We start from the raw sequence: 57396 nt of genomic DNA, 5'->3' as shown, positions 1-57396 counted from the left end.
ACTCGGTGGACGTACGGGCCTTCGCCGTGCCTCCGGAGGAGGAACGCGAGGAGCGCCCCGCGGAGTCGCGTGGCCGTCCGGCCGCCGCCGCCGAGCAGGCCAAACCCTCGGTCAAGGCGCGGCTGGGGGGCAGGCCGGGGGCCAAGTACGGCGCGAGGCCGGGTGCACGGGCCGCCGGGGGCTCCGGCGGAGCCCCCGGCGGGACCCCCGGCGGAAGCGCCCCCGGGGGCCAGGGCGGGAATCCTGGCGGAAGCGTCGCCGGAAACCCCGACGGGGGCTTCGCCGGGAACCCTGACGGAAGCCACGCCGGGAACCCTGGCGGAAGGTCCGCCGGAAACCCCGACGGGGGCTTCGCCGGGAACCCTGACGGAAGCCACGCCGGGAACCCCGGCGGTAGGCCCGGCGCCAGGCCCGCCGGACGGCCCGGCGCAAGCTCCGCCGGGCGGTCCGCCGGAAGTTCCGGCGCCAGGCCCGCCGGAAGTCCCGGTGCGGGCGTTGGCGCGGGTCGTGCCAACGGCCCGTCCCAGGCGGCCCGCCGCGCCGCCGCGGCCGACGCCGCCGCTCGGGCCCGGCGCACCAAGGTCCTCGCCCGGCGCAGGCGCACGACCGTCATGCTGTTCGTGGCCTTCACGCTCGGCACGGTCGTCGCCGCGGTCGGCGGACTCGCCTTCCTGTGGGCGCCCGCGGCCCCCGCCGCGCTGCTGAGCGCGTACATCGCCTATCTGCGCCGCCAGGAGCACCGCAGGTTCACGTACACGATGGACCGGCGCCGCGCCGAGGCCGCCGCGCGGCAACTGCGCGAGCGGCAGCGCCGCGGGCACGGCACGGGCGCCGAACCCGCCGCGGAGGAGCCCGCGCCGGAACCCGACCCGGGGCTCTCCGCCCTCGCGGCGGACCGTCGCGCCCTCGTCGAGCAGACCGACCACGCCGAGTGGGTCGACCAGCAGCGCGAGCGGCAGCACGGACCCGGCCGCGCCGACAGTTGGGACCCAGTCCCGGTGCCGCTGCCCACCTATGTGACGGCTCCCGTCGCGCCCCGCGCCACCGGCAGCATCGACCTGGGCGCCCCCGACACCTGGAGCTCGGCCCGGTCGAGCGCCGCCCAGCCCGCCGACGCGGCCGCCAGTGACGGCCGGGAAGCCGCGCAGGGCGCCGACGCGTCCGCGCGCGCCGACGAACGGCGTGCCGACGACGGCGACGGCGGCGCCGACGGCGGCCGCAGCGACGCCCGCCGCGCCGCCTCCGCCCGCCGCTCCCGCGAGCGCGGCCGCACCCCGCTGTTCGACCAGTACGACGACGCGGCCGAGGGCGACGGGCGCCCCCGCGCGGCCAACGAGTGACCTTCGGGGACCCTCCTCGATCCGCCGCCCTGACCAGCGCGGGAACGGATTTCCAAGCACCCGGATGGGGATGCTAGAGTTTCACTCGTTGCAAGGGCCTGTGGCGCAGTCTGGTAGCGCACCTCGTTCGCATCGAGGGGGTCTGGGGTTCAAATCCCCACAGGTCCACTGCACATGAAGATCCCGTCCGATCGGAAGATCGGGCGGGATCTTTGCGTTCTCAGTCGGGGACGACCGCGAGGGCGAGGTGCCGCAGGCGGGCGTGGGTGGCGACGACCTCGTACGACGAGACCCTGCCGGTGTCCACCGTGACCCTGAGGGCCAGGAGCAGTCGGCCCCGGGGGGCCACCACGATGCCGGGCGCGCCGTCGACCAGGGCGAGGGCCGCGTACCGGGCGTTCGCGGTGAGCAGGACCGTCTCGCGGGCGACCGCGTCCGCGCCGCGGATCTCGGGGGCGGTGCCCAGGGGCAGCGCAGCGGGGTCGGCGCGGCGTACGACGTCGGGGGCCAGGACGGCGAGCAGGGCGTCGAGGTCGCCGCCGCGGGCCGCGGCCAGGAAGGCCTCGACGACGTGCCGGTGCCGGGTCAGCTCCGCCGCGGGGAGCGCCGGGGTGCCGCGCACCTTGCCGCGGGCGCGGCTCGCCAGCTTCTTCGTGGCGGCAGGGGAACGCTCCACGACGGGTGCGATGCGGTCGAAGGGCACCGCGAACGTGTCGTGCAGGACGAAGGCGACGCGTTCGGCGGGGGTGAGCGTGTCCAACACCACAAGGAGGGCGCGGCCCACCGACTCGACCAGGAGCACCTCGTCCTCCGGGCCGCGCGCATCGGCATCGGTGAGGGTGGCGGCGGCGGTACGGGTGACGTGGTCGGGGACGTGGTCGCCCACCAGTTCCTCCCGGCGCGATGCCCGGGTCCGCAGCAGGTCGAGGCAGATGCGGGAGATCACCGTCGTCAGCCACGCAGGGAGGCTCTCCACGCGGGCGACGGTGCCCGGATCCGTGCGGCTCAGCCGCAGCCAGGTCTCCTGGACGGCGTCGTCCGCCTCGGCCGGGGACCCGAGCATGCGGTACGCCACGGCACGCAGCTTCCCGCGGTGCGTCTCGAAACGGTCGGCGAGAGCGGCCTGCTCGTCCATCGGTCACCTTTCCCCGGCGTGCTCCGTCACCTCCTTGACGTAGCCGACCGTACGGAAGTGACAAGGAGCGTGTGCCGTGAGTGGTGTGGGGCGAGGCGGGGTTCTGCTGCATCTGGATTCCAGTGCCGACCGGCGAGGGGGCTCGGTGACCCGGCGGCTCACCGGGGAGTTCGCGCGGATCTGGCGGGAGCGGCACGGGGGCGCCGGATACCGCTACCGGGACCTGGCCGAGGCGCCGGTGCCGTTGGTGGGCTCCGGCTATGTCGGGCTCGGGACGCGGGTGGAGCGGCAGGGGGTCGTACCGCCCGCGAAGGTGGCCGCGCTCGTGGAGGGCGCCGATGAGGAGCGGGAGTGGGCGCTGACGCTGCCCCTCGTCGAGGAGGTGCGGGCGGTGGGCGCGGCGGCGGGGACCCTGCTCGTCGGTGTGCCCATGTACAACTTCGGGGTGCCCGCGGCCCTGAAGGCGTGGATCGACCGGGTGTCCTTCCCCGGCGTCTTCACCGATCCGGACAGCGGGCGGGCGCTGCTCGGGGACGCGCGGGTCGTGGTGGTCGCCGCTTGTGGCGGGGGGTACGGGGCGGGGGCGCCGCTGGCCGCCTGTGACTTCCAGGTGCCTTATCTGCGGGCCTACTTCGCGCGGCTCGGGGTGGCGGCGGAGCAACTGCACGTGGTGCGGGCCGAGCTGACCCGGGCCCGGGAGATCCCCGGCCTCGCCGCCTTCCGGGACGCCGCGGACGCCTCCCTCGCGGCGGCCCGGGAGGCGGTGACCGGGCTCGCCGGGCCCGCCGGGAGCTGACGGGCCCTAGCGCAGGGGCTTGGCGTAGCAGCGGCTGAGTTCGTGGTTGCGGTAGTAGCCGAACTTGGGGCAGGGGGAGTAGCCGCTGGAGGTGTAGAGGGCGATGGCCTCCGGCTGCTTGGTGCCGGTCTCCAGGACCATGCGCCGGCGGCCCGCGGCGTGGGCGTCGTCCTCCAGGGCGGCCAGGATGCGGCGGGCGAGGCCGAGCCCCCGGGCCTCCGGCGTCACGTACATGCGCTTGATCTCGGCGTCGCCGTCCGCGTACCCCTCGCCGTTCTCGTCCATGGTGCGCCAGCCGCCGGTGGCCAGCGGGGTGCCCGCGTCGTCGTACGCGATCAGATACAGGCCGACGGGGGTCTTGAACATGCTGGGATCCAGGTACGTCACGTCGCCCTCGTCGCCGTAGCGCTCGGCGTATTCGAGCTGGACACGGTCGTTCAGCTTGATCGCGTCGGGGTGGTCGAAGGCGACGGTCTGTATCTGTATGCTCACGCGTTCAATCGTACTTCTATGCAAACCCTCGGCCTGGTGGCGCATGGTACTGGAACCCCGGCACCCCATTCGGGGGCCGGGGCCGCATCGTATGCACCGGACGCACCGGATCTACAAGGCAGTAGGCTTCACGTGCTGGAGTGATCTTCGCTTCGCCGTATGTCGGCCAGAGCACCACATGGTGCACTGCCGCTTGAACGCAGCCGGTGTGTGGTGCGTTGGGTGGTTGTTCTTGTTGCTCGGTAGGCCTGGGCAGCCCTGAGTGTCAGGCGTGGTCCTGGGAGCCTCTGCATGCCTGGGGTGGCGTACCCACCTACGAAAATGGCGTGCTATCCGACGGTCGGGTTTCCGGCGCCCGGGCACATGTCCCGTTCGCCCTCGGCCTGATGTGCGGGGGCGGGTTCGCCCGGCGCCGTGTTCGGGAAGTAGGCGCCGCACGCGGCCCACCCCGACTGGGAGCACTCGCCGGGGTCGAGGCGTCGCCCGCGGTGTCTGTGTTCACACATGACCAGTTTCTCCCTTGGGCGGTGGGATGGTGCTGAACGGTGTGGTGCTCTCCCGACGCGCCGAGCCTGGCTGTCTGGGGAGGGTCAGAAGGTGGCGGGAAGATTGTGCTTCTGCCCGTCGGCTGACTGTCCGGGGCGGCCGGCGATCTCAAAGAGCATGAAGATCCGTGCGCCGCTGTATGCGGTCGAGCAGGGCCTCGACCGCGGGCAGCGCCATCACGCGGGCGAGGCCACCGGCGACGGCGAGGGCACCGGTGACCCTGGGCAGGGTCTCATCGCGTACAGCGGGATCGTATGAGGGCCGCGGCGCCCACAAGAAGACCGGCGCCAACGGCGCCACCGCACTCAACTCCGCGCACTACGCGGTGTGCGCCATGCTCGGCAACACCGGACTGGCCACCCCGACCGATGACCGGCTCGACGGGACCCCAGACGGGGCCTGGGCGGGGGCGGTGGTCGAGGTTGGCGCGGGTCCTCCTGGGGTGGTGTCCGGGGCCGTGCGTGCCTGGCGCTCGGCCGGATGCGCGCAAACGGAAAGGGGACCCGCGCCTGGCGGGCCCCCTTCGGGACGGTGCTGGCGTGTCCAGACGTCAGCGGACGTCGAACGAGTGCGTCTGCCAGCCGCTGGTAGGCGCACAGCCAGCGAGCCGGGCAAAGCTGGTGGTGTTACCGGCGTACGTCTGCATGCACTTGTTGTGTGCCTGGTTCTTCAGCAGGGGCCGACTGGGCTTGCTGGAGTCCTCCAAGCTGAAGATCTGCTCATCCCATCGGGAATCACACGGACGCTGCTGGATCGCTTCCGCGTCGCCGCCGCTAACGGCAGTGACGCACATGTCACTGTGGAGATTGCGCAGCATGAAGGTCGTGTTGCTCACCGGCTCGACGGCCCATTTCTGGGACAGGTCGTCGGTGTCGTTCTGGTACTGGATCTGAGCGCCGCCGACCGTCGAGTTACCGGCGACGCCAAGGACATGGCCCAGTTGCCAACTGCGGATCTTGGTGCCGCTCAACGGTGCGGCGTCGGCGCTGCTTACACCGAGGACGGTTGCAGCCAGAGCTACGACGACGCTGAGGCAGGCGGAACGAAAGCGCATGGGGAACTCCTCTGCTCTGGAGCCGACCCACGTCGGATCGGCCCCTTACGTTCCGTATGCAAGCAGGAGTAACGAGTAGCTGAGCAGGGGGTTCGAATAGCGTCATGCCAACGTGTAAAGGGCTGCGCCCCAAACCTGGATATGAAGCATCGGCGCGGAGGCTGCGCACTACCAAGTGCCCCATTGCCGCCCTCTTTCTCACCACTCAGCGCGCCATGGACCCGAGCAGAACGCCATCCTGCGACACCTTGTCCGCCGAGTCGTCCTACCCGTGGCCCCGAGGGCGTCACAGTGCAGGTGCACCCGGTGTGGGAGCCTGATCCCTGGCCCAAGGAGGAAGAGGCCGGCAAAGAGTTAGGCGAGTGTTTTGCTCACAGTGACCAGCGTGAATGTAAACGGCCTGCGTGCCGCCGCCAAGAAGGGCTTCGTGGAGTGGCTCGCAGGGACCGACGCGGACGTGCTGTGTCTGCAGGAGGTGCGGGCCGAGCCGCAGCAACTGCCCGACGAGGTGCGCGCCCCCGAGGGCTGGTACGTCACGCACGCCCCGGCCGCCGCCAAGGGCCGCGCCGGGGTGTCGCTGTACACGCGGCGCGAGCCGGAGCGGGTACGGGTGGGATTCGGGTCCGCCGAGTTCGACGGCAGCGGGCGCTATGTGGAGGCCGACCTGCCCGGCGTCACCGTCGCCAGCCTCTACCTCCCCTCGGGCGAGGTGGGCACCGAGCGCCAGGACGAGAAGGTCCGGTTCATGGGCGAGTTCCTCGTACATCTGAAGGAGCTCAAGGCGAAGGCCGCGGCGGACGGGCGCGAGGTCCTGGTCTGCGGTGACTGGAACATCGCCCACCAGGAGGCCGACCTCAAGAACTGGCGGGGCAACAAGAGGAACTCCGGCTTCCTGCCCGAGGAGCGGGCCTGGATGACGGAGGTCTTCGAGGAGTTCGGGGACGTCGTACGCGCGCTGCACCCGGACGTCGAGGGCCCCTACTCCTGGTGGTCCTACCGGGGCCGCGCCTTCGACAACGACACGGGCTGGCGCATCGACTACCACGTGGCGACGCCGGGTCTCGCCGAACGGGCGGTCAAGGGGTACGTGGAGCGGGCGGCCACCCACGCCGAGCGCTGGTCGGACCACGCGCCGGTGACCGTCGTCTACGAGTAGGCCAGTCGGCTACCGGCAGGCCAAGACACGGCGAAAAGTCCGGTCGAGGGCTGTCCCGGCCCCGTACCGCATGGCAGATTGCGGTCGCGTACGCGACAAGCGTCGCGCCGACTGCCGGTCACGCGGGGGTGCTTCATGTCTGCTGGTCTTTCCAGACGGGGACTGCTGATCGGGGCGGCCGGAGCCGCGGGGGCGCTGGCGGGCGCGCTGCCCGCGGGCGGCGCGTACGCGGCGGGCGGCGCGTCCGGGGAGAACCCCGCGCACCCCGCCACCGCCGCCCCGGGCGTCCCCCCGGGCACCCCGCCCGTCCTGGTCACCGAGCAGGCGAGCAACCGCCTCCTCCTGCTCGACCCGCGCCGCCGCGTCTGGGACCCGGCCACCGACCCGTCCGTGGTGCGCTGGCAGTTCTCGCCCCTCGGCGACCCCCGCTACCAGGACCTGCGCCCCGACGTGAGCTGGGTGTACCCGTGCGAGGCCAAGGCACGGCTGCACCGCAAGCGGACGCTCGTCCTGACCACGGCGTCGTTCGGGTTCGTGGCCGCCGTCGAGTACCCGTCGGGGCGGCGCTACTGGGGCGCGGCGCTCGGCCCCGGCGACGACCTCTGCAACCCGCACAGCGCGGAGCTCCTGCCGGACGGCAATGTGGCGGTGGCGTGCAGCACGGGCGCGCTCGTGCGGGTGTACGCGGCCTCCCTCGGTCCTGCCGCCACCCGGTACGCGGAGGACCGCCTGAAGGGTGCGCACGGGCTGCACTGGGACCGTGCCCGGCGGGTGCTGTGGGCGATCGGCGACGACGATCTCGTGGCGTACGCCGTGGGCGGCACGGCGGCGCGGCCGACACTGGCGCGGAGCTTCGCGGTGCCGCTGCCGGTCGCCGTGCCGGGGAGGAAGGCGGGCGGGCACGACCTGTTCCCGGTGGCGGGGCGGCCCGGGCGGCTGTGGGTGACGACCAGCGCGGCCGTGTTCCAGTACGACAAGCGCACCGGGGACTTCGTACGCGACTACGCGGGGCACGAACTCGTCGACCGTGCCTCGGTGAAGGCCGTCGGCAACGATCCGCGTACCGGACAGGTCCTCAGCACCGTACCGGAGAAGGGCCTCGACGAAACCTGGTGGACGACGAAGGTCACGGTGCACCGGCCCACCGCCACGTACACGCTGGTGAACGGCGGTATCTACAAGGCCCGCTGGTGGCTCCCGCGCTGAGCCCGCCTGCGTCCGGGGCGCCTGCCCGCTAGTCCGTCGGCTTCGCACCCGCCGGTTTCTCAGCCGTAGGTTTCGCACCCGCCGGTTTGTCAGCCGTAGGCTTCGCACCCGCCGGTTTCTCGTCCGTCGGCTTCTCGTCCGCGATCCGCCGGTCGAGGGCCAGGGAGAGCTCGGCCTCCACCACGCTCTTCGCGACCGGCCGCAGCATCTCGACGCTGACATCCGTGTCCTTCGGGGCGTGCGTGCGCACGACCGTCACGAACAACTCCGCGAGCGCGTCGGCGTGTTCCCGCACGCGCTGACCCGCGTCGAGGACCGCCGCGAGCGGGATTCCCTGGCGGACCAGGGTGGCGGACGCGTCCAGGAGGCGGCGGCTGATGTGCACGATGTCGCCGCCGTCGGTGCCGAGGTAGCCGAGGTCGAGCGCGGCCGACAGGTTCTCCGGAGTGACCTCGCCCGCGAACCGGTCGGCCAGTTCCTCCGGGGTGAGGCGCACCGGGGTCTCCTCCGAAGGGCCTTCCATGCCGAGGAGTTCGGCGACGTCCCTGCCGTGCTCGAAGGCGTCGGCCAGCTCCGCGATGCCGTTCAGCGTGTGGCCGCGCTCCAGGAGGGCGGCGATGGTGCGCAGACGGGCCAGGTGGTGCTCGTCGTACCAGGCGATGCGGCCCTCGCGGCGCGGCGGCGGGATCAGCCCGCGCTCCCGGTAGAAGCGGACGGTGCGTACGGTGATGCCGGCTTCCTCGGCCAGCTCCTCCATGCGGTACTCGCGTACGCCTGAGACCGCGCCCGCGCCTGAGACCGCGCCCGCACCCGCGTCTGCGCCCGCGCCGTCTGCCGTCCGGTCCGCCGCTTCGTCTGCCACGCGTGCAGCCTATGTCGGCGCGGCTCCGGGACGCCGGGGTCGTACCGCCGGTAACTTTCCCGTTCCGCCCCCTACCCATGGGTACGGAGTTGCCCTAACGTTCCCATTGCGCCAGTGATTACTGGCGGAGTCCTGTATCGGGAGGCGTCGGCATGGCCGGGAGCGAACGTGTGGAACACGTCCGGGTGGCGGTGATCGGGTCCGGGTTCGGCGGGATCGGGGCCGCCGTCCGGCTGCGCAGGGAGGGCGTCACGGACTTCGTGGTCCTGGAGCGGGCCGCCGCCGTGGGCGGCACCTGGCGCGACAACAGCTACCCGGGCTGCGCCTGCGACGTACCGTCCCATCTGTACTCGTTCTCCTTCGCGCCCAACCCGGACTGGCCGCGCACCTTCTCCGGGCAGGAACACATCTGGGACTACCTGGAGGGGGTCGCGGACACCTTCCGGCTGCGCCCGCACATCCGTCTGAACACCGAGGTCCTGAAGATGACCTGGGACGGCGAAGGGCTGCGCTGGCTGATCGAGACGACCAACGGCCGGCTCTCCGCCGACGTCGTGGTCTCCGCCACCGGGCCGCTCTCGGACCCCAGGACCCCGGACATCCCCGGCCTCGACACCTTCCCCGGCAAGGTCTTCCACTCCGCCCGCTGGGACCACGACTACGACCTGCGGGGCAAGCGCGTCGCCATGGTCGGCACCGGGGCCTCCGCGATCCAGATCGTGCCGGAGATCCAGCGCGAGGTGTCCCGGCTCACGCTGTTCCAGCGCACCCCGCCGTGGGTCATGCCGCGCGCGGACCGGGCCATCAGCGGCGCCGAGCGCTGGCTGCACCGGCAGTTGCCGTTCACGACGCACGCGCGCCGGGGCATCCTGTGGGGCATCAGGGAGCTCCAGGTGCAGGCGTTCACCAAGCGCCCGGACGAGCTCGGCCTGGTCGAGCGGATCGCGAGGCGCAACATGACGCGGGCCGTGAAGGACCCGGAGCTGCGCGCCAAGCTGACGCCTTCGTACCGCATCGGCTGCAAGCGGATCCTGCTGTCCAACACCTACTATCCGGCGCTCGCCGAGCCGAACGTGGACGTCGTCGCGAGCGGCCTCGCCGAGGTGCGCGGGTCCACCGTCGTGGCCGCCGACGGCACCGAGGCCGAGGTCGACGCGATCGTCTTCGGCACCGGCTTCCACGTCACGGACATGCCGATCGCCCAACGGGTCGTCGGCGCGGACGGCGTCACGCTGATGGAGAGCTGGAAGGACGGCATGAAGTCGCTGCGCGGCGCGACCGCCGCGGGCTTCCCCAACTTCTTCACCGTCATCGGCCCGAACACCGGCCTCGGCAACTCCTCGATGATCCTGATGATCGAGTCCCAGTTGAACTATCTCGCCGACTACATGCGGCAGTTGACCGTCATGGGCGACGGCGCCGCCCTCGACCCCCGCCCCGCGTCCGTCGACGCCTGGAACCACCGCGTCCAGGAGCGGATGAAGCGCACCGTGTGGAACACCGGCGGCTGCACGAGCTGGTACCTGGACGCGAACGGCGTCAACACCACGGTCTGGCCCGGCACCACGACGGAGTTCCGCACCGCGACACGCCGCGTGGACCTTACCGAGTACGAGGTCCTGCGCACCCCCGCGGCAGCTCCCCGGCAACTCGGGGCGGGCAAGGGCGCGAAGGCGGTGGCGACGGCATGAGCAGGCTCCGCCACGTCCGCAGCGGACCGTACGCGCCGCCCGTCCCCGGGCACGAGCTGACGGCCGTGTCCGCCGACGGCGCCCGCGTGCACGTGGAGGTGCACGGGCCGCAGCACGCGCCCGCCGTCGTCCTCGTGCACGGCTGGACCTGCTCGACGGCGTTCTGGGCGGCGCAGGTGCGGGCCCTGTCGGCCACGTACCGCGTGATCGCCTACGACCTGCGGGGGCACGGCCGCAGCGACGCGCCCCTGGAGCCCGCCGGGTACAGCACCCGGGCGCTCGCCGACGACCTGGAGGCCGTGCTCGCCGCGACCCTCGCGCCCGGTGAACCCGCCGTGCTCGCAGGCCACTCCATGGGCGCGATGACGCTGCTCGCGGCGGCCGACAGGCCGGGGGTGCGCGAGCACGCGGCGGCCGTACTCCTGTGCAGCACGGGCAGTTCGCAGCTCGTCGCCGAGTCCACGGTGGTGCCGCTGCGCGCGGGGCCGCTGCGGACGCGGCTCACCCACCGCATCCTGGGCGCGCGGGCGCCGCTCGGACCGGTCACACCGCTTGGTATGCGCGTACTCAGGTACGGGACGATGGGCGCGGGTTCGCCCCGTGACCGGGTGGAGGCGTGCGCGCGGATCGTGCACGCCTGCCCGCGGGTGGTGCGCTACCGCTGGGCGCACGTCCTCGGTGAGCTGCACCTGGACGCGGGGATAGGCGAACTGACGGCCCCCACGGCGGTGCTCGCGGGCACGGTGGACCGGCTCACCCCCGTGGTGCACGCCCGCCGGCTCGCCGAGGCGCTGCCGCACTGCGTCGGCCTGACCGAGCTGACGGGCGTCGGGCACATGACACCGATCGAGGCACCGGAAGCGGTGACGGGCCGCATAGCGGAGCTCGCCGAGGCGTATGTGGTGGCCCCCGCGGCGCGGGCCCCCGGACGCGAACGGCGCGAACCGCCGGGGCAGCCGCGCGAGGACCCCGTACGACGGCGGGCGCAGGGCCACCAGGGACAGCAGCGGGAGAGGGAGGGCGCGTGAGCAGGGTCAGCCTTGAGGGACAGGTCGCGGTCGTCACGGGAGCGGCACGCGGAGTCGGTGAACTCCTCGCCCGCAAACTCTCGGCGCGCGGGGCGCACGTGGCGCTCGTCGGCCTCGAACCGGACGAGCTGAAGCGGGTCGCCGCACAACTGCACGGCGACGCCGAGCACTGGCACGCCGACGTCACCGACCACGAGGCGATGGCGCGGGTCGCCGGTGAGGTCAAGGAGCGGTTCGGCAAGGTGGACATCGTCGTCGCCAACGCCGGGGTGGCGAGCGGGGGTCCGTTCCTGGCGTCCGACCCCGTCGCCTGGCGGCGGGTCGTCGAGGTCAACCTGATCGGCAGCGCGGTGACGGGGCGGGCGTTCCTGCCCGTCCTCATGGAGAGCCGCGGCTATCTGCTCCAGATCGCCTCGCTCGCCGCGCTCGCGCCCGCGCCGATGATGACCGCGTACTGCGCGTCCAAGTCGGGCGTCGAGGCGTACGCGCACGCGCTGCGGGCCGAGGTCGCCCACAAGGGCGTGCGCGTCGGCGTGGGCTATCTGTCCTGGACCGACACGGACATGGTGCGCGGGGCCGACGAGAACGACGTCATGCGCGAGATGCGGCAACGGCTGCCGTGGCCGTCGAACAAGACGTATCCGCTGGGGCCCGCCGTGGACCGGATCGTCGCGGGGATCGAGCGGCGCTCGGCACATGTGTACGCGCAGTGGTGGCTGCGGGGCATGCAGGGCCTCCGCCCGTACATGCCGGGGGTCATCGCCCTGGTCGGGCAGCGGGAGGTGCGCCGGCTCGAACCCCGGCTCGACGGGGTGCGGGTCGGGCTCGTCGGGGCCGGGGGGACCGCCGATGAAGTGGCCCGCCGGGAGCGCGGCGGGTCGTGAGGACGCGTGAGCGGGGCTCGCCGTTGTGTGGACGCGTGAGCGGGGCTCGCCCGTGTTCCGGGTGAGCCCCGCTCCTGTGCCGCGCGGTACCGCGGTGCTGCTCAGTTCCAGTGACTAGGCGTCGTATTCCCGGTTGAACTTGTCCTGGGCTTCCTGGGCGGCCCGGCTGGTGTCGTCCTTGCCCTTGGAGGCGCGGTCGCGAGCCTTCGAGGAGCGCTCGCTCGCCTCTTCCTTCGATTTGCCCATGGAGTCCTGCGCCTTGTCGCGCATCTGGTTGGCCTTGTCCTGGAACTGGTCCTTGATGCCCATGAGGTTCACTCCCGTGATGGGTGAGGGGATCGGGGCTCGACCAGACTCACACAGCGGTGCGGAAGCCGCATTTCGATCAGTCACTCTGTGTCGCGGGGAGCGTGGTGGGCGGTGTCGCGGGGCGGCAGCGCGGGGCGGCGCCGGTCGGGTACGTCCGAGTAGCCCGGCGGCACCGCGGCCGGTTGTCGCTCCAGGAGGTCGAGGGCGAGGCGTACGGCGTCGTCGAGCTGCGCGTGCCGTCCCTCCGCCCAGTCGAGGGGAGTTCGCACCACCGCGAGGTCCGGCTCCACGCCGTGGTTCTCCACGGACCAGCCGTAGGTGTCGAACCACGCCGCGTTCATCGGCACCGTGATGACCGTGCCGTCCCCGAGCGGATGCCGCCCGGTCATCCCGACCACCCCGCCCCACGTCCGCTGCCCCACCACGGGACCGAGCCCGAGCAGCTTGAACACCGCCGTGATCATGTCGCCGTCGGACGAGGTCGCCTCGTCGGCCAGGGCGACGACGGGCCCGCGAGGGGCGTTCGACGCGTACGACACCGGCTGGGCGTCCCGGGTGAGGTCCCAGCCGATGATCTTCCGGGTCAGCTTCTCCACCACCAGCTCGCTGATGTGGCCGCCCGCGTTGCCCCGTACGTCCACCAGCAGCGCGGGCCGTGACATCGCGAGCCGCAGGTCCCGGTTGAACTGCGCCCACCCCGAGCCGCCCATGTCGGGGATGTGCAGATAGCCGCACCGGCCACCGCTCAACTCCTTGACGACGTCCCGGCGTTTGGCCACCCAGTCCTGGTACCGCAGTGGCCGCTCGTCCACCAGCGGCACGATCGCGACCCGGCGCGCACGCCCGCCGCCCTCCGCGGGCCGGAAGGTCAGCTCGACCGTCGTGCCGCCCGCCGCAGCGAGCAGCGGATAGGGGCCCGTCACCGGGTCCACGGGGCGCCCGTCGACGTGGGTGAGCACCGCGCCCTCGCGGATGCCCGCACCGGCGAGGGGCGAGCGCGCCTTGGAGTCGGAGGACTCGCCGGGCAGGATCCGCTTCACCACCCAGCCCTCGTCCCGGCGCACCAGGTTGGCACCGAGCAGCCCCATCGCCCGCTGGTAGTGCGGCGGCCCCTCGTTGCGCCGGGCGGCGGTGACATAGGCGTGCGAGGTGCCCAGCTCGCCGAGTACCTCGCGGAGCAGGTCGGCGAACTCGTCGGGCGACGCGACGCGGTCCACGAGCGGCCGGTACTGGGCGAGCACCGCGTCCCAGTCGATGCCGCACATCCCCGGCTCCCAGAAGTAGGCCCGGATCAGGCGGCCCGCCTCCTCGAAGGACTGCCGCCACTCGGCGGCCGGGTCGACGTCGTGCAGGACGCGCCGCAGGTCGATCCAGACGGTCGTGTCGAGGTCGCCGGACTCCGTGGACGGCACGGCCCGCAGCTCGCCCTCGTCCACGACCACGAGCCGGGAGCCGTCCCCGCTGGACGCGAACCAGTCCAGGTGGTCGACGAGTTCGTACTTCTTGGCCTTGGTGATGTTGAAGTACTCCAGCGTCGGACGCCCCGACATGTCCGCCGGGTTGGCGAAGGTCTCGCCGAGCGCGCCCGAGATGGGCCAGCGCAGCCAGACCAGGCCGCCGCCGCTGACCGGGCACAGCGCGGAGTACTTCGACGCCGCCACCGGGAACGGCGTCACCCGGCTCGCCAGGCCCTCCGCCTCCACCGTCACCGTGCCCTCGCCGGGCCCGCCGTCCCTGTCGTCGACGGCCGGGTCGAGGCCGCCCGCCGCGGGCCGCCCGTCGGGCAGCAGCGCGAAGGGCGAGGGCGTCGCGGACGACAGCGGTACGAGGTAGGGGCGGCAGCCGAGGGGGAAGGACAGGTCGCCGGTGTGCACGTCGTAGACCGGGTCGAAGCCGCGCCAGGACAGGAAGGCGAGATAGCGGCCGTCCCGGGTGAAGACCGGGTTCTCGTCCTCGAAGCGGCCGTTCGTCACGTCGATGACCGTGGGGGCGCCGGGGCCCGTGATCCGCGCCAGCTTGATCTGCCGCAGGGACCTGCCGATGCCCGGGTGCGACCAGGTGAGCCACGCCCCGTCCGGCGAGAACGCGAGGTCGCGCACCGGACCATTGACGGAACGGATCAGCTCGGTCACTTCGCAGACGGGAGCGGGAGCGGGAGCGGGAGCGGAGTCCGGGTCCAGGTCGGGGCCCAGGTCGGGGTCCGGGTCGGGGTCGGCGGGAGCGATCGCGGCGGCGGGGTCGGCTTCCCCGGAGGCGGCGGCCTCCCCGGCTTCCCCAGAAGCGGTGGCCTCCCCGGCCGCCTCGCGCGCGGGCCCCAGCACCGGCACGCCCGTGACCGTCGTGCCCACGACGACGGTGTGCGCACCGCCCGGGGCGCCGGACACGCCGTCAGGGCCGTCGGCGACCTCCTCCGGCACCGTGACCAGGAGCAGCCGCCCGTCGTGCGAGGCGACCGCGAGGCGCTCGCCGTCCGGGTCGGACACCAGCTCGTGCACCCGCCCGAGCCGTCCGCTCGCCAGCCTGGTCGTGTCCCGGACGCCGCTGGCCCGCGGCAGACAGGCGATCTCGATGGCGTCCTCGCCCTCCGCGTCCGTGACATAGGCGACCTTCCCGCAGGCGCCCAGCATCTCCGGCAGCCGTACCCGCACCCCCGGGGTGTCGGCGATGGTGCGGGCGGGCCCGTCGCGGTGGGTGAGCCAGTAGAGGCTGCCGCGGACGACGACGGCACTCGCGCGGCCCGTGGTGTCCACGGAGAGCGCGTCGAGGTGGCGCGACGCCGGTACCTGGTAGACGCGCCGGCCCGCGCGGGGGCCGCCGATCTCGATGTCCACGCGGCGCGGTACGGAGTCGGCCGCCAGGTCGTCCACCAGCCAGACCTCGCCCGCGCACTGGTAGACGACGCGGGTGCCGTCGCTCGCGGCGTGCCGCGCGTAGCAGGCGTCGTGGTCGGTGTGGCGCCGCAGGTCCGTGCCGTCGTGGCGGCAGGAGTAGAGGTTGCCGACGCCCTCGTGGTCGGAGAGGAACGCGATGCGCCCGGACACGAACATGGGGGAGTCCAGATGCCCCCCGAGGCCTTCGAGCAACCGCTCGCCGTGCAGCCACAGGCGGCCGGTGGCGCCGCCGCGGTACCGCTTCCAGGCGGCCGGCTCGTGCGGCGGCTTGCCCGTCAGCAGCAGCGTCCTGCGGTCGCACTCGCCCTCGGCCGAGTCGGCGGCGCCGGCCGTGTCGAGGACGGCGATGTCGTGGACCGGGCCCCACGGCAGTTTGCCGCCGGGTGAGCCGTCGGTGGGCACGCTGTAGGCCCAGCAGAAGTGCGAGAAGGGCTGGCCGTGCGAGGACACGGCGAGGATGTGGCCGTCCGGCGTCCAGCCGCACACCCGGGTGTCGCTGGAACCCCAGTACGTCAGGCGCCGCGCGGGCCCGCCCTCCACCGGCGCCAGATGCACCTCCGGGTCGAGGCTGCGCCAGCTCGTGTACGCGATGTGGCGGCCGTCGGGGGAGAACCTCGGGTGGCCCAGCTTGGTGCGGTCGGCGGTGAGGCGGTACGCCCTTCGTACGGGCGTGCTCTCCGCGCCCAGGGGCGCCACCCAGAGGTCGTCCTCCGCCACGAAGCAGAGGTGGTCGCCGCTCACGTGCGGGAAACGTAGGTAGGCCTGGGTCACCCTTCCCATGCTTTTCCGCGCCGTCGAGGGCGGCAACTCGTGGAACGGTGTGCTCCAGAACACGTACGAAACCGTTTCGTTTCGTTATTGCGGGGCATACGATACTGAGCAGAACAGCGGTCCCATCGCGAAGGGAGTCGGCGCATGGCCGAAACGGTGGCCGACGTGGCGACGCCGGTACGGCGGAGCCGGATCACGCCCGAGCGTGAGGCCGAGCTGTACGAGGCCGTTCTCGACCTGCTCCGCGAGGTCGGGTACGACGGCCTCACGATGGACGCGGTGGCCACCCGCACGCGTTCCAGCAAGGCCACGCTCTACCGCCAGTGGGGCAGCAAGCCGGAGCTGGTCGCGCGGGCCCTCAGACACAACAAGCCGGTGTCACTCGCGGACATCGACACGGGCTCGCTGCGCGGTGACTTCCAGGAGCTGGTGGCCCGCACGGACGACTGCCAGATGGAGCGGGACAACGCGCTGATGCGGGGTCTGTTCCATGCCATCCACGACAACCCCGAACTCCACCAGGCGCTGCGGCAGTTGCTCATCGAGCCGGAGATCACCGGCCTCAACGCGCTGCTGCGCCGGGCGGTGGAGCGCGGCGAGGTCGCCGCGGACAACCCGGCACTCGAATACGTCAGCCACATGATGCTGGGCGCCTTCGTCGCCCGTGAACTCGTCGAGGAGCGCACGGTCGACCAGGCCTTCCTCGGCCGGTACGTCGACGCCGTGATCCTCCCCGTCCTCGGCGTCTGACCTGCCACCCTCGAAACCCCCAACCCCCTGATACCCCCTATATCCCGCCTCGCAGTTCCTTCCTGACGCGACCGCTCACGTCGTCGGGCCGAGCCGCGCTGCCCCGGCCTGCCCTGGCTCGCCAAGGTATGCCCCGACCTGCCCTGATTCGACCCACGACCTGACCGGGAGTACGCCCTCGTGGCCACGTTCCTCTACAAACTAGGCCGACTCGCCTTCCGGCGACGGCACTTCGTCGCCCTGATCTGGGTGGCGCTGCTGACCCTCGCCGGAGTCGGCGCGGCCTCCGCGCCCACCGCCGCGTCCAGCTCCTTCTCCATTCCGGGCACGGAGGCGCAGCAGGCCTTCGACCTCCTGGAGAAGCGCGCCCCCGAGGCCAGCGCCGACGGGGCGAGCGCCCGCGTCGTCTTCAAGGCGCCGGACGGCGAGAAGGTCACCGACCCCGCCCACAAGGCCGACATCCGGAAGACGGTCGCCGCGCTCGGCTCCGGCTCGGACCAAGTCGCCGCAGCCGCCGACCCGTTCGAGGCCAAGGCCGTCTCCAAGGACGGCACGACGGCGTACGCGTCCGTGACGTACAAGGTCACCTCCATGGAGCTGACCGACGACAGCCGTGACGCCCTGGAGAAGACCACCGACAAGGCCCGCATCGACGGCATGACCGTCGAGGTCGGCGGTGACGCGCTGCAGGCCATGCCGCACACCGGCGCCACCGAGATCATCGGCATAGCCATCGCGGCCGTCGTGCTGGTCATCACCTTCGGCTCGCTGGTCGCGGCCGGTCTCCCGCTGCTCACCGCGCTGATCGGCGTCGGCATCGGTGTCTCCTCGATCGCCGCGCTCGCCGACGCGCTCGACCTGGGTACGACCACCTCGACGCTGGCCATGATGATCGGCCTCGCCGTCGGCATCGACTACGCGCTCTTCATCGTCTCCCGCTACCGCGCCGAACTGGCCGAGGGCCGCGAGCGCGAGGACGCGGCGGGGCGCGCCGTCGGCACCGCCGGGTCCGCCGTCGTCTTCGCGGGCCTGACCGTCGTGATCGCCCTCGTCGGCCTCGCCGTGGTCGACATCCCGATGCTCACCAAGATGGGTGTCGCCGCGGCGGGCACGGTCGCCATCGCGGTCCTGATCGCGCTCACCATGATCCCGGCGCTGCTCGGCTACGCGGGCCGGAAGGTCAAGCCCACGGGTGCGAAGGGCGGGCTGCTCGGCGGCCGCAAGCGGGCGGCGAAGGCTGCCGGTGCCGCCACCGCGGGAAGCCCTGTTACGGGGAGTGCCGCCGAGGGGAGCCCCGCCAAGGAGAACCTGGGCACCCGCTGGGCCCGCTTCGTGGTCCGCCGGCCGGTCGCCGTCCTGCTGTTCGGCATCATCGGCCTCGGCGCCGCCGCCGTACCGGTCGCCCAGCTCGAACTCGGCCTGCCCGACGACGGCGCACAGCCCACGTCCACGACCCAGCGCAAGGCCTACGACCTGATCGCGGACAACTTCGGGCCCGGCTTCAACGGCCCGCTGATGACGGTCACCGACCTGAAGGGCGTCGACGACCCGAAGGGCGAGGCGGCCGCGGTCCAGAAGCAGATCGCCGGTATGGGCGACGTCCTCTCGGCGAGCCCCCCGCGGTTCAACAAGGCGGGCGACACCGCGATGATCACCGTCGTGCCGTCGTCCAAGCCCAGCGGCACCGAGACCGAGAACCTGGTGCACGCCATCCGCGACGAGGCGAAGGACGTCGAGGCCGACAGCGGCGCCGACGTCATGGTCACCGGCACCACGGCCATGAACATCGACGTCTCGCAGAAGCTCAACGACGCCCTGGTGCCGTATCTGGCGCTGGTCGTCGGGCTCGCCTTCCTCCTCCTGATCGTCGTCTTCCGCTCGGTCCTTGTCCCGCTCAAGGCGGCGCTCGGCTTCCTGCTCTCGGTGCTCGCCGCGCTCGGCGCCGTGGTCGCGGTCTTCCAGTGGGGCTGGCTCGGCTCGCTGTTCGGCGTCGAGCAGACCGGCCCGATCATGAGCATGATGCCGATCTTCATGGTCGGTGTGGTCTTCGGCCTCGCGATGGACTACGAGGTGTTCCTCGTGACCCGGATGCGGGAGGCGCACGTGCACGGCGAGAGCCCGCAGGAGGCGATCGTCACCGGCTTCAAGCACGGGGCGCGGGTCGTCTCCGCGGCGGCGGTCATCATGATCGCGGTGTTCGCCGGGTTCATCGGCTCCAGCGAGCAGATGATCAAGATGATCGGCTTCGGGCTCGCGATCGCGGTCTTCTTCGACGCGTTCATCGTGCGCATGGCGCTGGTACCGGCGGTTCTCGCGCTGCTCGGCCGCAGGGCCTGGTGGCTGCCGAGGTGGCTCGACCGCGCGCTGCCTAACGTGGACGTCGAGGGTGAGGGGTTGCGCGACGCCGCGGACCAGGGTGGCCCCGAGGGGCGGCGCGAGTTGGTGAACGTCTGACGCTCCCGGGCCGCTGACCCGGCCCGCGTCCGTCGGCACCGGCCGCGTCCGTCGGCCACCGCCCCGGCCCGCGTCCGTCGGCCACCGACCAGGGCTCGCTCCCGGGTCAGTGGCCGACGGGCGCGGTGGCGACGGTGCGCGTACGGCGCAGGAAGCGGATGAGGGCCGACGAGTCGAACTGCATGACCGCCACCCCCGCCGGTGAGTGGAACTCAAGCACCGCCTGCACCCGGCCGCACGGCCAGACGGTCACGTCACCGCTGCGCGCGGGGGTCCTGAGACCCCGCTCCAGAAGCTCGCGGGCCACGACCCACTCGGCCCCGCCGGGCAGCCCCGCCCACTCACTCCCCTGATTGCCCGGGAGGCCGACCCGTACGGACTGCGGGTCGGCCTCGGGGTCGTAGCGCAGCGCGACGGGAACGACGACATGTTCGTCGGGGGAGTCGGTGACCAGGTGGGCCCGGGTGTACTGCTCGACTGCGGACATGCGGCTTACTCCTCGTCGTCGTTCCGGCCCACGCCTGGCGGCTACTCCCTAATGTCCCATATGTACGTAAATGTCACTCGCGCATACGGTCGGGGTCAGGGGCGCCCGGTGCGCCGTAGGGGCGCGCAATCGTTGCCGGGCCGCTCTTGCTAGCCATTTGCAACAACGCCCATCCTTGAAAGGTTCACGAGCGACCCGCTCGGAGCGATCCGCTCTCGTCGTGAGTGCCTCCCCACGCTTACGACATGCGCCTTTCCAGGAGTGCGCGCATGCATGTCCCCGATGGCTTCATCAATGCGCCCGTTTCCGCCGCCGCCGGGGCCCTCGCCGTCGGCGCGATCGCCGTGAGCCTTCGCGGCGCACGGCGTGAACAGGCGGCGCTGTCCCCGGCGGGCACGGTCGCGGACGGGGGTGAGCGCACCGCGCCGCTCGCCGGGCTCGTCGCCGCCTTCATCTTCGCCGTGCAGATGCTGAACTTCCCGGTCGCCGCCGGGACCAGCGGTCATCTCCTCGGCGGTGCGCTCGCCGCGATACTCGTCGGCCCCTGCACCGGTGTCCTGTGCGTCGCCGTCGTCCTGCTCATGCAGGGGCTGCTCTTCGCCGACGGCGGTCTGACCGCGCTCGGCGTGAACGTCCTGGTCATGGCGGTAGTCACGACCTTCGTGGCGTACGCGGTCTGCCGGGGCCTCGTGAAGGTGCTGCCGCGTGGCCGCCGCTCGGTGACGGCCGCCGCGTTCACCGCCGCGCTCGTCTCCGTTCCGGCCGCGGCCGCCGCCTTCACCCTCGTCTACGCCGTCGGCGGCACCACGGATGTGTCCCTCGGCAAGGTCGCCACCGCCATGATCGGCGTCCACGTCCTGATCGGCGTCGGCGAGGCCGTCATCACGGCCCTCACGGTCGGCGCGGTGATCGCCGTCCGCCCTGACCTGGTGTACGGCGCGCGCGGTCTGACCGCGCCGCTCAAGCTGCGCGTCGCCGGCAAACTGATCGACACCCCCGCCGCACCGGCCACTCCCGCCGCACCGGCCACCGCCGCTGCACCGGCCACTCCCGCCCCTGCCCGCTCGCACCGCAAGCTGTGGGCCGCGGGCCTGCTGACCTCCTTCGTCCTCGCGGGCTTCGTCTCCTTCTACGCCTCCACCAACCCCGACGGCCTGGAGAAAGTCGCTCAGGACAAGGGCTTCGACAAGGGCGAGAAGGAGCACGCCGCCGCGGGCTCGCCGCTCGCGGACTACGGCATCGAGGACATCACCGACGCCCGCCTGTCCGGCGGCCTCGCGGGCGCCATCGGCGTCGGCGTGACGGTGGCCGCGGGCAGCGCGGTGTTCTGGGCGGTACGACGGCGGCGCGAGGGGGGCGGCGACGCGGCGTCGACGGCGTCCGGTGCTTCGCTGGCGGCGACCGGTGCCTCTCCGGCGGCGACCGGCCCCGCGTCTACGGCGTCCGGTGCTTCGCTGGCGGCGACCGGCTCCGCGTCGACGGCGACCGGTGCCACGCCGACGTCCACCGGTGCCTCTCCGGCGGCGACCGGTGCCACGGCGACGGCGACAGGCCCCGCGTCTACGGCGACCGGCGCCGCTCCTACAGCCACCGGTGCCTCGCCGACGGCCACCAGCGCGGCGTCGACGGCCACGGGCACCCCGGACGACGTCCCGCCCCCGGAGGCCACCGGCGCCCCGGGCGGTACCCCGGCGCCGACCGCCTCCGGTGCCGAGCCCGGAGCCAGGGCCGAGCCCGCCCCTGGAGCTGAGCCCGCCCCCGGAGCTGAGTCCGCCTCCGGAGCTGAGTCCGCCTCCGGGGCTGAGTCCGCCTCCGGGGCTGAGTCCGCCTCCGGGGCTGAGACCGCCTCCGGGGCCGAGCCCGCCTCCGGGGCCGAGCCCGCCCCCAGGGCCGAGCCCGCCCCCAGGGCCGAACCCGTCCCCTGGGCCGAGTCCGCCCCCGGAGCTGAGCCCGCCTCCGGGGCCGAGCCCGCAGCCAGGGCCGAGTCCGCAGCCAGGGCCGAGTCCGCCTCCGGGGCCGAGCCCGCAGCCAGGGCCGAGCCCGCCCCCAGGGCCGAACCCACCCCCGGAGCTGAGCCCACCCCCAGAGCTGAGCCCGCCTCCGGCACCGAGCCCGCCCAGGGGGCCTGACATGGGAGCGGGACCCGCCCACCGCCTGTACCGGCAAGGGCGCTCCCCGGTGCACGTCCTGCCCCCGCACACCAAGCTCACCGCCGTGCTCTGCTTCGTCGTCGTGGTGGTGTCCACGCCGCGCGAGGCGATCTGGGCGTTCGCGGCGTACGCGCTGCTGCTCGCCTCGGTGGCGTACGCGGCCCGCGTCCCGCCCGCGTTCTGGCTGAAGCGGCTCCTGATCGAGGTGCCGTTCGTGGCGTTCGCGCTGCTCCTGCCGTTCGTGGCGGAGGGCGGGCGGACCGACGTCCTCGGCCTGTCGCTGAGCGTCGACGGCCTGTGGGGCGCCTGGAACGTCCTCGCCAAAGCCACCCTCGGCGTCGCCGCGTCCGTGCTGCTCGCCGCCACCACGGAGCTGCGCGACCTCCTCCTCGGCCTGCGACGCCTGCGCCTGCCACCGCTCCTCGTACAGATCGCGTCCTTCATGATCCGCTACGGCGACGTCGTCACGGACGAGATGCGGCGCATGCGCGTCGCCCGCGAGTCCCGCGGCTTCCGGGCGCGCGGCCCGCGCCACTGGGGCGTGCTCGCCAAGTCCGCGGGCGCCCTGTTCATCCGCTCCTACGAACGGGGCGAACGCGTGCACCTCGCCATGGTCAGCCGGGGCTACACGGGGACAATGCCGGTCATCCACGAGGTGACGGCGTCCCGCGCCCAGTGGACGTACGCCCTGACCCTGCCCCTCACCGCCCTCGCCGTCTGCCTGTTGGGATGGACCCTGACGTGACCGCCGCACCCGCCGCGCCCCCTTCCCTGGAGGTCGCAGGACTCGCCTACGCCTACCCGGACGGCCACCAGGCCCTGTTCGGCGTGGACCTGCGCATCGAACGGGGCGAACGCGTCGCGCTGCTCGGGCCCAACGGCGCGGGCAAGACGACCCTCGTCCTGCACCTGAACGGCATCCTCACCGCGGGCGCGGGCACCGTCACGGTCGCCGGGCTGCCCCTCGGCAAGCGGCACCTCGCGGAGATCCGCCGCAAGGTCGGCATCGTCTTCCAGGACCCCGACGACCAGTTGTTCATGCCCACGGTGCGCGAGGACGTGGCGTTCGGGCCCGCGGCGGCCGGGACGCGCGGCCCCGAACTGGAGGCCCGGGTCCTGAAGGCGCTCGGCCAGGTGGGCATGGCCGCGTACGCGGACCGCCCGCCGCACCACCTGTCCTTCGGACAGCGGCGCCGGGTCGCGGTCGCGACGGTCCTCGCCATGGAGCCGGAGATCCTGGTGCTCGACGAGCCGTCCTCCAACCTCGACCCGGCCGCACGCCGCGAACTCGCCGACATCCTGCGCTCCTTGGACGTGACGGTGTTGATGGTCACGCACGACCTGCCTTACGCCTTGGAGTTGTGCCCGCGGGCGCTGATCCTCAGCGAGGGCGTGATCGTGGCGGACGGCCCCACGGGTGAACTCCTCGCCGACCAGGACCTGATGAGCGGCCACCGCCTTGAACTGCCGTTCGGCTTCGATCCGAAGACGGCACCGCGGAAGTGACGACGGAATCATCGGCGCTGTGAGCACGTTGTGCCGTACATGAACACTGACGTGGAGGCGGCCGGGGTGCACGGCACCGTGGCCGACGGGTTCGAGCCGGTCAGGGACGCCTTCGTACGCAACTTCGGGGTGGCGGGGGAGCGCGGGGCCGCCGTCGTCGTGTACCGGGACGGGCGGCCGGTGGTGGACCTCTGGGGCGGCACGAAGCACTTCGACGGCGCGGCGGAGGGCACCGGTCCCGAGGAGTCCCGGGAGCCCGAGGAGCCCGGGGGACCCCGGGAGCCCTGGGAGCACGGCACCGCGCAGGTCGTGCGCTCGGCGACCAAGGGCGTCGCCGCCGCCGCCCTGCTCCTGCTGCACCAGCGCGGCGACCTCGACCTGGACGCCCCCGTCGGCACGTACTGGCCGGAGTTCAAGGCGCGCGGCAAGGACCGGGTCCTCGTACGGCACGTCCTCGCGCACCGGGCCGGGGTGCCCGCCCTAGATGTGCCGCTGACGCCCGCGCAGGCCCTGGACCCCGAGACTGCGGCCGCCGCGGTCGCCGCCCAAACCCCCTTCTGGGAGCCGGGCGCGGACCACGGCTACCACGCGCACACCTACAGTTGGCTGACCGGGGAGCTGGTGCGGCGCGTCACCGGGCGCTCGATCCGGGACGTGGTCGCCGACGAGATCGCCGGGCCGCTCGGCCTCGACCTGTGGATCGGGCTTCCCGGTGCGGAGTCCGGCCGCGTCGGGCGGCTCGGGCGGCTCGATCCGCCGGCCGCCGCGGGGCTCAGGGCGCGGGCCAGACCGGAGGTCGCCGCCGCCTACCGTGACCCCGCCTCCCTCACCCGGCGGGCCTTCGGGGCGGTCGAGCCGTTCCCCGACGAGAACTCCGCCGCCTACCACACGGCCGTCCTGCCCGCGTCCAACGGCATCGCCACCGCCGGGGCCCTGGCCCGCTTCTACGCCGCGCTCATCGGCCCCGTCGACGGGGTCCGCCTCCTCTCCCCGGACACCGTCGCCCTCGCCCGGGCCGAGGCGTCCGCCGGTCCCGACCGCGTCCTCGTCGTCCCGACCCGGCTCGGCCTCGGCTACATGCTCCACGGCCCCTCCGCACCCCTCCTCGGGCCCGGCTCCTTCGGGCACCCCGGCCGGGGCGGGGCCCTCGCCTTCGCCGACCCGGACTCCGGGGTCGCCTTCGGCTACGTCACCAACGGGATGAGCAAGGGGGTCACCGCGGACGCGCGGGCGCAGGGGTTGGTGCGGGCGGTACGGGCCGCGGCTGCGTAGCCCCCAACCCCGCCCCTTCTCCGATCCTGGGGCTCCGCCCCAGACCCCGTATCGGCCCGCGGCCTCGTCCTCAAACGCCGGACGGGCTGAGACTTTCGCCAGTGCGGCAGAGTTTTAGCCCGTCCGGCGATTGCGGGACTGGGGCGCCCCCGCGAGGGCACCTACCCCGCGTGCAGCATCAACCCGATCCCCGCCACCATCACCCCCGCCGCCACGATCCGCGGCCACCCGAACCGCTCCTTGAAGAAGACGGCCCCGATCCCCGCCCCCACGATGATCGAGGACTCGCGGAGAGCGGAGATGGGCGCGAGGTCGGCCCGGGTCTGGGCCCACAGGACGAGGCCGTACGCGGCGACGGACAGCGCGGCCCCGAGCAGGCCGACGGCGGCGAACGGCCGCAGTTGGGCGCTGAGCCCCCCGCGCCAGCGCCACGCGGCGTACGCGGGCACGGCGAGCCCCTCCAGGATCATCAGCCAGGCGATGTAGCCGAGGGAACTGCCGGAGGCGCGTACGCCGAGGCCGTCCACGACGGTGTAGGACGCGATGGCGACGCCGGTGGCGAGCGCGGCACCGATCGCCGCCCAGTCGGGCCGCTTCCCGGTGCCCCGGATGCCCCACAGGGCGAGCCCGGTGAGTCCGGCCGAGCAGACGGCGACACCGGCCGCCTGCCATCCGCCGGGCACCTCACCGGCGAACACGGCGGCGAGCACGGTCACCACGAGGGGTGCGCTGCCGCGGGCGATGGGGTAGGCCTGCCCGAAGTCGCCGAGCCGGAAGGACCGCATGAGCAGCGCCATGTAGGCGACGTGCAGGACGGCGGACAGCGCCAGGTAGGGCCAGGCGGCGGCCGCGGGGAACGGTGCGAAGGGCGCCATGGCGAGGCCGATGAGGGTGCCGCCGCCGGCTATGAGGGTGAAGCCGACGAGCTTGTCGGTGATGTGGTGGGCGATCGCGTTCCAGCTCGCGTGGGTGACGGCGGCGAGCAGGACGGCCGCCGCGACCAGCGGGGTCACTGTGCGGGTCCGGCGGCCTCGCGTACGTCGGCCGGGGTGGCGCCCGCGTGCGCGACGAGGGTTACGGGGTCCATGGGGAAGACGGTGTACGGGGTCCAGGCCGCCGCCCACACCACGGAGTGGGCGAGCAGGGAGCGGTCGGCGAGTACGCGGGTGCGGGTGGCGTGGCCGAAGGGCGGGACGCCCCCGATGGCGTACCCGGTGGCCTCGCGCACGACGTCCGCCCGTGCCCGGGTGACCTTCCGCCCGCCCAACTCCCGCCGCACCGGCTCCACGTCGACGCGGCGGGCGATCGCGGCGGCGGCTTCGGCGGCGGTGCGGGTCCCTTCGGGGAAGCGGCGGACCCGGCCGGGGAGTTCGTCGAGGCCCAGGTCACGCAGGGCCTCGACGAAACGGGGGTGGGCGCGGACGGCGCCCGGTTCCTTGTCCGTAGTGCTCATGCGCCGCACGCTAGCGGTACGTGTGTATGACACGCGAGTGGCTGGCGCGTGAGCGCGAAGCGACGAGACACGACGCGGCCCGCTGTGACGCGGCCCGCGTCACAGCGGGCCGTTGTAACGCGGGGCCGCCGCGTCGCACCCCAGCCGGAGCGTTCCCGCTCAGCGCCCCGCGAGCAGCATCGCCCGCACCACGGGACCCGCCGTGTCCCCGCCGTGCCCGGCCGCCTGCACCACGGCCGCCGCGGCCATGTCGCCGCGGTACGCGGTGAACCAGCCGTTGGGCTTCTTCTGGCCGTCGACCTCCGCGGAGCCGGTCTTCGCGCCGGAGTCCGGGCCGAGTCCCCGCATCGGCTTGGCCGCGGTCCCGGACACACCGGTGAAGTGCATCAGGTCACGCAGGTCGGAGACGGTCCTTGCGGACATCTTGCGCGGGGCGGTGGCGAGTTCGCGGTCGTCGAGGTCCGGCGAGACCAGGTAGGGCTGGCGGAAGATGCCGGACTCGACGGTGGCCGCGACCGACGCCATGTTCAGGGGGTTCATCCGCACCCCGCCCTGGCCGATCAGCGAGGCCGCCATCTGTGCGTGCGACTGCACGGGCACGGCACCGTCGAACGTGGGCACGCCGACGGACCAGTTGTCGCGGCCGAGGCCGAACACGTCCTGGGCCTGCCGGGTCAGGTCGTCGTTCTTCAGCTTCTTCGCCTGCGTGATGAAGGCCGTGTTGCAGGACCGCGCGAAGCTCGTCCGGAACGTGCCGCCCTTGATCTTGAACTTGTTGTCGTTCTGGAACTTCCAGCCGCCGTACGTCTCGTACTTCGGGCAGGGGTGCTTCTTGTCGACGCTCGCCAGGTCCTTCTCCAGGAGCATCGACGCCGTGATGACCTTCATGGTCGAGCCCGGCGCGAGGGAGCCCTGCATGGCCGTGTTGAAGCCGCTCGGGTTGGAGTTGGCGACGGCCAGGATCTCGCCGGTGGACGGCTTGACCACCACGACCGAGGCCTGCTTGCGCTTCGCCGTCTCCTTCTCCGCCGCCGCCTGGACGCGCGCGCTGATCGTCGTCTCCAGCGTGCCGGGGGTGCCGGGGGAGAGGTCGAGCAGCGTCTTGTCGGGAGTGTCCTTGGCGTCGTTCTTCTTCGCCGAGGAGTCCTTGCCGTCCCCGTCCTGCTCCGGTTCAGCGCGCACCACCCGCAGCTCCACGCCCGCCCTGCCGCCCGCCTTCTTGCCGAACTTCTCCCGCAGACCGTCGAGGACCGTGCCGAGTGAGGGATACTTCGCGGCGGTCAGCGGGGAGCCGCTCCGGTCCACGGCCTTGATCGGCGGGACGCCCGCCGCGCCGGTCACCAGGCGGTCACCAGGCCGCAGTTCGGGATGGAGCACGGTCGGCTGCCAGGACACGAGGGCCCGGCCGTCGGCCGCCCGGCGTACCACGGTCAGGGCGGTCTCGTACGCGTACGGCTTCTTCTTTCCCCCGTACGAGACCGTGGCCGCGGCCTTGAACGGCACTTTCGCGCCCTTGGCCGCGGCCTGCTCGACGGGCTTCAGCCGGACCTCGGAGATCCTGGCCTCCTTGCGGTAGGCGGTGAGCGCGGCCCGCGCCGCCTTCCGGTCGTCGGTGAGGGCCGCGGCCCCGGCCGTGTCGCCCTTCTCCCACGCGGCGAGGAACGCCCGTGCGGTGGTACGCACTTCGGCGGCCGTCGGCGGGCCCGTCGCCACCGACTTCTCGTCGCCCCCGCGGCCGCTCCCGCCGTCGCCCACCACGGCGTACGCGGCGACCCCCACACCGCACACGATCGCCACCGCCGCGCCGCCGAGCACCACCGGGTGCACCTTCTTCTCACGCTCGGTGGCGCGTCTTCTCTTGCCCACAGACCCTCCGCTTTTCCCTTCGCCCCCGCCGCACCTCACTCACCGGAAGCCCAACCTAGCGGCACCCACACCGACCGACGACCACGGCACCCGTCCGCCGGACGTCCGCGTACCCCCGGCGCGCCCGGTCACCCGCCCGCGCGCAGCACGGCCGCCACGATCGGCCCCGCCGTGTCACCGCCGTGCCCGCCCTCCTGCGCCATCGCTGCCGCCGCCACGTCCCCGCGGTAGCCGGCGAACCAGCTATTGGGCCTCGCCTGGCCGTCGACCTCGGCCGATCCGGTCTTCGCGCCGATGTCACCGCCGAGCCCCGCCATCGCCCGCGCGCCGGTGCCCGACACCGCGGTCCGCCGCATCATCTGCCGCAACTGGGCCGCCGTGTCCGCGGACAGGCCCCGCGCGGTGGCCGGTCCGCCGTCGATGAGGGACTTCGGTACGAGGACGGGCTGGCGGAAGGAGCCCGTCCGCGCCGTCGCCGTCACCGACGCCAGGTTCAGGGGGTTCAGTTGCACCTGGCCCTGCCCGATCGCGTTGGCGGCGCGGTCGGGCCCCGCGGACGCGGGCACCGAACCGTCCGCCGATGTGATGCCGGTACGCCAGTCGTCCCTGCCGAGCCCGAAGCGCTCCCGCGCCTCCTCGGTCAACGAGGCGTCCGTGAGCGGCGCTTCGTCGACGAGCTTCACGAACGCGGTGTTGCAGGACCGCGCGAAGCTGTCCGCGAGGGTCGCGTCCGCGTTCGGCGCCATGCCCCGCAGATTGTGGAACGTCTGGCTCTGCCAGGTCGCCTCCCGCGGGCACGGCGCTGGCCCCGACGCCTTGGCGACGCCCTTGTCGATGAGCATCGCCGCCGTCACGATCTTCATCGTCGAGCCGGGCGCCAGCTTGCCCTCGAAGGCCGCGTTGAAGCCGTCCGCACGGTGGTTGGCGACCGCGAGCACCTCGCCCGTGCTCGGCCTGACCGCGACCACCGACGACTCGGCGTACCTGGCCACCGCCCGCTCCGCGGCCCGCTGCGCCGACGCGTCCAGGGTCGTCGGCAGCTTGCCCGGGCGCCCCTTCGCGAGCGTGCGCAGCGTCCTGGTGCCCGCGCCCTCCCCGGCACGCCTGATGTACAGCTCGGTCCCCGGCCTTCCGCCCGCCTGCTCGCCGTACTTCGACCGCAACTGGTCGAGGACCGGAGCGAGCGACGGGTACTTCGCGGCGCTCAGGACCGTGCCGTGCCGGTCGACGGCCCTGATCGGCGGCGTCGTGGCCTCGCCGGTCTCCAGGGTGTCCCCGCGCCGCAGCAGCGGGTGCAGCACGCCCGGCCGCCAGTCGACGAGGGCCCGTCCGGTGCGGACACCGCGTACGACGTCGAGGGCCGACTCGTACCGCAGCGGCTTGCTCCTCCCCTCGTACGTCACCGTGGCGCGGACCGTGAACGGCACCCGCGTCCCGCTGATCCGGCCCGCCGTCAGCCGCACCTCGCGGATGGAGGCGTCCTCGCGGTAGCCGGTCAGGGCGGGGGCGGCCGCCGCGGCGTTGTCGGTCCACGCCGCGGCGCCGTCCGCGTCGCCCTTCGCCCAGGCCGTGAGGAACCTCGCCGCGGTCTCGCGGACCTCGGCGCGCGACGGCGGCCCCGTCGGGCGCGCGCCGTCCCCCGACGCGGACGGGCCGCCGTCCTCGTTCAGCACATGCACCACGTTGTACGCGCCGTATCCGGCGCCCCCCACCATGACGGCGAACACCCCGCCGACAAGAGCAGCCTTGGCTCCCCTGCGCATCGAGCGCTCCCTCCCCAGGAATGCCCCAACTTTATGGGGCGGGTGGGAAGCAAGGGCTCGAAGTGTCGTATTCAGACCCAGGTATGGCGTAGGCGGACCGATTTCAGACCCAGGTGTCCAGCCACATCCGCGACCGCCAGGAATCGATCGGGATCGCCTGCCCGGTATAGATCGGCCAGAAGCAGATGAGATTCCGAGCGATCGGGGCCATTGCGGCCCCGACCTGGCCGGGAACCCTGCAACGCGAACCGCTGCCCCCTGTGGGCCGCAGTCGGGCCGTGATCTTGGGGACAAGCAGTGGGAGCGGCGCCCTGCGCTCCTCGCCGCCCTTGGGCGGTGCGAACACGTGCTTCCCGCGGATGCGCTTGAGCTGGTGTGTGACGTGCGCTCACCCGTCGACGTAGTCGAGTTCGTCATCCGAGAGCCCGAAGATTTCACCTGGACGCGGGCCACATCCCGCGTCCGGGTCCGCGGTGGCCTGAACCCGCTTGGGCAGCGCCGACCGCACGTCAAAGACCCGAGCAGTTGTCCATGGGGCGACGCGCGGCTTGGCGGGCTTCGGCAGGCGGACAGTGCGGGCGCGGCACGGGTTCTTCGGAAGGAGCCCGTCCTCCGCGGCTGCATGCAGCGCGGCCGACACCATGCCGACGATGACGCGGCTGCTCGACTCGGCAGGCACGGTGCCTTCAAGCGCGCTCCGTCGGTAACGGGCGCGAACACGTCCCCGTCGGATACGCCGCCTTGGAGGCATGGATCCGTTGACCGACCCGCTCCGCCACGTGTCCCGCGACGATCTCATGCGGCGAGTCGACCATGCCGACCATGGGCTGATAGGTGACGACGTGTTCCACGGTCTTCGGGCGCCGGCCCGACTCCTCCACGACCTCCCGAAGCGCTGTTGCTTCGGCGGCTTCGCCCTCGTCCATGATGCCGCCCGGCAGCTCTCAACCCCACTGCCGGGCGGCTGATCAACCGCCATGCACTGATAACGCTTCAAGCTATGTTGGCAAGTTACGCAAACTGAGGACGGAGTAGATCCTCCGCTCGCGTCCCCCGGCAGAGCGAACTTTAGTTACTTCAACTTCCGCTTCAACTCGTTTATTGAAGTGCCGCTCCAGATGCGACGTCAGTTCTTCGTCGGTGCTCGCACGAATGCGCTCCCCGCTATCTGCCCGGATTTCCACATTGCCGTGGAATGAGCTAGCGGATCCCAGCCATCCTGTTACGGTCACTGTTTCCGGCTGAGTGAATTCACTGTGCTCGCAGAGGTAATGCACTCTCTGGACGCCGGCCGGGCTCCATTGACTTAGTCTGGTCTGCCCGCCTTGGGAATGCCAGGAAGCCCTGAGGCCCACACCGGCATCGGTAAGCCCAGCAGTCAGCGCGCCAATATGCTTCATGGCTCGCTGGCCGAGTGGAACGAGCTGCTCGGCAAGGAGTTCGTTGGACTGACCAGCACCCTCGGAGAGGTCCACGATGTCCAGCACAGTGTCCACGGCGTCATCGAGGACAGTCCGCAAGTCGCCAAAGTACTCAGCGAAGAGGCTGTCCTCCTCTACGTCGACCGGTGGCCCGTAGATGACGACGCCAAAAGACGAAGGGAAGGTTGCCGCAGCGCTCAATGTCGTCGCTTCACGAATATCGCGAGGGATGGAGGCGGAGCTAGTTGGCCGCCCAGTGAGTGACTGCGCCACAGCGGAGACCGACTCCTGGAGGTTAGTCAGGAACGGGCCAAGGGTGGACACCTGGATGATGTGCTCATCCGTTGGAGCCCCAGTCAGTGCTAGATCCAGACGTCGCCGTCCTGCATCCCCTGGAGGCAAGCCTACAGATTCAAGAAGTCGACTACGCTGAACTGCAGCAAATTCGGACGGTGTGGTTGGGGCGGGACGATCCCCGTGAGCACTACTATTCCGGACCGCCTTCATCCATTGCCGCAATGCGTCTTTGTCGGATGGGTCGGGCCTCGGCAAGCGTGGATTCATGAGAGTACCTCCACGTAGCCTCGGCGCAGCCCAGTAGGAGTACCGTCCGTAGAAGGGATCCGGGTGCGTTGCCACAATTCGTCGTAGAGGCCGATATCTCTGAACGACTCACTTGTGCCCTGAGTGAAGAGGCTGGGCATCATCTCGGAGACTGGCATCTCTTCGGGCAGGCGGAGCAGGTGCGCGTCTACACGCATGCCTTGCTCCACACACCAGCCCCGCAGCGTCAGGTCACTGAGGTCGGCGAGCGTCTCACGGTCCAGTCGGTCGTACGCCCGGGCCCGCAGCAGGTACGTCACGTCCACATCGCCCGGGTCCGTCTTGTCGCTGACGAAGCTGCCTCCCACCCACATGCGTGTGATCTCCCCTGCTAGTGCCTCGACCATCATCCGGTGGTCTGCCCATTCTTCCCAGATTTCTTGCCGTGTCGCAGAGCCTGTGGATAGTACGAGCGCCGCGTGCAGCTCATCGAGGGATGCCGCGTAGCGGCCTGGCGGCAGGAGGCCCGTCACCGGATCAAGCTCGGGCATGCAGTTCAAGATGCGCGTCCCCCTCATTCTTGATCGGCTTGACGATGCTAGCTGCGGTGTCTGTCACAGTCAGTCGAGTCACCCGATCCCGTTACGTCTTGGGCCACGGGAAGCCGGTAGCGGTCAGCTTTGGGCGGGACTCGGACGGCGTTCGCCCGGCTAGACCCAGGTGTCCAGCCACATCCGCGACCGCCAGGAATCGATCGGGATCGCCTGTCCGGTATAGATCGGCCAGAAGTAAATGAAATTCCAGAAGATCAGCAGGACCAGGACGCCCGCGGCCGCGGCTCCCGCCACCCGGCGCCGTTCCGAGGAACCCGGCGGTCCCAGAATGGCGCCGAGCAGCATCGCGAGCCCCAGGCACAGGAACGGCACGAAGACCACGGCGTAGAAGTAGAAGATCGTCCGTTCCTGGTACATGAACCACGGCAGATAGCCCGCCGCGATGCCGCACACGATGGCGCCGGCCCGCCAGTCCCTGCGGAAGAACCATCGCCACAGGACGTACAGGAGTGCCGCCGCGGCCGCCCACCACAGCAGGGGTGTGCCGAGGGCGAGGACCTCGCGGGCGCACTTCTCCTTGGTGTCGGCGGGACAGCCGTCCCGGCCCGGCATCGGTGACTCGTAGAAGTACGAGACGGGGCGGCCGTCGACGATCCAGCTCCACGGGTTGGACTGGTAGGTGTGCGGCGACGACAGGCCCACGTGGAAGTCGTAGACCTTGTTCTCGTAGTGCCACAGGGAGCGCAGCCAGTCCGGCAGCCAGGGCCAGTCGGTGTGCTTGCCCGCGGTCGCCGCCCAGTCGCGGTAGTAGCCGCCGCTGCCGTCGCTCGGCGAGAGGATCCAGCCGAGCCAGGACAGCAGATAGGTGCCGAACGCGACCGGCACCGTCGTCACGAACGCGGGCAGCACGTCCCGCTTCAGGGCCGCCGTGTACGGCCGGTCCGCCCCGGCGACGCGGCGCGCGCCCGCGTCCCACAACACGGTCATCAGACAGAAGAAGACCATGATGTACAGGCCGTTCCACTTCGTGGCGAAGGCCAGGCCGAGACAGACCCCGGCCGCCCACCGCCAGGGCCGCCACCCCAGGCGCAGCGTCTGCGCCACATACGCGTCCGGGCGCGTGACCCCGTCCTCGTCCACCGGCAGCGCCGCCGCGAGTCGCGCCCGCGCCCGGTCCCGGTCGACGAGGAGGCAGCCGAACGCCGCGAGCACGAAGAACATCAGGACCTGGTCGAGCAGCGCGGTGCGGCTCATCACGAAGTGCAGGCCGTCCACCGTGAGCAGGGCGCCCGCGAGGCAGCCGAGGAACGTGGAGCGGAAGAGCCGCCGCCCGATCCGGCACAGCATCAGGACCGACAGCGTGCCGAGCACGGCCGTCATGAACCGCCAGCCGAACGGGTCGAAGCCGAACAGCCACTCGCCGACGCCGATCACGTACTTGCCGACCGGCGGATGCACCACGTACGCCGGATCCGTGGGCAGCGCGATCCCGCTGCCCTGCTCGATGACCGCGTCGTTGACCTTGTCGGGCCAGCTCAGCTCATAGCCCTTGTGGATGAGCGCCCAGGCGTCCTTGGCGTAGTACGTCTCGTCGAATATCACGGCCTTCGGGCTGCCGAGATTCCAGAACCGCAGCAGCCCCGCCACCAGGGCGACACCCAGCGGCCCGAGCCAGCCCGACCACCGCACCAGCCACTGGGACGCGTCCCTCGGCACCCCGAGCGCCGCCCAGATCCGGCTGCCGGGCTCGGCGTAGGGCGGGACGAGCCGCGTCCGCACATCCTCTCTGGGCCGTGCCGCGTAGCCGAAGCGGCGCAGCCGGTGCTGCCACGACGACGGTGGTGGCTCCTCGGCTGCCTGGCCCTCGCGGGTGTCCGGGGAAGACGCGGTACTGGTCACCGCGCCATCGTAGGGAACCGGGCTGTGACAGTCCCGCGCCCGGCCCCTGCGAGGATGGATCCGTGACAGGAAGCGCAGATTCAGTCGTGAGCACGTCATCGGCCGCCGACGGCCCGGGGTCGGCGGGCGTCCTCGTCCTCGCGGGCACGCCCATCGGCGACGTCACGGACGCCCCGCCGCGGCTCGCCGCCGAACTGGCGGGCGCCGATGTCGTCGCCGCCGAGGACACCCGCAGGCTGCGCCGCCTCACGCAGGCGCTCGGCGTGCAGGTGGGCGGCCGGGTCGTGTCGTACTTCGAGGGCAACGAGTCGGCGCGCACGCCGGAGCTCGTCGAGGCGCTCGCGGGCGGGGCCCGGGTGCTCCTGGTGACGGACGCGGGCATGCCGTCGGTGTCCGACCCCGGCTACCGCCTGGTGGCGGCCGCCGTCGAGCGCGACATCAAGGTCACCGCCGTGCCGGGGCCCTCCGCGGTGCTCACCGCTCTCGCCCTCTCGGGCCTGCCCGTGGACCGCTTCTGCTTCGAGGGGTTCCTGCCGCGCAAGGCGGGCGAGCGTCTTTCGCGGCTGCGCGAGGTGGCCGACGAGCGGCGCACGCTCGTGTACTTCGAGGCCCCGCACCGCCTGGACGACACGCTCGCCGCGATGGCGGAGGCGTTCGGCGCCGGACGCAGGGCCGCGGTGTGCAGGGAGCTGACCAAGACGTACGAGGAGGTCCGCAGGGGCCCGCTGAAGGAACTCGCCGAGTGGGCGGCCGACGGTGTGCGCGGCGAGATCACCGTGGTGGTCGAGGGTGCCCCGGAGAAGAGCCCCGACGACATCGGGCCCGAGGAGCTTGTGCGCAGGGTGCGGGTGCGCGAGGAGGCGGGGGAGCGCCGCAAGGAGGCCATCGCGGCGGTGGCGGCCGAGGTGGGGCTGCCCAAGCGCGCGGTCTTCGACGCGGTGGTGGCGGCGAAGAACGCCGACCGCGGGGCCTGACGCGGCGCACAGCCCGGCGCACGGGCAAAGACACCGGCGCGCGGGCGCTTCGCGCGCCCATCAATAGGCAAAGGACTATCGTAAAAGGCAAAGTGCGGGCCGCGCACCAGACCGCTTTTCTATGGAAATGCCAAATCGGTTCCAACAGTCGACAGGTCTGATGCGCTCGCTCCGGGAAAGGCGTCCACTGGGTGCGGGGACGCACCCGTCCCACGCCGCCGCTCCGGGGAAGGAAAGACCCCGGCCGACGGCGCTTGTCCAGCGGACAAGAGGAGCCGGCATGAGTGAGACAGCGGACACCGGTCACCGCGGTACGGCGGTCGGCGTCGCCCACGAGTCCTACGCCTTCGCCTGCATGCGGTGCGGGCACGGCTGGGAGGAGTCGTACGACATAGAGCACCACACCGACGCCAAGGGCCAGGAGTTCGTGACCTATCTGGCGCACGGCCTCCGGGTGCCGTCACCGCTGACCCGGCCCACCTGCCTGAACTGCGGCGGGCACGTCGTACGGATCATGCGCGCGGGCCAGGTGTCCTCGGTGCGCTCGGCGCTGGAGTCCCTGCACCGGCGCCCGGCGGCCACGGGGACCACATCGGGCGCCACCGCGGCCGCCGCGGCCACACCGGACGGCGGCGCCCCACGCCCCGCCCACCACTGGCACCTGTCCGACCTGCTGCACCCCTTCCGCCGGGCGGGCTGAGCGGGGCGGGCCGAGCGGGGTGGGCCGAGCGGCAGGGCCCCCGGCCGCTGTGAGGAACCCCGGCCGCTGCGAGGAGCACCGGCCCCTTCGTAGGATCGGGGCATGCCTGCCGACACCACGCCGCCCCCGGCACCCGCACCGCTGCGGGTGCCGGCCGCCGACTCCCACACCCACCTCGACATGCAGTCGGGCACCGTCGATGAGGCCCTCGCGCAGGCCGCCGCGGTGGGCGTGACCACCGTCGTCCAGGTCGGCTGCGACGTCGCCGGATCGCGCTGGGCCGCCGGGACCGCGGCCGCGCACGCCGCCGTGCACGCGGCCGTCGCCCTGCACCCCAACGAGGCGCCGCGGATCGTGCACGGCGACCCCGACGGCTGGTCACGGCAGGGCGCGCGCCCCGCGGGGGGTGAGACCGCCCTCGACGAGGCACTCGCCGAGATCGACGCGCTGGCCGCGCTGCCGCACGTCAAGGGCGTCGGCGAGACCGGACTCGACTACTTCCGCACCGGACCCGAGGGCAAGGCGGCGCAGGAGCGCTCCTTCCGCGCGCACGTCGAGATGGCCAAACGGCACGGCAAGGCCCTGGTCATCCACGACCGGGAGGCCCACGAGGATGTGCTACGCGTCCTGAAGGAGGAGGGCGCGCCCGAGCGCACCGTCTTCCACTGCTACTCCGGCGACGCCGCTATGGCCCAAGTCTGCGCGGAGGCGGGCTACTTCATGTCCTTCGCGGGCAACGTCACCTTCAAGAACGCGGCGCCGCTGCGCGCCGCGCTCGCCGTCGCCCCGCTGGAGCTCGTCCTCGTCGAGACCGACGCGCCCTTCCTGACCCCCGCCCCGTACCGCGGACGGCCCAACGCCCCCTATCTCATTCCGGTCACGCTGCGCGCGATGGCCGAGGTGCGGGGCATCGATGAGGACGCCATGGCCGCGGCGATCTCCGCGAACACCGCCCGCGCTTTTGATTACTGATCGATAACGACTGAAGCCGTTCCAGACCTGACAGCTTGGGTCAGAACGGCGACACTGCGTATCCGTGCTGCTTTGGAGAGTGACGACGCCTCCGCTAGGTTCTGCAAGCCGATCTGCATTTGGCTTGTCAGTGGTCACTTGTGAGCTGGAGCGTCGTGAGCAAACCGCACTACGAGACGTATGAGCAGCCGCAGTACGACCCGTACGGCGCCGCGGACGCCGCGTACGACCCGTACAGGGCCGCGTACGGGTACGACACCGTGGGCGCCGCGGACGGGGCCGCGACGCAGGTGTTCACCGCCGACGAGTTCGGCGGGGCCGAGCGGCACGACAGGACCGGGGGAATCGCGGGCAGCTCGACGCCGACGCAGGCGTTCGCGGCGGGGGCGGTGGACGAGCTCCCGACCCGGGTGTTCACGCCGGACGCGTTCCCGCCCGGGACGTTCACGCCCGACCCGGGTGACGGGTCCTCGCCCGAGGCGTCGCTGCCGCAGCCCCGGCAGGGCGGCGGGGGGCGTGCCGACGGGCGGGCCGGGGCCCGGCGCGCCGGGCGGCGCAGACGGGGCGGGGAGCGGCCCGAGGGGCTGCGCCGCCTCGTCCCGCAGGCACTCGTCGTGGCCTTCCTGGCCGGTGGCACCTCCGCCTTCGTCGCCAACGACAAGGCCGTACAGCTCAGCGTCGACGGCAAGTCCCGCACCCTGCACACCTTCGCCGACGACGTCGGTGAACTCCTCGCCGACGAGGGCGTGGACGTCGGCGCGCACGACATCGTCGCCCCCGCCACGGCGACCGCCCTGGCCAGCGGCGACGAGATCGCCGTCCGCTACGGGCGCCCCGTCCAGCTCACCCTGGACGGGCAGCGCCGCAATGTGTGGACTACCGCGCGCACGGTGGACGGCGCGCTCCGGCAGCTCGGGGTGCGGGCCGAGGGCGCGTATCTGTCGGCCTCGCGCAGCAAGCGCATCGCCCGCGACGGCCTCGACCTCGACGTCCGCACCGAACGCACGGTCACGATCATGGCGGACGGGCGGTCGCGCACCATCCGCACGAACGCGGCGACGGTCGGGGAGGCCGTGGAGGAGTCCGGGGTGACCCTGCGCGGCTCCGACACCACCTCCGTGCCCGCGGCCGGCTTCCCGCGCGACGGGCAGACCGTCACCGTCATGCGGATCTCCGACCGCGAGGAGGTGCGGGAAGAGCTTATTCCGTACGCCGTGCACCGGTCCGACGACGCCTCGCTGCCGCGCGGCACGGAGGTGGTGACACAGGCGGGGCGGGAAGGGGCGCGGCGGATCACGTACTCGGTACGCGTCGTCAACGGCGTGCGGGGGCGGCCGAAGCGGCTCAAGAGCGAGGTGGTGCGGGAGCCGCAGCCGCGGATCGTGAAGGTCGGCACGAAGGTCAAGCCCACCGCCGTCTCCGGCGCCGAGGGCCTGAACTGGGGCGCCCTCGCCGCGTGCGAGTCCGGTGGCCGCCCCGGAGCCGTGGACGCCTCCGGCACCTACGGCGGCCTCTACCAGTTCGACACGCGTACGTGGCAGGCCCTCGGCGGCACCGGACGCCCCCAGGACGCCTCCGCCGCCGAACAGACCCTCCGCGCGAAGAAGCTGTACGCCCAGCGGGGCGCAAGCCCCTGGCCCCACTGCGGCCGCCGCCTCTGACGCCCCCAGGGGTGCGCGTTCCCCTCCGGGGTTCTTCTCCCACCCGCCCACCCGTTCACCCGGCGGAGCACGTTTCCAGCCGGAGCCCACGCCACCGCCACCCGGGTGTACGGGCACTCCGCGCTTCCGGTGCCACACCGGCCGTCCGGCGTCCGACGGCAGATACCGGTATCTCAGTCCGCCCGGCGTCCAGGGTGCGGAGTATCCAGCCCGTCCGGCGTTTGAGGACGAGGCCCGCAGGGCCGGTGGGTTGACGCGCGCCGGCACGTCCGGGGCGGAGAATTCCAGCCCGTCCGGCGTTTGAGGACAAGGCCCGGAGGGCCGACAGGGGGGAGAGGGGCGCAGCCCCAGGCAGGGGCGGGTGGACGGGGAAGAGCCCTCCGGCGCCCAGCCGGGGGGAAGGAGTGCGGCGCACCCAGGGCTACCCTGGGGCGGTGACCACCGAGTACGGCCCCCTCCTCGGCCCCGCCGACATCCGCGACCTAGCCGCAACCCTCGGCGTACGCCCGACCAAGCAGCGCGGCCAGAACTTCGTCATCGACGCGAACACCGTCCGCCGCATCGTCCGCACCGCGGAAGTCGGCCCGGACGACGTCGTCGTCGAGGTCGGCCCCGGCCTCGGCTCGCTGACCCTGGCCCTCCTGGAGACCGCCGCCCACGTCACCGCCGTGGAGATCGACGACGTACTCGCGAGCGCGCTCCCGGCGACGGTCGAGGCCCGCCTGCCGGCGAAGAAGTCGTCCTTCGACCTGGTCCACAGCGACGCGATGCTCGTGACGGAACTCCCGGGCCCCGCCCCGACGGCCCTGGTCGCCAACCTCCCGTACAACGTCGCCGTACCCGTCCTGCTGCACATGCTGGCCACCTTCCCCACCATCGAGCGCACGCTGGTGATGGTGCAGGCGGAGGTCGCCGACCGGCTCGCCGCCGCCCCCGGCTCGAAGGTCTACGGCGTCCCGTCGGTGAAGGCGAACTGGTACGCGGAGGTCAAGCGGGCGGGCGCGATCGGGCGCAATGTCTTCTGGCCGGCGCCGAACGTCGACTCGGGCCTGGTGTCGCTGGTGCGCCGTGCCGAGCCCCCGAAGACCACCGCGTCCAGGCGGGAGGTGTTCGCGGTCGTCGACGCGGCGTTCGCACAGCGCAGGAAGACGCTGCGGGCCGCCCTCGCGGGCTGGGCGGGCTCCGCCGCGGCGGCCGAGGCGGCCCTGGTCGCCGCGGGCGTCTCACCGCAGGCCCGGGGCGAGGCCCTGACGGTGGCGGAGTTCGCGCGCATCGCGGAGAACAAGCAGCCCGCGCCGGGCGCCACCGCCGCGAGCGAGCAGCCCGCGCCGGGCGCCACCGCCGCGAACAAGCAGCCCACCGCCGCGAGCGAGCAGCCCGCCCCCGGAGCCACCCCCGACACCGAGGAACCCGGTAAGTGACCGGCCCGCGCAGCGTCACCGTACGCGTCCCCGCCAAGGTCAATGTCCAGCTCGCCGTCGGCGCGGCCAGGGCCGACGGGTTCCACGACCTGGCCAACGTCTTCCTGGCCGTCGGCCTGTACGACGAGGTCACGGCGACCCCGGCGGACGAGCTGCGGATCACCTGCGCAGGCCCCGGCGCGGATCAGGTCCCCCTCGACCGCACGAACCTGGCGGCACGCGCCGCGGAGGCACTCGCCGCCCGGTACGGCCGCGGCGCCGACGTGCACCTGCACATCGCCAAGGACATCCCCGTGGCGGGCGGCATGGCGGGCGGCAGCGCGGACGCCGCGGGCGCCCTGCTGGCCTGCGACGCGCTCTGGGGCACCGGCGCCGGCCGCGACGAACTCCTCGGCATCTGCGCGGAGCTGGGCAGCGACGTGCCGTTCAGCCTGGTCGGCGGCGCGGCACTCGGCACCGGCCGTGGCGAGCGACTGACGGAGCTGACGGTCGGGGGCACCTTCCACTGGGTCTTCGCCGTGGCCGACGGCGGCCTGTCCACCCCGGCCGTCTACCGCGAGTTCGACCGCCTGACCCCGAAGGCCCCCGCCCCGGAGGCGTCCGAGCCCCTGCTCGCGGCCCTGCGCACCGGCGACGCCACCGCCCTCGCGGCCACCCTCGCCAACGACCTCCAGCCCGCCGCGCTGTCCCTCTTCCCCTCCCTCGCCGACACCCTGAGAACCGGCACGGCAGCGGGTGCCCTGGGGGCCGTCGTCTCCGGCTCGGGACCCACGACCGCCTTCCTCACCAAGGACGCCGAGTCCGCCGCACACGTCGCCGAGACCCTGCGCGCCTCCGGCACCTGCCGCACCGCCCGCGTCGCCGAGGCCCCCGCCCCCGGCGCGACGGTGACCGAGGCGCACGCCTAGCGCAGCCGGCGCGCACGCTCGGCGCGGGCAGCGCACGCCCGCGACGGACGCCCGCCGCACAAGGCCCAGGGGCCCGACTACGCTGGACGATCGATCGCATTCCGTCGTCAGGAGAGAAATGGCCGTCAACCTGGTCAATGTCGAGGCAGTCAGCAAGGTGTACGGCACCCGCGCGCTGCTCGACGGTGTCTCGCTCGGTGTGTCCGAGGGGGACAGGATCGGCGTGGTCGGGCGCAACGGTGACGGGAAGACGACCCTCATCCGCATGCTCGCCAAGCTGGAGGAGGCCGACACCGGGCGCGTCACGCACAGCGGCGGGCTGCGCCTCGAGGTCCTCACGCAGCACGACTCCCTGGACCCGGAAGCCACCGTGCGGCACGAGGTCATCGGTGACCTCGCCGACCACGAGTGGGCGGGCAACGCCAAGATCCGGGACGTGCTCACCGGGCTGTTCGGCGGCCTCGACCTGCCCGGCTTCGAGCAGGGCCTCGACACCGTCATCGGGCCGCTGTCCGGCGGCGAGCGGCGCCGCATCGCCCTCGCGAAGCTGTTGATCGCCGAGCAGGACCTGATCGTGCTCGACGAGCCGACCAACCACCTGGACGTCGAGGGCATCTCGTGGCTGGCACGGCACCTGCGCGAGCGCCGCTCCGCCCTCGTCTGCGTCACCCACGACCGGTGGTTCCTCGACCAGGTGTGCACGCGCATGTGGGACGTGCAGAAGGGCTCGGTCTTCGAGTACGAGGGCGGGTACTCCGACTACGTCTTCGCGCGCGCCGAGCGCGAGCGGATCGCCGCCACCGAGGAGACCAAGCGGCAGAACCTGGTCCGCAAGGAACTGGCGTGGCTGCGCCGCGGCGCCCCCGCCCGCACCTCCAAGCCCCGCTTCCGCGTCGAGGCCGCCAACGCGCTGATCCAGGACGTGCCGCCGCCCCGGGACACCAGCGAGCTGATGAAGTTCGCCACCACCCGGCTCGGCAGGACGGTCTTCGACCTGGAGGACGTGAGCGTCCAGGCCGGACCCAAGCTGCTGCTCAAGCACCTGACCTGGCAGCTCGGCCCCGGCGACCGCGTCGGCCTGGTCGGGGTGAACGGCGCGGGCAAGACCTCCCTGCTGCGCGCCATGGCGGACGCCGCCCGCAGCGAAGGTGAGCGGCAGCCCGCGGCGGGCCGGATCGTCGTCGGTAAGACGGTCAAGCTCGCCTACCTCTCGCAGGAGGTCGCCGAGCTCGACCCGGCGCTGCGGGTCCTGGAAGCCGTGCAGCAGGTGCGCGAGCGCGTCGACCTCGGCAAGGGCCGGGAGATGACCGCCGGGCAACTGTGCGAGACGTTCGGGTTCGGCAAGGAGAAGCAGTGGACGCCGGTCGGGGACCTGTCCGGCGGTGAGCGGCGGCGGCTGCAACTCCTGCGCCTGCTCATGGACGAGCCGAACGTCCTCTTCCTCGACGAGCCCACCAACGACCTCGACATCGAGACGCTGACGCAGTTGGAGGACGTCCTCGACAACTGGCCGGGATCCATGGTCGTCATCTCCCACGACCGGTTCTTCGTCGAGCGCACCACCGACCGGGTGCTCGCGCTCATGGGCGACGCGACGATGCGGATGCTGCCGCGCGGCATCGACGAGTACCTGGAGCGCAGGCGCCGGATGACGGAGGCCGCCGTCCCCGCCGCGCCCGCGCCCGCCCCGGCCGGAGCGAAGGCGGTGTCCGCGGCGGACGCCCGCGCGGCGAAGAAGGAATTGCAGAAGATCGAACGGCAGCTCGACAAGATCTCCGAGAAGGAGACCACCCTCCACGCACAGATCGCCGATAACGCCACAGACTTTGAAAAGGTGGCGAAATTGGACGCGGGGCTGCGCGAACTCGTCGCCGAGCGCGAAGAGTTGGAAATGCGTTGGCTGGAACTCGCGGAGGACGCGTGAGTATCCCGTAACAGACGCATTACAGGCCGGTCCTCCCTTGGGAACAGGGGCGGGACCGGCCCCGAACATGGCCGGATAAGAGTGATAGAAAGGTCGGCCTGAGCACCACTTGGCGTGCCGAAAAATCAGTGAAGGGGGAAGCGCTGATGACTCAGCCGCCCAATCAGCCGCCGCACGGCGGCTTCGGAGCTCCACAGGACCCACGGCAGGGTGGCGGCGGGGGCGGGCAGCCGACGCAGCCGCCGACACCGCCCGCGGGCGGACCGCCGCAGGCCCCGCCGCCGGCCGGAGCCCCGGCACCCGGCTACGGCTACCCCCCGCAACAGCCCGGCCAGGCAGGCCCCTACGGCTACCCGCAGCAGCCGGGACCCTACGCCCAGCCCGCTCAGCCCGGCCCTTACGCCCCCGGCCAGCCCGGCCAGCCCGGCCAGCCCGCGCAGCCCGGCCAGCCGGGTGCCTACGGCCAGCAGCCCGGTCCCTACGGCCAGCAGCCGGGACCCTACGGCCAGCCCGCGCAGTTGGGCCCGTACAGCCAGCCGACGCAGCCCGGCCAGGCGGGCCCCTACGGCCAGCAGCCCGGGTACGGCTATCCCGGCCCCGGTCAGCCCGGCGGTCCCGGCATCCCGCCCGGCGGTGGCGGTGGCAAGGGCCCCTTCAAGGGCAGGGCCGCGGTGATCATCGGCGCGGCCGTGGCCGCGCTGCTCGTCGCGGGCGGTGCCGTCTACGCGGTCGTCGGCGGCGGCGATGACGACAAGAAGTCCGAGAGCAAGAAGAAGGACCCGAAGTCCTCCTCCTCCGCCCCGGCCGACCCCGGTGACGGCAGCGGCGACGGCTACGCGGGCAAGGAGGACCTCAACGAGGGCCGCCAGGCCGACGAGGCCAAGGTCCTCTGGTACAAGGAGGCGCCCAAGGCCCCCGGCAAGGGCGCCGACGCCCCCGGCATGTGGGTCAAGGACGGCATCGCGGTCAAGGCCGCGTACAAGGAACTCCTCGCCTACCACGTCGACTCCGGCAAGCCCGCCTGGTCCGTGATCGAGTTCCCGCAGGAGATCTGCGCGGCCTCGCCGCAGTACAGCGACGACGGCAAGATCGCCATCGCGTACAAGAACGGCACCAAGAGCGGCGCCGACTGTGACCAGATGCAGATCGTGGACCTGAAGACGGGCGAGAAGGGCTGGAAGAAGAAGATCAAGGAGGAAGGTCTCTTCGACTCCACGCTCGGCCTCGAACTGTCCATCACCGGCGACACCCTGATGGTCGGCCGCTCCCAGTCCGGCACCGCGTACAGCGTCAGCGGGGGCCACGAGAAGTTCATCGCGCGCAAGAAGGACGAGGGCACCTGCTTCCCGGCCGGGTTCACCGGCGGCGACCGACTGCTGATGGCGCTGTCGTGCGGGGCGAGCACGCCCACCGAGCACGACGAGATCGTGGAGCTCGACCCCGAGAGCGGCGATACCAAGTGGACGAAGAAGTTCCCCAAGGGCTGGCGTCTTGAGCACGTCTACTCCACAAGCCCCACGGTGCTCTACGCCACCAACGAGGACAAGAAGCAGTGGAACATCACCACGCTGAAGCCGGGCAGCTCCGCCACCCGTTCCGAGGTCCAGGTCAACGACGACTTCGCGCCCGAGTGCGGCTGGGGCGGCCTCGGCCGTGACCTTCAGGACTGCGCCGGTGTGGCGGCCGACGACAAGTACCTCTACCTGCCGACGAAGAAGACCACCGGCGCCAACGAGATCGTGGCGATCAGCCTCGACACCGGCAAGGCGGCCTGGCGGGAGAAGTCCCCGCAGGACACCTCGATGCTGCCGATGAAGATCCAGGGCGGTGACCTGGTGGCGTACGTCGAGCCTTCGTACGACTCCCGCGGCGGCCGGGTGGTGTCCCTCGGGACCAGCGGCTCGCACACGCCGAAGACCCTCCTGAAGCACCCGGCGGGGGCGTCGAAGATCGAGAACGGCTTCTTCTCGAAGGCGATCGACTATGTGGACGGGCGCTTCTACCTCTCCACCACCCGGCTCTCCGGCACCGCGCAGGGCCGCGAGAAGCTGATGCTTGCCTACGGCAAGTGACCCTCCCCACCGCTTGGTTCCCTCCTTCCGTCCCCAAGGAAATGACGTCATGACTCAGCCGCCCCAGCCGCCCAACCAGCCCCCGCAGGGCGGGTTCGGCGCCCCGCAGGACCCGCCGCCGCAGGGCTTCGGCAAGGCCCCCGAGCCGGGCTACGGCTACCCGCAGGCCCCCCAGCCCCCGCAGACCCCGCCCCCGGCCGCCCCGCCCGCGGCCCCCCAGTCGCCTCCGCCGCCCCCGCAGGGCCAGCCGGACTACGGCTACCCGCAGGCCCCGCAGGCCCCTGGTACCCCGCCGCCCGCGGCGCCCGGCACCCCGCCGCCCGCGTACGCGCAGCCGACCCAGGCCGGCTTCCCCGCCATGGGCCAGCCGCCCCAGCAGCCCGGCTACGGCTACCCGGGCTACCCCGGCCAGCCCGGCCAGCAGCAGGGCTACGGCTACCCGCAGCCGCCGACCATGCCGATGCAGCCCCAGCCGGGCGGCGGCAAGAAGCCCAACAAGCAGATGACGATCATCGTGGCGGCCGTCGCCGCCATCGCCCTGATCGTCGGTGGCGGTGTCTTCTACGCCTCCACCAAGGACGGCGACAAGAACAACAGCGCCAAGGGCGACGACGGCAAGGGCGGCAAGGACAAGGGCGGCGACAAGAACGACCCGCCCGCGGGCGGCGGCCCCGCCAAGGAGAAAATACCGGCGAACACCACCGCCAAGGTGGGCTTCCAGGTCCCGGCGCCCGAGGTGCCCAAGGACGACATCTGGAGCGTCGCGGGCTCCTGGCTGACCGACGACACGTACGTCAAGAGCGGCTACGTCGGCAAGGCCAAGGACCACGCGCTCATCGGGTACGACCCGGCGAACGGCAAGGAGCGGTGGACGATCCCGCTGAGCGGTGAGACGTGCGCGGTCTCCAAGGAGGTCACCGACGAGGGCATCGCCGCGGTCGTCTACAAGGACGCCAAGTCCACCAAGGCGAACAAGTACCCCGACTGCAGCGAGGCTTCCGCGGTCGACCTGAAGTCCGGCAAGAAGCTGTGGACTCAGAACGTCGAAGTCAGCGGCTCGAAGGTGGAGTTCGAGGAGATCGCCATCTCCGGGGACACCATCGCGGCGGGCGCGGGCACCGGCGGCACCGGCGCGGCCTGGGACATGTCCGGCAAACTGCGGTGGAAGCCGCAGCTCGGCGACAAGTGCAAGGACGCGGGCTACGCGGGCGGCGACCAGCTCGTCGCGGTCCGCAAGTGCGGTGACTACGACTCCCCGAAGCTGAAGATCCAGCTCCTGGACCCCAAGTCGGGCAAGGAGCAGTGGTCCTACCCGCTGTCGCCCGGCGTCGACAACGCCAAGATCATCTCGACGAACCCGGTCGTCTTCGGCCAGGACACCGGGGACATCACCGCGAGCGGCGCCACGGACGTGTTCTCACTGAGCAACGCGGGCAAGCTGCGGGCCCGCATCAAGCTGGAGGACGGCAAGTACTCCCACGACTGCGAGGTCAACAAGTGGGCCAGTTGCAGCGCCATCGTGGTCGGCAACGACAAGCTGTACGTGCCCACGCGCCAGCACGACGCGGGTGGCTCCGACTACGGCTTCACCAACGAGATCATCGCGTTCTCCCTGGCCACCGGCAAGACCACCGGTGACCGCGCGGACGCGGGCGACGACGGCGAGATGTTCCCGATGCGCATGGACGGCGGCAATGTCCTCGCGTACAAGAACGGCGGCTACAACAAGGGCGCCAAGGTCGTCTCCCTGGACGGCAAGTCCATGAAGGAAACCACGCTCCTTCAGACTCCGGCGACCGAATCGGTCAGCAGCGCCATCAGCGGAATGGTTCCGAAGTCAAATGAACTGCTCTACACGAACGGCAACTTGTTCATGGGCAAGAAGCTGATCAGCAAGCCGTACTCCAAGGACGACAAGGAGTACATCGCGCTGGGCTTCACCACCGGGTGACCGGCGGCGCCGCGCCCCCGCGCGCGGCGCGCCGACCGCGCCCACCGAGCGGCCCCGCACTCGCCCGAACGAGTGCGGGGCCGCTTTGCGCCCTCCCGATTCACGCTCCGTACTCGCGTGCAGTCCCTCCCTCGGAAAGGCAGGGATTTAGGCATTCAGGGCCGCTTCTGGACGGTAGGGGCAGCGCTCCGTCGAACAAGCGTGTAGCTTCCGGGGGATGGAGGGCCGGGGGCCCCGATCCGTGGGGGGATCATTGAGGGAATTCCGATGAGGAATTCCGTGGGGGACTGTGGGGGGTTGCGCTGTGGGTGTGCGGCTCATGGTGGTCGACGACCATCGTTTGCTTGCCGAGGCACTCGCCTCGGCGCTGAAACTGCGGGGGCACCGGGTGCTTGCCGCGGCCGCGCCCGCCGCCGGCGCGGCCGACCTGGTGATCAGCCGTGCCCCGGAGGTGTGCCTGCTCGGCACGGCCACTCCGGCGGAGCCCGGCATGTTCGACCCGGTGGTGCGGATCAAGCGGGATCGGCCGCAGGTGGCCGTGGTGGTCCTCGGGCCCGTGCCGTCGCCGCGCGGCATCGCTGCGGCCTTCGCCTCCGGCGCCTCCGGATACGTACGTCATGACGAGCGCATCGAAGGAGTCGAGCGCGCCATCATGAAGGCGCGCGCCGGTGAGGCCGCCGTCGCGCCTCAACTGCTTCAAGGCGCCTTCAGTGAGCTGCTCAACCCCGCCGCCCAGCCCGACGACGAAGGGCAGCGGCTTCTTCAGATGCTCACTCCGCGTGAGGTCGAGGTGCTTGTGCGGGTTGCTGACGGGGAGGACACCCGGTTGATCGCCGCCGGTATGGGTATCGCGCCCAGTACGGCACGGACGCACGTCCAGCGCGTCCTGATGAAGCTCGGCGTCGGCTCCCGCCTTGAGGCTGCCGCCCTTGCCGCCCGCACGGGCCTCCTCGACCGCGCCGAGCGTCCCGGCCCGGGGCCGGACTCCCTCCAGGGGGCGGACACACCTGCGGAGCGCTAGGCCTCGCCGGGGGCTCCCCAATCCCGCCCCTTCCCGAACCAGGGGGACTGCGCCCCCCTGGACCCCCCTATCGGCGCTTCGCGCCTCGTCCTCAAACGCCGGACGGGCTGAATACATCGCCGGGACGGACGCAGACTTCGCCGCACCGGCGAGAGTTTTTGAGCCAGTCCGGCGATTGAGGACGAGGCCGCAGGCTGATACGGGGTTGCTACTCCTCCGGCTCCGGTGCCGTCACCGGCCGCAGCTTCAGCCAGATCAGGAAGAACAGGCCGAGGGCGAGCATGCCGAGGCCGGTCCAGAGGTTGATGTTGATGTCCTCGGCCTTCTTGAGGTCGGCATCGGACACGGTGAGCCCGGCGATGGTGACGATGACGCCGTAGAGGACGAACAGGCCACCGATGATGCGCCGGATGTCGAAGAGCCGCGCGGCCGTCGCGGACTTCCGCTCCAGATCGGAGACTTCCTTCTGCAGATCAGACATGTGTTTTGGACCTTCGGTTCAGGGGGGTGAGCCGGTTCAGAACGAGTACGGCAGGTAGCAGGCGGCGGCCAGAACCATCGCCCCCCACCCGAGCAGCGCCGGCTTGCGGTACCAGGCGTCGTCCCCCGCCTCGGCCCCCTCGGCGGCCTCGTTGTCGGAGAGCGACACCGTCCCGTACACCAGACCCGCGAGCTCAGCCTCCGGCTTGGGCGCGGTGAAGAGGGTGACCGCCACCATGACCACCGCACCGGCGACGAAGCCGACGATCGCGGAGACGAAGTTGGCGCCCTGGTCGGTGGGGATGTCGACGACGCCCTGCTTGTAGATCCAGAAGTAGTTGACCATCGCGGCGGTGGTGCCCGCGACCAGGCCCCACACACCGGACTTCATGGAGGCCCGCTTCCAGAACATGCCGATGATGAAGACGACGAACATCGGGACGTTGAAGAAGGAGAACAGCGTCTGGAGGTAGCTCATGATGTTCGAGAACGACGAGGCGATGAAGGCCGTGCCGATCGAGGCGAGCACCCCGATCGCGGTGATGAGCCGCCCGAACTTCAGGTAGTAGCCGTCCTCGCGGCCCTTGACCACGTACTTGGACCAGATGTCGTACGTGAAGACGGTGTTGAAGGAGGAGACGTTCGCCGCCATGCCCGCCATGAAGGCGGCGAGCAGACCGGTGACCGCGATGCCGAGGACGCCGTTGGGCAGCAACTCCTGCATCAGGTAGGGGATCGCGTCGTTGTAGGTGAGGTCGGAGCCCTTGGTGCCGATCTGCGGGACCAGGACGGCGGCGACCAGGCCCGGGATCATCACCAGGAACACGATGAAGATCTTCGGGAAGGCGGCGATGAGCGGGGTGCGCTTGGCGGCGGAGAGGTTCTTCGCGGACAGGGCGCGCTGCACCTCGGCGAAGTTCGTCGTCCAGTAGCCGAAGGAGAGCACGAAGCCGAGGCCCAGGATGATGGTGAGCCAGTTGGCGCCGAGCGGGTTGGCGTCGCCGATGCCGGTGCCGCCCCACGCGCTCAGGTAGTTGTCGCCGTGGGACTGCTCCAGGGAGCCGGTGAGACCGTCCCAGCCGCCGACCTTCTTCAGGCCGATGACGCAGATCGGTATGAGCGCGGCGAGGATCACGAAGAACTGGAGCACTTCGTTGTAGATCGCCGAGGACAGACCGCCGATGGTGATGTAGGCGAGCACGAAGAACCCGGCCACGACGATCGCCACCCACTGCGGCCAGCCGAGCAGCGCCTCCACGACGATCGCGAGGGCGTAGAGGTTCACGCCCGCGATGAGTACGGCGGCGAAGGCGAACAGGGCCGAGCTGAGCAGGTGGGCGGACCTGTCGAAGCGCTGGAGCAGGAACTCCGGCACGGAGCGGACCTTGCTGCGGTAGTAGAAGGGCATCATGACCAGGCCGAGGAAGACCATGGCGGGGATGGCGCCGATCCAGTACCAGTGGACGACCGCGACGCCGTACTGTGCGCCGGTCGCGGCCATGCCCAGGATCTCGGTGGCGCCCAGGTTGGCGGCGACGAAGGCGAGGCCGGTGACCCAGGCGGGCAGTGAGCGCCCGGAGAGGAAGAAGTCGAGGCTGGTCCGCACGGACCGCCGGGCGGCGAATCCGATGCCGAGGACGACCACGAAGTAGATCGCCAGGATCACGTAGTCGAGACCGTTGGTGGGCAGCCGAAGCCCCTCGGCGAGGGTGATGTGCGTAGCAGCAGGATGCGTAGCAGAAGGAGGGGACTGCATATGAACTCGCTTCGTCGCGCGAACTGAATCAGACCGGAACCTACGCCCCACGCTTCAGTAAGTGAACAGTTCTGTTGATGTTCTTTGTTTGATTGTGATCGAGCGCGTTGAGTGAGGGCGCGGCGACGCACGGGAGCGGGGCGGCCGGAACAGGGATTGACGAGGATGTTGACTTGTGGTTTGTTGTGTTCGGTTCTGTTGGTGGGCGGTGTGAAGGAGCCCCGAACGTGAAGAAGACCTCGACTCGTCTCGCCGACGGTCGTGAGCTCATCTACTACGACACGCGCGACGACACCGTCCGCACGGCGGTCGACACCAGGCCCCTGGACCCCGTCGCGACCACGTCCGAGATCCGCCGCGACCCCCTCATCGGGGACGCCGTCGCGATCGCCTCGCACCGGCAGGGCCGCACCTACCACCCGCCGGCCGACGAGTGCCCGCTGTGCCCCTCCGCCGACGGCCGCCGCACCGAGATCCCCGACTCCTCGTACGACGTCGCGGTCTTCGAGAACCGCTTCCCCTCCCTCGCGGGGGACGCGGGCCGCTGCGAGGTCGTCTGCTTCACCAGCGACCACACGGCGTCCTTCGCCGACCTCACCGAGGCACAGGCCGCGCTCGTCCTGGATGCCTGGACCGACCGCACCGCCGAGCTGTCACACCTGCCGTCCGTCGCCCAGGTCTTCTGCTTCGAGAACCGCGGCGCGGAGATCGGCGTGACCCTCGGCCACCCGCACGGCCAGATCTACGCCTACCCCTTCGTCACCCCGCGCACGGCCCTGATGCTGCGCAACCTCGCCGCGCACCGCGCCCGGACCGGCGGCCGCAACCTCTTCGACGACGTCCTGGCGGAGGAACGCGCGGGTGAACGCGTCGTCCTGGACGCCGAGCACTGGGTGGCCTTCGTGCCGTACGCGGCCCACTGGCCCTACGAGGTGCACCTCTACCCCAAGCGCCGCGTCCCCGACCTGCTCGGTCTCGACGAGGCGGCCCGCACGGAATTCCCCCAGGTCTATCTGGAACTGCTGCGACGCTTCGACCGGATCTTCGGCCCCGGTGAACGCGAGGGCGGCACCGAACCGCCGACGCCGTACATCGCGGCCTGGCACCAGGCCCCGTTCACGGCGCCGGGCGCGCACGAAGGCGTCAACCGCGACGACTTCGCGCTCCACCTAGAGCTTTTCACCATTCGCCGCACTTCCGGCAAGCTGAAGTTCCTCGCGGGTTCCGAATCCGGCATGAGTGTGTTCATCAACGACGTGCCGCCGGAGACCGCGGCCGAGCGACTGCGAGAGGTAGCGAGTTGATGAGTGGGAAGTACCTGGTCACGGGTGGCGCCGGCTATGTCGGCAGCGTCGTGGCGCAGCATCTGGTCGAAGCCGGACACGAGGTCACCGTCCTCGACAACCTCTCCACGGGCTTTCGCGAAGGCGTCCCCGCGGGCGCGGCCTTCCTCGAGGGCGACATCCGCGATGCCGCCAAATGGCTGGACGCCTCCTACGACGCGGTGCTCCACTTCGCGGCCTTCTCCCAGGTCGGCGAGTCCGTCGTGAAGCCCGAGAAGTACTGGGACAACAACGTCGGCGGCACCATGGCACTGCTCGCCGCCATGCGCGACGCCGACGTGCGCAAGCTCGTCTTCTCCTCCACCGCGGCGACCTACGGCGAACCGGTGAGCAGCCCCATCACCGAGTCCGACCCGACCGCCCCCACCTCCCCCTACGGGGCCTCCAAGCTCGCCGTCGACCACATGATCACGGGTGAGGCCGCGGCCCACGGACTCGGCGCGGTGTCCCTGCGCTACTTCAACGTGGCGGGCGCCTACGCCACCGCCGCGCACGGCACGTTCGGCGAGCGGCACGACCCCGAGTCCCACCTCATCCCGCTCGTCCTCCAGGTCGCCCAGGGCAAACGCGAGGCCATCTCCGTCTTCGGCGACGACTACCCGACGCCCGACGGCACCTGCGTACGCGACTACATCCACGTCGCCGACCTCGCCGACGCCCACCTCCTCGCCCTGGACGCCGCGACGCCCGGCGAGCACCTGATCTGCAACCTCGGCAACGGCAACGGCTTCTCCGTACGCGAAGTCATCGAGACCGTCCGCCAGGTCACGGGACACCCGATCCCCGAGGTCGTCGCGGGCCGCCGCGGCGGCGACCCGGCCGTCCTCGTCGCCTCCGCGGCCACCGCCCGTGAGAAGCTCAACTGGAATCCGACCCGCGCGGACCTCGCGGGAATCGTCGCCGACGCCTGGGCCTTCGCCCGGCAAAGGGGGTAAACCGCCCATGACCGCCGTCGCTCCGGTCGCCGAGGAGTCCGCCGCCGCGGTCGCCGCGGAGTTCACCGCGCTGTACGGGTACGAGCCCACCGGGGTCTGGGCGGCACCGGGCCGCGTCAACCTCATCGGCGAGTACACGGACTTCAACGAGGGCTTCGTGATGCCCCTCGCGCTGCCGCACACCGTGGTCGCGGCGGTCGCCCGGCGCGACGACGGCGTGCTGCGCCTGCACTCGGCGGACGCGCCAGGACCCGTCGTCGAACTGACGACGGGCTCCCTGACACCGCTGTCCGACGGCGGCTGGGCCGCGTACCCGGCAGGCGTCGTCTGGGCGCTGCGCGAGGCCGGGCACGCGGTCGGCGGCGCGGACCTGCACCTCGCGTCCACCGTGCCGACCGGCGCGGGCCTGTCCTCGTCGGCCGCCCTGGAGGTCGCCACCGCCCTCGCCCTGAACGACCTGTACGAACTCGGCCTCACCCGGCGCGAGTTGGCGCTCCTCGCCCAGCGCGCCGAGAACGCCTTCGTCGGCGTGCCGTGCGGCGTCATGGACCAGATGGCGTCCGCGGCCTGCGAGGCCGGACACGTCCTGCACCTGGACTGCCGCGACCTGTCCGTGCGCCAGGTCCCCTTCGACCTGTCCGCCCACGGCCTGTGCCTGCTCGTCGTCGACACCCGCGTCAAGCACGAACTCGGCGACGGCGCGTACGCGGAGCGGCGCGCCGGGTGCGAGGCGGGGGCGCGTGCGCTCGGCGTGTCCCATCTGCGGGACGTTCCCTTCGCCGAGCTGCACTCCGCGCTCGCCCGCCTCGACGAGGAACTGGGCGATGAACTCGACGGCGAGAAGGTGCGCCGCTACGTCCGGCACGTCGTCTCCGACGACCACCGCGTCGAGCGCGTCATCTCCCTGCTCGACGCCGGGGACATCCGGGCCGCCGGGGCCGTCCTCACCGAGGGGCACATCTCCCTGCGGGACGATCTGCGCATCTCCTGCCCCGAGTTGGATCTCGTGGTGGAGGTTGCCTGCGCCGGTGGGGCGCTCGGGGCGCGGATGACCGGGGGCGGGTTCGGCGGCTCCGCCGTCGTCCTCGTCGAGGCCGCCGGGGCGGAGGCCGTCACCGAGGCGGTGCGGGAGGCGTTCGCGGGGGCCGGGTTCGCGGAGCCGCGGGTGCCGGACGGGCTGAAATATGTGCCGGTAAGTTCCAGCCTCTCCGGCGTTTGAGGAGCGGGGTCTGGGGCGGAGCCCCAGGATCGGAGAAGGGGCGGGACTGGGGCGCACCCGCGAGGGCACCGGCGCTCAGCCCAGGCGCTTCGTCAAGGTGAACTCCTTGTGGCCCTCGGGGTAGTCGGGGATGACGCAGACGACGTCGTACCCCTGTTGCCGGTAGAAGGCGGGCGCCTGGAAGTCCCAGGTCTCCAGGCGGCAGTGACCACACCCCCGCTCCACAGCGATCCGCTCCGCCTCACCGAGCAACCGCCCCCCGACCCCCGCCCCCCGACACTCCTCGGCCACCCACAGCAACCCCACGTGCAGCCACCGCCCCCACGTGTGCCCGGTGATCCCCCCGACCAGCTCACCGCCCCCGTCCAGGGCCCACACACCGAGCGGCTCCTCCCGCTCCTGCGGCGTACCCCGCATCTCCCGCAGCACCGCCGAGGCCCCCGAGTTCGCCGCACGCAGCCTCGCGCGAAGCAGACGATGACGTTCCTTGTCGACTCCTGTCTCCATACGAAACATACGGCTCACCATAAACGCGTCAGCCAATCAGTTCTGCAAATCCACTTCCGCTCGGGGCCCCCGTCCGTACTCTGAAGGGCAGCGCCGGTGGGGGCCGGTGCCGATCAGGGGGCGAGACAGTCGGGTACGACGCCCGGCGTGGGGGTGGCAGTCACGGCACGGCGGCGGCCGTGCGGGCTGCGGTGGCCCCCACCCGGGCGCCGTACCCGCGTCGGGCGTCCTCCGACCTGTGGGGGTTTCCGTGGTTCGAATCCGAGTCCTGGTCGTCGACGACCATCGCATCTTCGCCGAGTCGCTCGCAGCGGCGCTCGCCGCCGAGCCCGACGTGGACGTCTCCGCCGCGGGCAGCGGGCCCGCGGCGCTGCGCTGCCTCGACCGCGCGGCCGCCGAAGGCCGCAGATATGACGTGCTGCTCGTGGACGCCGACCTCGGCAGCACCGCGTCCGCCCTCCAGGGCGTGCGCCCCGCCGTGCCCGTGCACGACGGCCAGGCCGATGGGCTCGTGGACGGCATCACCCTGGTGTCAGGGGTGCGTACGGGCCAGCCCGCGGTGCGCACCGTCGTGCTCGCGGAGAAGGACGACCCGCGCCGCGCCGCCCTCGCACTACAGGCCGGGGCCTCCGGCTGGGTCGCCAAGGACTGCTCGCTCTCGCGGCTGCTCACGGTCATCCGGGGCGTCCTGCGCGACGAGACGCATCTGCCGCCCGCCCTGCTCACCGGCGTGCTGCGCGAACTGACCGCGGCCCGCAAACACCGTACGGAGAGCGAACGCCTGGTCGAGTCCCTCACCCCGCGCGAGCGCGAGGTGCTGCGCTGCATGGTGGCCGGGCTCGGCCGCAAGGCCGTCGCCGAGCGGCTTTTCCTCTCGCCGCACACGGTCCGCACCCATATGCAGAACGTCCTCGGCAAACTCGGCGTGCACTCCACGCTCGCCGCCGTCGCCCTCGCCCGCAGGGCCGGTGTCGGCCCCGTCGACCTAGCCGGGGACGTTGTCGAACGGGGCGGTCAACTGGCGTAGCAGCGCGGCGAGTTCACCGCGCTGGGCGCGGGACAGCTCGGCCAGGATGGCCCGCTCCTGGTCGAGCAGACCGGCCAGTGCCTGGTCCGCGCGGTCGCGGCCCTCGTCGGTGAGCCGCACCAGGACGCCCCGGCGGTCGCTGGGGTCCGGCAGGCGCTCGACCAGGCCCTTCTTCGTGAGCCTGTCGATGCGGTTGGTCATCGTGCCGGAGGTGACGAGGGTCTGGGTGAGGAGCTGGCCCGGCGAGAGCTGATACGGCGCGCCCGCCCTGCGCAGCGACGTCAGGACGTCGAACTCCCAGGGCTCCAGTTCGTGCTCGGCGAACGCCAGCCGACGTGCGCGATCGAGGTGACGCGCCAGCCTGCTCACACGGCTCAGCACCTCGAGCGGTTCCACGTCGAGGTCAGGGCGCTCCCGACGCCACGCAGCGACCAGCCGGTCGACCTCGTCCTCCATGTCGATCAGTGTAGGGGGTCTGTCGATGTGAAGTCTCTTGACGTCGAGATAGTTGGGTCCGAGGATTGGGGGGCGGCGGTGTGCGGCAGGGTGGCGCTGCGGTGCTGCGGGCTTGTGGTGCGGTGCTGTGGTGCGGTGGGGCTGCGTGGCCGGGCTGCCGTGCGTGGGGCCGCGTGGCCGGGCTGCCGTGCGTGGGGCTGCGCGACCGGGCTGCCGTGGCGCGTGCTGTCGTGGCGCTTGCCGCCGTGCTGGGGGGTGTCGCGTTGTGTGGCGTCCTTGTCGTCGCAGAGGAGTACTCATGCCGTCCGAGCCGTCTGGGCCGTCTGGGCCGTCTGGGTCGTCCGGTACGTCGTCCCCCGTGTGGGACCCGGGCCAGTACCTGCGTCACTCCGGCCCCCGCGCCCGCCCCTTCCTCGACCTGCTCGCCCGGGTGCCCGTGCTCCCCGCGGGCCACCCGCCCCGCATCGCCGACCTGGGGTGCGGGCCCGGCAACGTCACCGTTCTGCTCACCGAGCGCTGGCCCGACGCCCACGTCACCGGCTACGACAACTCCCCGCAGATGCTGCGCGAGGCCGAGGCGTTCGCGGGGCCCACGGCGGGGGGTGGGCGCCTGGAGTTCGCCGTCGCGGACGCCGGTCGCTGGACTCCCGACCCGCACACGTACGACCTGATCCTCTCCAACGCCACGCTCCAGTGGGTGCCAGGGCACGCCGACCGCTTCCCCGACTGGGTGGCCGGGCTGCGGCCAGGTGGTGTGCTCGCCGTCCAGATGCCCGCCAATTTCGACGCGCCCAGCCACACCCTGATGCGGGAGCTGTGTGCGGAGGAACGGTGGGGTGGGCGGTTCGACGGGGTGTTGCGGCACGCCGATGCCGTGTTGCCGCCCGGCGCGTATCTGGAGCTGCTTGCCGGGCTCGGCTGTGAGGTCGATGTCTGGGAGACCACGTACCAGCACCTGCTGCCCGGGGCCGATCCCGTCCTAGAGTGGGTCAAGGGGACGGGGCTGCGGCCGGTCCTCTCCGCGCTTGCCGGTGATCCGGGGGCCACGGAGGAGTTTCTGGCGGCTTATCGTGTGCGGCTGCGTGAGGCGTATCCCGTGCGGGGGCACGGTACGGTCTTTCCCTTCCGTCGGGTGTTCGCGCTGGCGCGCAAGCAGTAACGCGGCGCCGCCTCACCGCCGCTGCCTCCCACCCACCCGCCCGTGACTGTCGGCCCCGGCGCCCCGCACGGACGCCTGTCCACCGGCGGTTGCTGGCCGCTGGCGCCTCGGCCCACCAGCGGTGGGTGCTGAGGCTTTCGCGGGACTGCGGGCGGCAGCCGCCTCACCGCCGCTGCGCGGCGGTGCTTCCCACCCGCCCGCCCGTGACTGTCGGCCCCGGCGTCCCGAGCGGCAGCCGTCCGCCCGCCCGTGGCTGTCGGCCCCGGCGCCCCGCACGGACGCCTGCCACCGGTGGTTGCTGGCCGCTGGCGGCCCGGCCCACAAGCGGTGGGTGCTGAGGCTTTCGCGGGACTGCGGGCGGCGGCCGTCCACCGCCGCTGCGCGGCGGTGCTTCCCACCCACCCACCCGTGACTGTCGGCCCCGGCGCTCCGAGCGGCAGCCGTCCGCCCGCCCGTGACTGTCGGCCCCGGCGCCCCGTACGGACGCCTGCCACCGGCGGTTGCTGGCCGCTGGCGGCCCGGCCCACGGGTGGGTGCTGAGGCTTTCGCCGGGCTGCGGGCGGCAGCCGTCCGCCCGCCCGTGACTGTCGGCCCCCCGACAACCCCGCGCCCCCGGCACCGCCCCCCACCC

Annotated in this window: 48 protein-coding genes, 1 tRNA gene and 2 pseudogenes (1 of these 51 only partly in view); 30 read left to right on the top strand and 21 right to left on the bottom strand. The window is 72.0% G+C overall.

Features of this window, described 5'->3' with window-relative positions; translation table 11 throughout:
- Together sepX and IG78_RS0111185 are read left to right on the top strand one after the other, a co-directional pair.
- A protein-coding gene (gene sepX, locus IG78_RS0111190; RefSeq protein ID WP_030561768.1) for a divisome protein SepX/GlpR crosses the window boundary here: on the top strand, positions 1–1340 show its 3' portion. It extends 235 nt beyond the left edge of the window; 1340 of the gene's 1575 nt are visible here — the last part of the coding sequence; its start codon lies off the left edge, out of view; its stop codon occupies positions 1338–1340.
- Positions 1341–1434: 94 nt separating this feature from the next.
- A tRNA-Ala gene (locus IG78_RS0111185) sits at positions 1435–1508 on the top strand.
- 52 nt (positions 1509–1560) lie between these two features.
- On the opposite strand, the gene IG78_RS0111180 is transcribed toward IG78_RS0111185, so the two are convergent.
- Entirely contained in the window at positions 1561–2475 is a 915-nt protein-coding gene (locus IG78_RS0111180) for a sigma-70 family RNA polymerase sigma factor (RefSeq protein WP_030561766.1), read from the bottom strand.
- A 76-nt stretch (positions 2476–2551) separates the two neighbouring features.
- On the opposite strand from IG78_RS0111180, the gene IG78_RS0111175 reads away from it, so the two are divergent.
- Positions 2552–3271, top strand: coding sequence for an NAD(P)H-dependent oxidoreductase (locus IG78_RS0111175; RefSeq protein WP_030561764.1), 720 nt, complete (start codon positions 2552–2554; stop codon positions 3269–3271).
- A 6-nt stretch (positions 3272–3277) separates the two neighbouring features.
- Here IG78_RS0111175 and IG78_RS0111170 read toward each other — a convergent pair whose 3' ends face one another.
- Positions 3278–3757, bottom strand: a complete 480-nt coding sequence (locus IG78_RS0111170; RefSeq protein WP_030561762.1) for a GNAT family N-acetyltransferase — start codon at positions 3755–3757, stop codon at positions 3278–3280.
- Positions 3758–4092: 335 nt separating this feature from the next.
- A complete protein-coding gene (locus IG78_RS49120) occupies positions 4093–4269 on the bottom strand; it encodes a hypothetical protein (RefSeq protein WP_157855777.1) in 177 nt (58 codons plus the stop codon).
- A 157-nt stretch (positions 4270–4426) separates the two neighbouring features.
- On the opposite strand from IG78_RS49120, the gene IG78_RS49115 reads away from it, so the two are divergent.
- Complete coding sequence (locus IG78_RS49115; RefSeq protein WP_157855776.1) at positions 4427–4567, top strand: hypothetical protein; 141 nt, start codon at positions 4427–4429, stop codon at positions 4565–4567.
- A gap of 292 nt (positions 4568–4859) precedes the next feature.
- Here IG78_RS49115 and IG78_RS0111160 read toward each other — a convergent pair whose 3' ends face one another.
- Entirely contained in the window at positions 4860–5363 is a 504-nt protein-coding gene (locus IG78_RS0111160) for an RICIN domain-containing protein (RefSeq protein WP_030561760.1), read from the bottom strand.
- Positions 5364–5730: 367 nt separating this feature from the next.
- Here IG78_RS0111160 and IG78_RS0111155 point away from each other — a divergent pair, with 367 nt between their 5' ends.
- Complete coding sequence (locus IG78_RS0111155; RefSeq protein WP_030561758.1) at positions 5731–6519, top strand: exodeoxyribonuclease III; 789 nt, start codon at positions 5731–5733, stop codon at positions 6517–6519.
- Positions 6520–6654: 135 nt separating this feature from the next.
- Positions 6655–7725: a DUF6528 family protein gene (locus tag IG78_RS0111150; RefSeq protein WP_030561756.1), complete on the top strand. Its 1071-nt coding sequence runs from the start codon at positions 6655–6657 to the stop codon at positions 7723–7725.
- A 28-nt stretch (positions 7726–7753) separates the two neighbouring features.
- On the opposite strand, the gene IG78_RS41935 is transcribed toward IG78_RS0111150, so the two are convergent.
- Entirely contained in the window at positions 7754–8482 is a 729-nt protein-coding gene (locus IG78_RS41935; RefSeq protein WP_078965069.1) for a MerR family transcriptional regulator, read from the bottom strand.
- 257 nt (positions 8483–8739) lie between these two features.
- Here IG78_RS41935 and IG78_RS0111140 point away from each other — a divergent pair, with 257 nt between their 5' ends.
- From IG78_RS0111140 to IG78_RS0111130, 3 genes are read left to right on the top strand one after another with little or no spacing between them, the layout of a single operon-like run.
- Complete coding sequence (locus tag IG78_RS0111140) at positions 8740–10278, top strand: flavin-containing monooxygenase (protein WP_037685430.1); 1539 nt, start codon at positions 8740–8742, stop codon at positions 10276–10278.
- Complete coding sequence (locus tag IG78_RS0111135) at positions 10275–11306, top strand: alpha/beta fold hydrolase (protein WP_078965049.1); 1032 nt, start codon at positions 10275–10277, stop codon at positions 11304–11306. Before IG78_RS0111140 ends, IG78_RS0111135 begins: the two co-directional genes overlap by 4 nt.
- Positions 11303–12190, top strand: coding sequence for an SDR family oxidoreductase (locus tag IG78_RS0111130; protein WP_030561748.1), 888 nt, complete (start codon positions 11303–11305; stop codon positions 12188–12190). Before IG78_RS0111135 ends, IG78_RS0111130 begins: the two co-directional genes overlap by 4 nt.
- A 114-nt stretch (positions 12191–12304) precedes the next feature.
- Here the strand turns inward: IG78_RS0111130 and IG78_RS0111125 are convergent, their stop codons facing one another.
- Complete coding sequence (locus IG78_RS0111125) at positions 12305–12499, bottom strand: hypothetical protein (RefSeq protein ID WP_030561746.1); 195 nt, start codon at positions 12497–12499, stop codon at positions 12305–12307.
- Positions 12500–12579: 80 nt separating this feature from the next.
- On the bottom strand, positions 12580–16170 hold the full coding sequence (locus IG78_RS0111120) for a S41 family peptidase (protein ID WP_030561744.1): 3591 nt from the start codon (positions 16168–16170) through the stop codon (positions 12580–12582).
- 135 nt (positions 16171–16305) lie between these two features.
- Between IG78_RS0111120 and IG78_RS0111115 the strand changes: the two genes are divergently transcribed.
- Positions 16306–16911, top strand: coding sequence for a TetR/AcrR family transcriptional regulator (locus tag IG78_RS0111115; RefSeq protein ID WP_030561742.1), 606 nt, complete (start codon positions 16306–16308; stop codon positions 16909–16911).
- A 180-nt stretch (positions 16912–17091) separates the two neighbouring features.
- On the top strand, positions 17092–19365 hold the full coding sequence (locus IG78_RS0111110) for an MMPL family transporter (RefSeq protein ID WP_030561740.1): 2274 nt from the start codon (positions 17092–17094) through the stop codon (positions 19363–19365).
- Positions 19366–19471: 106 nt separating this feature from the next.
- Here the strand turns inward: IG78_RS0111110 and IG78_RS0111105 are convergent, their stop codons facing one another.
- A complete protein-coding gene (locus IG78_RS0111105; RefSeq protein ID WP_030561738.1) occupies positions 19472–19852 on the bottom strand; it encodes an SsgA family sporulation/cell division regulator in 381 nt (126 codons plus the stop codon).
- A gap of 269 nt (positions 19853–20121) precedes the next feature.
- Between IG78_RS0111105 and IG78_RS0111100 the strand changes: the two are divergent.
- The 4 genes and pseudogenes from IG78_RS0111100 to IG78_RS0111085 form a co-directional block, all read left to right on the top strand.
- A pseudogene (locus IG78_RS0111100) lies at positions 20122–21228 on the top strand (energy-coupling factor ABC transporter permease); the annotation flags it as partial.
- Positions 21229–21982: 754 nt separating this feature from the next.
- A complete protein-coding gene (gene cbiQ / locus IG78_RS0111095) occupies positions 21983–22747 on the top strand; it encodes a cobalt ECF transporter T component CbiQ (RefSeq protein WP_030561734.1) in 765 nt (254 codons plus the stop codon).
- Positions 22732–23508: an energy-coupling factor ABC transporter ATP-binding protein gene (locus IG78_RS0111090; RefSeq protein WP_030561732.1), complete on the top strand. Its 777-nt coding sequence runs from the start codon at positions 22732–22734 to the stop codon at positions 23506–23508. Before cbiQ ends, IG78_RS0111090 begins: the two co-directional genes overlap by 16 nt.
- A gap of 39 nt (positions 23509–23547) precedes the next feature.
- On the top strand, positions 23548–24780 hold the full coding sequence (locus IG78_RS0111085; RefSeq protein ID WP_030561730.1) for a serine hydrolase domain-containing protein: 1233 nt from the start codon (positions 23548–23550) through the stop codon (positions 24778–24780).
- Positions 24781–24941: 161 nt separating this feature from the next.
- Here IG78_RS0111085 and IG78_RS0111080 read toward each other — a convergent pair whose 3' ends face one another.
- The 9 genes and pseudogenes from IG78_RS0111080 to IG78_RS0111045 form a co-directional block, all read right to left on the bottom strand.
- Positions 24942–25793 (bottom strand): DMT family transporter, encoded by an 852-nt coding sequence (locus IG78_RS0111080; RefSeq protein ID WP_030561728.1) that lies wholly within the window; start codon positions 25791–25793, stop codon positions 24942–24944.
- On the bottom strand, positions 25790–26233 hold the full coding sequence (locus IG78_RS0111075; RefSeq protein ID WP_030561726.1) for a YbaK/EbsC family protein: 444 nt from the start codon (positions 26231–26233) through the stop codon (positions 25790–25792). Before IG78_RS0111075 ends, IG78_RS0111080 begins: the two co-directional genes overlap by 4 nt.
- 159 nt (positions 26234–26392) lie before the next feature.
- Entirely contained in the window at positions 26393–28099 is a 1707-nt protein-coding gene (locus IG78_RS0111070) for a penicillin-binding transpeptidase domain-containing protein (protein WP_030561725.1), read from the bottom strand.
- Between the two features lie 128 nt (positions 28100–28227).
- A complete protein-coding gene (locus IG78_RS0111065; protein WP_030561723.1) occupies positions 28228–29862 on the bottom strand; it encodes a penicillin-binding transpeptidase domain-containing protein in 1635 nt (544 codons plus the stop codon).
- 388 nt (positions 29863–30250) lie between these two features.
- Positions 30251–30541, bottom strand: coding sequence for a hypothetical protein (locus tag IG78_RS49110; RefSeq protein WP_031128749.1), 291 nt, complete (start codon positions 30539–30541; stop codon positions 30251–30253).
- 52 nt (positions 30542–30593) lie between these two features.
- Positions 30594–30806, bottom strand: a pseudogene (locus tag IG78_RS41930) (NUDIX domain-containing protein); the annotation flags it as partial.
- 54 nt (positions 30807–30860) lie between these two features.
- Entirely contained in the window at positions 30861–31556 is a 696-nt protein-coding gene (locus IG78_RS45570) for a hypothetical protein (RefSeq protein ID WP_078965067.1), read from the bottom strand.
- A 287-nt stretch (positions 31557–31843) separates the two neighbouring features.
- Entirely contained in the window at positions 31844–32377 is a 534-nt protein-coding gene (locus IG78_RS0111050) for a DUF6932 family protein (RefSeq protein ID WP_030561719.1), read from the bottom strand.
- 159 nt (positions 32378–32536) lie between these two features.
- Entirely contained in the window at positions 32537–34279 is a 1743-nt protein-coding gene (locus IG78_RS0111045; protein WP_030561717.1) for a dolichyl-phosphate-mannose--protein mannosyltransferase, read from the bottom strand.
- An 86-nt stretch (positions 34280–34365) separates the two neighbouring features.
- Between IG78_RS0111045 and rsmI the strand changes: the two genes are divergently transcribed.
- From rsmI to IG78_RS0110995, 10 genes are all read left to right on the top strand, one after another.
- Positions 34366–35253, top strand: a complete 888-nt coding sequence (rsmI, locus tag IG78_RS0111040; protein ID WP_051852528.1) for a 16S rRNA (cytidine(1402)-2'-O)-methyltransferase — start codon at positions 34366–34368, stop codon at positions 35251–35253.
- A 280-nt stretch (positions 35254–35533) separates the two neighbouring features.
- Positions 35534–35953 (top strand): hypothetical protein, encoded by a 420-nt coding sequence (locus IG78_RS0111035; RefSeq protein WP_030561713.1) that lies wholly within the window; start codon positions 35534–35536, stop codon positions 35951–35953.
- A 102-nt stretch (positions 35954–36055) separates the two neighbouring features.
- On the top strand, positions 36056–36925 hold the full coding sequence (locus IG78_RS0111030) for a TatD family hydrolase (RefSeq protein ID WP_030561711.1): 870 nt from the start codon (positions 36056–36058) through the stop codon (positions 36923–36925).
- Positions 36926–37080: 155 nt separating this feature from the next.
- A complete protein-coding gene (locus IG78_RS0111025; protein ID WP_030561709.1) occupies positions 37081–38586 on the top strand; it encodes a resuscitation-promoting factor in 1506 nt (501 codons plus the stop codon).
- Positions 38587–39020: 434 nt separating this feature from the next.
- Positions 39021–40007, top strand: a complete 987-nt coding sequence (gene rsmA / locus IG78_RS0111020; protein WP_078965045.1) for a 16S rRNA (adenine(1518)-N(6)/adenine(1519)-N(6))-dimethyltransferase RsmA — start codon at positions 39021–39023, stop codon at positions 40005–40007.
- Entirely contained in the window at positions 40004–40915 is a 912-nt protein-coding gene (locus IG78_RS0111015) for a 4-(cytidine 5'-diphospho)-2-C-methyl-D-erythritol kinase (RefSeq protein WP_030561705.1), read from the top strand. Before rsmA ends, IG78_RS0111015 begins: the two co-directional genes overlap by 4 nt.
- Positions 40916–41033: 118 nt before the next feature.
- The gene (locus IG78_RS0111010) at positions 41034–42839 is read left to right on the top strand and encodes an ABC-F family ATP-binding cassette domain-containing protein (RefSeq protein WP_030561703.1); all 1806 of its coding nucleotides are present in this window, start codon (positions 41034–41036) and stop codon (positions 42837–42839) included.
- Positions 42840–42985: 146 nt separating this feature from the next.
- Positions 42986–44911, top strand: coding sequence for a PQQ-binding-like beta-propeller repeat protein (locus tag IG78_RS0111005; protein WP_030561701.1), 1926 nt, complete (start codon positions 42986–42988; stop codon positions 44909–44911).
- Positions 44912–44960: 49 nt separating this feature from the next.
- On the top strand, positions 44961–46862 hold the full coding sequence (locus tag IG78_RS0111000; protein WP_030561699.1) for an outer membrane protein assembly factor BamB family protein: 1902 nt from the start codon (positions 44961–44963) through the stop codon (positions 46860–46862).
- A gap of 304 nt (positions 46863–47166) precedes the next feature.
- Positions 47167–47883, top strand: coding sequence for a helix-turn-helix transcriptional regulator (locus tag IG78_RS0110995; protein ID WP_030561697.1), 717 nt, complete (start codon positions 47167–47169; stop codon positions 47881–47883).
- Positions 47884–48091: 208 nt separating this feature from the next.
- Here IG78_RS0110995 and IG78_RS0110990 read toward each other — a convergent pair whose 3' ends face one another.
- Both IG78_RS0110990 and IG78_RS0110985 read right to left on the bottom strand, forming a co-directional pair.
- The gene (locus IG78_RS0110990; protein ID WP_030561695.1) at positions 48092–48364 is read right to left on the bottom strand and encodes a hypothetical protein; all 273 of its coding nucleotides are present in this window, start codon (positions 48362–48364) and stop codon (positions 48092–48094) included.
- Between the two features lie 36 nt (positions 48365–48400).
- Complete coding sequence (locus IG78_RS0110985; protein WP_051852527.1) at positions 48401–50119, bottom strand: sodium:solute symporter family protein; 1719 nt, start codon at positions 50117–50119, stop codon at positions 48401–48403.
- Between the two features lie 227 nt (positions 50120–50346).
- On the opposite strand from IG78_RS0110985, the gene galT reads away from it, so the two are divergent.
- Genes galT through galK form a run of 3 tightly spaced genes read left to right on the top strand, consistent with a single transcriptional unit; the run spans position 50347 to position 53616 of the window.
- A complete protein-coding gene (galT, locus tag IG78_RS0110980) occupies positions 50347–51423 on the top strand; it encodes a galactose-1-phosphate uridylyltransferase (protein WP_030561691.1) in 1077 nt (358 codons plus the stop codon).
- Complete coding sequence (gene galE / locus IG78_RS0110975; RefSeq protein WP_030561689.1) at positions 51423–52397, top strand: UDP-glucose 4-epimerase GalE; 975 nt, start codon at positions 51423–51425, stop codon at positions 52395–52397. The genes galT and galE overlap by 1 nt, the downstream gene beginning before the upstream one ends.
- A 7-nt stretch (positions 52398–52404) precedes the next feature.
- Complete coding sequence (gene galK, locus IG78_RS0110970) at positions 52405–53616, top strand: galactokinase (RefSeq protein ID WP_030561687.1); 1212 nt, start codon at positions 52405–52407, stop codon at positions 53614–53616.
- A gap of 75 nt (positions 53617–53691) precedes the next feature.
- On the opposite strand, the gene IG78_RS0110965 is transcribed toward galK, so the two are convergent.
- Positions 53692–54144, bottom strand: coding sequence for a GNAT family N-acetyltransferase (locus IG78_RS0110965; RefSeq protein ID WP_030561685.1), 453 nt, complete (start codon positions 54142–54144; stop codon positions 53692–53694).
- A gap of 229 nt (positions 54145–54373) precedes the next feature.
- Here IG78_RS0110965 and IG78_RS0110960 point away from each other — a divergent pair, with 229 nt between their 5' ends.
- Positions 54374–55150 carry a LuxR C-terminal-related transcriptional regulator gene (locus IG78_RS0110960; protein ID WP_030561683.1) on the top strand — a complete coding sequence of 259 codons (777 nt, stop codon included), beginning with the start codon at positions 54374–54376 and terminating at the stop codon, positions 55148–55150.
- Here the strand turns inward: IG78_RS0110960 and IG78_RS0110955 are convergent.
- Positions 55109–55606 carry a MarR family winged helix-turn-helix transcriptional regulator gene (locus IG78_RS0110955; RefSeq protein ID WP_030561681.1) on the bottom strand — a complete coding sequence of 166 codons (498 nt, stop codon included), beginning with the start codon at positions 55604–55606 and terminating at the stop codon, positions 55109–55111. The two genes, IG78_RS0110960 and IG78_RS0110955, sit on opposite strands and share 42 nt — an antisense overlap.
- Positions 55607–55904: 298 nt before the next feature.
- On the opposite strand from IG78_RS0110955, the gene IG78_RS0110950 reads away from it, so the two are divergent.
- Positions 55905–56765, top strand: coding sequence for a trans-aconitate 2-methyltransferase (locus IG78_RS0110950; protein WP_051852526.1), 861 nt, complete (start codon positions 55905–55907; stop codon positions 56763–56765).
- Positions 56766–57396: the final 631 nt, after the last annotated feature.

Origin of the sequence: Streptomyces aureocirculatus (genome assembly GCF_000720475.1) — a bacterium.
Classification (GTDB): domain Bacteria; phylum Actinomycetota; class Actinomycetes; order Streptomycetales; family Streptomycetaceae; genus Streptomyces; species Streptomyces aureocirculatus.
The sequence above is the reverse complement of the archived record's forward strand: the minus strand, read 5'-3'. Positions and strand labels throughout refer to the sequence as shown.

Excerpts from the sequence above, each read along its gene's own strand:
- IG78_RS0111180 (WP_030561766.1), bottom strand. The coding sequence starts at position 2,475 with ATGGACGAGCAGGCCGCTCTCGCCGACCGTTTCGAGACGCACCGCGGG.
- IG78_RS49120 (WP_157855777.1), bottom strand. The coding sequence starts at position 4,269 with ATGTGTGAACACAGACACCGCGGGCGACGCCTCGACCCCGGCGAGTGC.
- IG78_RS49115 (WP_157855776.1), top strand. The coding sequence starts at position 4,427 with ATGAAGATCCGTGCGCCGCTGTATGCGGTCGAGCAGGGCCTCGACCGC.
- IG78_RS0111160 (WP_030561760.1), bottom strand. The coding sequence starts at position 5,363 with ATGCGCTTTCGTTCCGCCTGCCTCAGCGTCGTCGTAGCTCTGGCTGCA.
- IG78_RS0111150 (WP_030561756.1), top strand. The coding sequence starts at position 6,655 with ATGTCTGCTGGTCTTTCCAGACGGGGACTGCTGATCGGGGCGGCCGGA.
- IG78_RS41935 (WP_078965069.1), bottom strand. The coding sequence starts at position 8,482 with ATGGAGGAGCTGGCCGAGGAAGCCGGCATCACCGTACGCACCGTCCGC.
- IG78_RS0111140 (WP_037685430.1), top strand. The coding sequence starts at position 8,740 with ATGGCCGGGAGCGAACGTGTGGAACACGTCCGGGTGGCGGTGATCGGG.
- IG78_RS0111135 (WP_078965049.1), top strand. The coding sequence starts at position 10,275 with ATGAGCAGGCTCCGCCACGTCCGCAGCGGACCGTACGCGCCGCCCGTC.
- IG78_RS0111125 (WP_030561746.1), bottom strand. The coding sequence starts at position 12,499 with ATGGGCATCAAGGACCAGTTCCAGGACAAGGCCAACCAGATGCGCGAC.
- IG78_RS0111120 (WP_030561744.1), bottom strand. The coding sequence starts at position 16,170 with ATGGGAAGGGTGACCCAGGCCTACCTACGTTTCCCGCACGTGAGCGGC.
- IG78_RS0111115 (WP_030561742.1), top strand. The coding sequence starts at position 16,306 with ATGGCCGAAACGGTGGCCGACGTGGCGACGCCGGTACGGCGGAGCCGG.
- IG78_RS0111105 (WP_030561738.1), bottom strand. The coding sequence starts at position 19,852 with ATGTCCGCAGTCGAGCAGTACACCCGGGCCCACCTGGTCACCGACTCC.
- cbiQ (WP_030561734.1), top strand. The coding sequence starts at position 21,983 with ATGGGAGCGGGACCCGCCCACCGCCTGTACCGGCAAGGGCGCTCCCCG.
- IG78_RS0111090 (WP_030561732.1), top strand. The coding sequence starts at position 22,732 with ATGGACCCTGACGTGACCGCCGCACCCGCCGCGCCCCCTTCCCTGGAG.
- IG78_RS0111085 (WP_030561730.1), top strand. The coding sequence starts at position 23,548 with ATGAACACTGACGTGGAGGCGGCCGGGGTGCACGGCACCGTGGCCGAC.
- IG78_RS0111075 (WP_030561726.1), bottom strand. The coding sequence starts at position 26,233 with ATGAGCACTACGGACAAGGAACCGGGCGCCGTCCGCGCCCACCCCCGT.
- IG78_RS0111065 (WP_030561723.1), bottom strand. The coding sequence starts at position 29,862 with ATGCGCAGGGGAGCCAAGGCTGCTCTTGTCGGCGGGGTGTTCGCCGTC.
- IG78_RS0111050 (WP_030561719.1), bottom strand. The coding sequence starts at position 32,377 with ATGCCCGAGCTTGATCCGGTGACGGGCCTCCTGCCGCCAGGCCGCTAC.
- IG78_RS0111035 (WP_030561713.1), top strand. The coding sequence starts at position 35,534 with ATGAGTGAGACAGCGGACACCGGTCACCGCGGTACGGCGGTCGGCGTC.
- IG78_RS0111030 (WP_030561711.1), top strand. The coding sequence starts at position 36,056 with ATGCCTGCCGACACCACGCCGCCCCCGGCACCCGCACCGCTGCGGGTG.
- IG78_RS0111010 (WP_030561703.1), top strand. The coding sequence starts at position 41,034 with ATGGCCGTCAACCTGGTCAATGTCGAGGCAGTCAGCAAGGTGTACGGC.
- IG78_RS0111005 (WP_030561701.1), top strand. The coding sequence starts at position 42,986 with ATGACTCAGCCGCCCAATCAGCCGCCGCACGGCGGCTTCGGAGCTCCA.
- IG78_RS0111000 (WP_030561699.1), top strand. The coding sequence starts at position 44,961 with ATGACTCAGCCGCCCCAGCCGCCCAACCAGCCCCCGCAGGGCGGGTTC.
- IG78_RS0110990 (WP_030561695.1), bottom strand. The coding sequence starts at position 48,364 with ATGTCTGATCTGCAGAAGGAAGTCTCCGATCTGGAGCGGAAGTCCGCG.
- IG78_RS0110985 (WP_051852527.1), bottom strand. The coding sequence starts at position 50,119 with ATGCAGTCCCCTCCTTCTGCTACGCATCCTGCTGCTACGCACATCACC.
- galE (WP_030561689.1), top strand. The coding sequence starts at position 51,423 with ATGAGTGGGAAGTACCTGGTCACGGGTGGCGCCGGCTATGTCGGCAGC.
- galK (WP_030561687.1), top strand. The coding sequence starts at position 52,405 with ATGACCGCCGTCGCTCCGGTCGCCGAGGAGTCCGCCGCCGCGGTCGCC.
- IG78_RS0110965 (WP_030561685.1), bottom strand. The coding sequence starts at position 54,144 with ATGGTGAGCCGTATGTTTCGTATGGAGACAGGAGTCGACAAGGAACGT.
- IG78_RS0110955 (WP_030561681.1), bottom strand. The coding sequence starts at position 55,606 with ATGGAGGACGAGGTCGACCGGCTGGTCGCTGCGTGGCGTCGGGAGCGC.
- IG78_RS0110950 (WP_051852526.1), top strand. The coding sequence starts at position 55,905 with ATGCCGTCCGAGCCGTCTGGGCCGTCTGGGCCGTCTGGGTCGTCCGGT.